Here is a 55,622-nt window from a genome sequence, read left to right as displayed (position 1 = left end):
AACAGCAGCCGGGTGACCACCTGAAGGATGACCGACTGCGCACGAGCGGTGGCACCGGTGGTCAGCCAGCGTGGCCGGGAGTAATCCGTCGGGCCGTCGCCGGGAATGTCGCCACGTCGGCCGAGGTCGCGGGTTCGCCGGAAGATCAGGCTGGCCACGCCGGTGGCGGCCACCACCAGCACGGCGATCTCGCCCATGGTGTCCCAGGCCCGGATGTCGACCAGGGTCACGTTGACCACGTTCTTGCCCCCGCCGTACGAGACAGCAGTGTCGGGGAAACCGACGGAGATCGGCACGGCCTGGCGGGCACCGGCCATGACGTACGCCATGCCGGCGGTGACCGCGCCGACCGCGACGCCGATGCCGATGCGGCCGCGGCGGCTGGCCCGCATCGGCCGCTCGGAGAACTTCGCCGGCAGGCGGCGCAGCACCAGCACGAACATGACGATCGTGACGGTCTCCACCAGGAACTGGGTCAGCGCCAGGTCAGGCGCGCCGTGCAGGATGAACATCAGCGCGATGCCGTAGCCGGCCACGCCGACCATGATCATCGCGGTGAGTCGGCGCAGGGCGCGGGCGGCCGTGACCGCAGCTATCACGATCATGGCGGCGACGACCACCTGCAACGGGGTGTCCCAGATGTGGAAGCGCTGCGGCCAGGGGCTGCCGGCCAGCAGCGCACCACCCGGCAGGACGACCAGCACGACCAGGATGACGCCGAGATAGAACGGCAGCGAGCCACGCTGGGTGGCGCCGGTCAGCCCCACCGCCATCCGGTCCAGCACGCCGACGGCCCTCTCGTAGACGGTGGCGCCGTCGAACGGCAGTCGCAGAGTGGCCCGCACGCGTTCGCCGCGCAGCAGCAGGAACAGCCCGACGCCGCCGGCCACGGCCAGCACCGACAGCCCCAGCGCCGGGGTGAGTCCGTGCCACAACGCCAGGTGGTAGCCGGGCTCGGCGGTGCGGTAGAGGTCGGCGTACGGGGCGAGCAGGCGGTCCACCGCCGGGGCCAGCACACCGACGGCGGCGCCCGCGACGGCCAGCACGGCCGCGGGCGCGAGGAAGGGCCAGGAGATCGGCCGGACCGAGGTGGCGGGGGTGTCGGGCTTGTCGGCGAAGGCGCCCCAAAGAAAGCGCAACGTGTACGCGACGGTCAACACCGAACCGAACAACACGCCGGCCAGCACTACCAGGTCGGCGCCGGTGCCGTGCAGCAGCGCCTCGACCGCCGCCTCCTTCGCGACGAACCCGGCCATCGGCGGCAGGCCGGCCATCGAGGCCGCGGCGAGCCCGGCCACCACCGCCAGGGCCGGCGCGCGGCGGCCGACGCCGCTGAGTTCCCGCAGGTCCCGGGTGCCGGTGGCATGGTCGATGATGCCCACGGTGAGGAAGAGGGTGGCTTTGAACAGGGCGTGCGCCAGCACCATGGCGGCACCGGCCAGCGCGGTGTCCCGGGTGCCGGCGCCGAGGATCACCATCAGCAGGCCGAGCTGGCTGACCGTGCCGTACGCCAGCAAAAGCTTCAGGTCCAACTGGCGCAGCGCGGCCCAGCCGCCGAGGAACATGGTGAGCAGGCCGGTGGCCAGCAGCACGGGCCGCCACGGCGTGATGTCGGCGAACGCGGGCCCCATCAGTGCGACCAGGAACACGCCGGCTTTCACCATCGCCGCGGCGTGCAGGTAGGCGCTGACCGGGGTGGGCGCCGCCATCGCGCCCGGCAGCCAGAAGCTGAACGGAAAGATCGCCGACTTGCTCAGCGCGCCGAGCATGACCAGCAGTACGGCGACCATGAGGTAGCCACCGCCGGGCAGGTTCTCGGCGACCTCGGACCAGCGGTAGCTGCCGGCGTGCTGGCCGAGCATGATGAACCCGGCGAGCATCGCCAGGCCGCCCAGCGTGGTCACCAGCAACGCCTGCATGGCCGCCCGTCGGCTGGCGCGCTTGGCCGGGTCGTAGCCGATGAGCAGGTAGGAGAAGACGGTGGTCAGCTCCCAGAACACGTACAGCAGGAGCAGGTCGTCGGAGACGACCAGGCCGAGCATCGCCCCGGCAAAGGCGACGAACACGGCGGCGAACCGGCCGAGCCCGGGATCGTCGGACCGGAAGTAGCGGGCACTGTACGCGAGCACCAGCGCGCCGACTCCCCCGACCAGGACGACGAGCAGCCAGGACAGGGTGCCCATCCGCAGGGCGAGTTCCAGGTTGAGCTGCGGCACCCACGGCACCGTCTCGACCACGGGGTCACCGGAGCGGACTCCTTTGGTGTGGGACAGCGCCCACACCAGCGTCGCGCCGGGAGCCAGCGCCGCCAGGTAGAGGGCCTGCCTGCCCCAGAGCCGCACCAGCGCCGGGGCGATCACAGCTGTCAGTGCATGGATCGCCACCAGTGCCAGCACACAGCCCTCCCCAAAGAGATCATCAGTCGGTGTAACGACCCTATCTGGTGATGGCCGTTATCCGCACGCGGCGTGATTCTGATTAAAAAACCGACGCCCTGAGGGGAGCGGGCTGGTGATGTGCGGTTAGTGTACTCAACCTTACCCAGTTCGACGTGGGCGTCCGTCATCGCGGTCGATGCGAAGGTCTCGCTCAAGTTCGACGATGAGGGTACGCAGATCGTCCAGTCGCTGACTGATCGCGATCCGATCCACCTCGTCCGGTATCCCGTCACCGTCCTCGTCGTACCCGGGGGCGAGCCCTTCGGTCATCTCCAGCCGGCGTGCCTCCTCCATCGAGTTGACGATGACCGCGATCAGGATGTTCAGCAGCACGTTGACGGTGATGATCACAAAGCTGACGTAGTAGAGCAGGGTCCACGGAGAGAACGCGACGCCCTCCTCGATGAGGTCCGGCAGCGTCTCCAGGGACAGCAGCACGAACAGCGTCAGCAGTGACCGTCCGATGTCGCCGTAGTTCTCCGGATACGCCTCGCCGAAGATCAGCCAGCCGGCCATGCCGTAGACGTAGAGCGTCACCATGCCCAGGGCGAGGAAACCGCCGACGCCGGGCAGGCTGCGCCACAGCGCGGTGACGATCGTCCGCAGGCCGGGCGAGAACCGCACCAGCCGTAGCATCCGCATCACCCGGAGGAACCGCAGCAGTCCCGTGTCGCCGCGCAGGCCCGGCAGGAAGATCGCCATGATCACCAGGAAATCGAAGACGTTCCACCCGTGCCGGAAGAAGTCCTGCGGCCGGCGGCCGTACGCGAGCAGCCGGACGGTGATCTCGAGGACGAACACGGCCCGGAAGCACCACTCCAGCACACGCAACACGAGGCGGGCCGAGCCGAGGTCGGGATAGGTCTCCAGGCCGAGGACGATCCCATTGGCGATGATCACCCCGATGATCGCGATCTCGAAGGGACGCGACGCGGAGAGCCGGGCGCAGAACCTGACCAGCCGGGCACCGCGTGTCGGCCGGCCCGGGCCACCCCGTTGGGCCGGTATGGGGCTCCCGCTCACCGTCCGGCCGGCCCCGGTGCCGTGATCGGGGCGGGCTCGGCCGCCCACCGTGCGTCGTCGGGAGGCTGACGTACGGCAATCATGAACGACAGCCTACGGGGAGACGATCACTCGCATCGTCGCCCCCGGCCGGCGGAGTACGTGCCGCCGGCCGACCCGGGTTGGGATCACGGACGCCCCTGGCCCGAGCAGCGCGTCCTCGGCGCGGCCCCGCTCGACTGTGGGCGGTGGGGCGGTCAATCGTGGTGCGCGCGGGTGCCAGTGGCGGCACGCAGACGACGGCGACGGACGACCAGGGCACCGGCCAGCAGGGTCAGGCCGATGGCGAGAGCCACGAGCGAGGCGGAGCGGAGTTGCCCGGCGAGAGCTCGCCGGCCGGAGTCCTCGGCACCGGCGGCACCGCCGGGCAGCGCCTGGGGCGGCACCGAGGCCGGCGGCGCGGAGGCGCTGGTGGCTCCCGGGCGCACCAGCGCGCCGACCGAGGCGTCCCGGGGCAGGGCGAACCCCCAGTCGAGCAGGGCGGCACCCTGTTCCCAGCCCCGCTGGTCGACGGCGTCCGCGCCGAGCAGGGTGACCACCAGTCGGCGTCCACCGCGCTCGGCGGCGCCGACATAGGTGTGCCGGGCCAGGTCGGTGTAGCCGGTCTTGCCACCCAGCGCCCCGGGGTAGTGGTACAGCAACTGGTTGTCGTTGTCGATGGTGAAGCCCTTGGCGTGCTGCCCCGGCTGGGCCGGAATGGCCGCCTCGCGGGTCGCCACGTAGCGCCGGAAACGGGCGTCGTCGAAACAGACCCGGGCGATCAGGGCCAGATCGTACGCGCTGGTGAACTGCCCCGGACCGTCCAGACCGGAGGGGGTGGCGGCGTGGGTCTGGTAGGCGCCGAGCCAGCGGGCCTGCTCGTTCATCGCCCGCAGGCCGCCGGTCATGCCGTCCGCTCCGCCGCCGAGCCGGGCCAGCGCGTTGGCCACCTCGTTGCCCGATCGCAGCAGCAGGCCCAGCCACAGCGTCTCGACGCGGTACCGGCCACCCTCCACCAACCCCACGGCCGAACTGCCCGGCTCGATGTCGAGGTCACCAGCGGTGATCGTGACGACCTCGGCCGGGTCCAACCGGGGCAGCATGGTCGCGGCCAGCAGCAGCTTCTGCACGCTGGCCGGCGTCGCGTACTCGTGCGGGCCGCAGCCACCCAGCACCTCGCCGGTCTCCAGGTCGGCCACCAGCCACGAGGTGGCGGCCACCCGGGGCGGCGCCGGTGCCCCCGGCGGTACGACCAGCCCGGCCGTGGCCAGCCGGGCCCCGCCCACCGCCCGCTGCACCGGATCCGGCGACGGCGTCACCGGCTGCGACGGGCCGGGCGCGGGCGGCGCCGAACGCGGGCACGGCACCGGGGCGGCTGCGCCGGCACCGGTCGCGGGCGCCAGCGGTGACGTCATGAGCGCCGCGATCACCGCGACGGCAAGGCGGTTGACTCTCACATTCAGCGACACTATCGGGTGATTTCCGGCCAGTCCGGCGAATCGACCAGCACAGAGGTTCCACGTCTACCCGGGCGATCACCGCAGCGCGCGACTGGAAGTTCCCCTCCGCCCGCGATCACCGGGCCGGGCGGCTCGACGAGCTGGCGCGGCCTCGCCGAGCGGCCACCACGGCCAGCCCGATCGCAACCAGGCCGATCGCCGATGCCACCAGCGTCCCCGCGCCCGGGGCGTCGTCGAGGCCGGCCGAAGCGCTGGCCTGTGCCGGCGACGCATCGGCCGACGGCGGCGCGTCGGGCCCGCCCGACGGAGACGCGTCCAACTCCCCCGGTTCCACCAGCCGCCCGACCGTCGCGCCCCGGGGCAGCGTGAACCCCCAGTCGAGCAACGCGGCGCCCTGTTCCCAACCGCGCAGCGGCCGAGGCTCGGCGCCGAGCAGCGTCACGACCAGGCGCCGGCCGTCGCGCTCGGCGGCACCGACGTAGGTGTGCCGGGCGTAGTCGGTGAAGCCGGTCTTTCCGCCCAGCGCGCCGGGATAGCGGTAGATCAACTGGTTCTCGTTCTGGATCTCGAAGCCCTTGCCGCGCAAGGCTTTCTGGGCCGGGATCCGGGTCCGCTCGGTGAGCGCGTACCGGCGGAAGGTCGGGTCGGCGAAGCAGGCACGGGCGATCAGCGCCAGGTCGTACGCGCTGGTGAACTGCCCCGCAGCATCCAACCCGGACGGAGTGACCGCGCGGGTCTGCAACGCGCCGAGCCGACGGGCCTCCTCGTTCATCGCCCGCACCCCGCCGGCCGCGCCGTCCGGCCCGCCGCCGAGGCGGGCCAGCGCGTTCGCCGCCTCGTTGCCGGACTGCAACAGCAGCCCCAGCCACAGGGTCCGCACCGGGTAGCGACCGCCGGCGAGCAGCCCGACGGCCGAACTGCCCGGCGCGATGTCCAGGTCTTCCCGGGTGACCGTGACGACGGCGTCCGGGTCGAGCCGGGGCAGCATGGTCGCGGCCAGCAGCAGCTTCTGCACGCTGGCCGGCGTGGCGTACTCGTGCGGGCCGCACCCGCCCAGCACTTCGCCGCTGTCCAGATCGGCCACCAACCAGGAGGTCGCGGTCACCCGGGGCGGTGCCGGCGCGTTCGGTGGCACGACGAGCCCCGGCGTGGCGAGCGCGTCCCCGCCGACGACCAGGTGCTCCGGTGTGGACGGCGGTGGCGTGGGTCGCGGCGATCGCTTCACCTTCGGCGCCACCGCCCTCGGGCAGGGCAGCGCCGCTGCGCCGCCGGTTGCCCCGGGGGCGACTCCGGCGGTCGGAGGAGCGGCGGCCGGTGCCGCCGGGGCGGATCCCGCGGTGGCCGGCACCCCGGCGGCGACACCCTCGGTGAGTGTCGCACTACGTGCCGTTGCGGGAATCATCGCGATCGCGAGGACGACGGAAGCGACCATCAGAGCCCGGACTGTCATGAACACGCAGCCTAACCGCGAGATCGATGACGCCGCGCGCCCACGGGCGGGCCACCGAGGACGAAGTTGGCGTCGATCTCTGCGCATCGGCGTTGAACCGATCGCCCGGGCCACCGCGTATCCACGACCGAACAACCGCAAACCTTCCGGGCCAGCAACGGGAGCGCTCCCGAGGCCGGTCCGAACTCCACCTCCCGGGGTCCATGGCGGGACCGGCCGCCGCCGTCGGACGTACATGCCGGCCATCACCGCCAGCAACACCTGCGCGGTGCAGATGTCGTACCTGGACAAGCAGATCGCCGAGGCCAACGCCCGCCTCGCCCAGCAGGCCGCCAACCCCCAGGGCGGCCCCAACTTCGTCCAGAACACCATCGTCGGTCCGCTGGTGGACAAGCGGGTCGCCGCCATCAACCGGATCGCCACCGCGATCGGCCGGGTCAACGGCGACTGCCCCGCCGACCTGGTCAACCTGGCATCGCCCTGCGCGGTGCGCTGAGTCCGCGCGACATCGTCGGTGGGCGGTGACGGTGTACGTGAGGCTCTGTCGCTGACACGCGACCATCGGCTGATGGAGAAAGGCGCAGGCCGGCGCTGACGGAGTGGATGTGTCCGCCCTCTCGCGCTCTCCACTGCGGCCTTTGCTTTGCTTCAATCCACCGCAACTGGTTCGGCGGCAAACCGGTGCGTAGGTTGAAGCAGAGCAAAGGGGGGCGACAACCAACACAGCTGAGGACCGGGGCGGCAGCGCTACCGCCGACCACAGCGCCACCGACAAGATTCGGGCGAGTTCCACGATCGCCGTTTCGTCGTAATGGCGGTGTCCCGACCGATCGGACACCGCCGTACCAACGAAACGGAGTCGATCAACTGGCTGCGGAGGCCAAGGCTGTCGTCGGCCATGCCACACCGGCATGGCTCCATCCTCTGCCTCGGCCCCATCGCCCTATTGCCGGTCGCTCAAGACCGCCTCGCCGGCACCGGGCCGCTCGGCGAGGGCGGTGACCGGAGCAGGCGGCGATCAGGTCCCGAGCCAGCCCAGATAGTCGTGCAGCGCCGCCGACGCGGCCAGTCGCCGCAGGCTGCGCCGGTGCAGGTCCTGCTCACGGCGGGCCAACTCCGCGCGGACCCGCTGCGGGCTGCCGGTGCTCCGCATCTCGCCGAGCACGGCCTCGATGATGTCGAACGGGTAGGCGCCCCGGCGCAACAGTGTCACCACCTGGGCGGCACGCACCTCGGCCTCGTCGTACACCCGGTAGCCGGTGCCCCGCTCGCGCGCCGGCCGGAGCAGGCCGCGGGCCTCCCAGAAGCGAAGCTGTGAGGCGCGGACCCCGACCAGGTCGGCCACCGCACCGACGCGCACCGCGCGGCGGGGCGCGTCGACCGGCGCGCTGGTCACCACCGTCTCGAACGCGCCGAGCACCCGGCGGATCTCGGCGCGCTCGCGGTCCAGCTCGGCGTGGCCGGCGTCGAGCGCCGCCAGCGCCGTCGGCAGCTCACCCCCGTGCACCGCCGACATGATCTCCCGGGTACGCGCCCAGCCGTGTCCCTCGGCCATCGTCCGCGCCACGGCGAGCGCCCGTGCGTGCACCTCGGTGAAGATCCGGTAGCCGCTCGCCGTGCGCTCGACCGATGGCAGCACGCCGAGATCGACGTAGTTGCGCACCTGCTGCACGGAGATGCCGACCGTTGCGGCGAGGTCGACCGCCCGCAGTCGCCGGTTGCTTCCGCGATCCGTCACCTGTGCAGCCTAGCTCTTCCACGTCGTTTGAGACTTTCACGACCATATCGACGCGGTTGCCAGGGCAGGAGGCGCAAAACCCTCCACGTGGGAATTAATGAGACAATTTAATGCGGCCAGGCCAGCCCAAGCCCACTCCGGGCGAAAAAGTCCATTTTTCATCTTGCGAAGGGGTCGCATGCAGCAGCCAGCACGGTCCGCCGCCGACAGCCACGACGTCATCGAGGTACGCGGCGCGCGGGAGAACAACCTCGCCGAGGTCTCGGTCGGCATCCCCAAGCGCCGGCTCACCGTCTTCACCGGGGTCTCCGGCTCCGGCAAGTCCTCACTGGTCTTCAGCACCATTGCCGCCGAGTCGCAACGGCTGATCAACGAGACCTACAGCGCCTTCCTCCAGTCGTTCATGCCGAGCCGCTCCCGGCCGGACGTGGACTCGCTGCGCAACCTGACCCCCGCCATCGTGGTCGACCAGGAGCGGATGGGCGTCAACTCGCGCTCCACCGTGGGCACCGCCACCGACGCGTACGCGATGCTGCGGATCGTCTTCAGCCGGCTCGGCAGACCGCACGTCGGCGGGGCCGGAGCGTTCAGCTTCAACCTGGCCGAGGGAATGTGCCTCACCTGCGAAGGTCTGGGCCGGGTCTCCGACCTGGACGTCAACGAGCTGGTGGACGTGGAGAAATCGCTCAACGACGGCGCGATCACCGTGCCCAACTTCGGCGTCGACACGTGGTACTGGCAGACCATCGTCGGCTCCGGACTGTTCGACCCGGACGTCAAGCTGCAGGACTTCACCCCGCAGCAGTGGGCGGACTTCCTGCACAAGCCAGCCACGAAGATCAAAATCGGTGGCACCAACATCACCTACGAGGGCCTGGTCGTCAAGGTGCGTCGGCTCTACCTGGCCAAGGAACGTGAGGCCATGCAGCCGCACATCCGGGCCTTCGTCGACCGGGCGGTCACTTTCACCACCTGCGCCGACTGCGACGGCACCCGGCTCAACGCCGCCGCGCTCTCCTCCCGCATCGCCGGACGCAACATCGCCGAGTGCTCCGCCATGCAGATCAGTGACCTGGCCGAGTTCGTCCGGGGCATCGACGACGAATCGGTCGCCCCGTTGACCGCGAACCTGCGGGAGCTGCTGGACTCGCTGGTCGAGATCGGGCTCGGTTACCTCAGCCTCGACCGCGAGTCCGCCACCCTCTCCGGCGGCGAGGCCCAGCGGGTCAAGATGGTCCGGCACCTCGGCTCCAGCCTCTCCGACATCACGTACGTCTTCGACGAACCCACCGTCGGCCTGCACCCGCACGACATCGCCCGGATGAACGACCTGCTGCTGCGGCTGCGGGACAAGGGCAACACGGTGCTCGTCGTCGAGCACAAGCCGGAGACCATCGCGGTGGCCGACCACGTGGTCGACCTCGGCCCCGGCGCCGGCACCGCCGGCGGGCGGATCTGCTACACCGGCGACGTGGCCGGGCTGCGTCGCTCGGACACGCTCACCGGCCGCCACCTGGATCACCGGGTACGATTGCGCGACCGCGTCCGCACCCCCGGCGGCCACCTGCCCATCCGCCACGCCGACCTGCACAACCTGCGCGACGTCAGCGTCGACGTGCCGCTAGGTGTGTTGACCGTGGTGACCGGGGTGGCTGGCTCGGGCAAGAGTTCCCTGATCCACGGCTCGCTGCACCGCCGCGACGGGGTGGTCGTGGTGGACCAGTCCCCGATTCGCGGTTCCCGGCGCAGCAACCCGGCCACCTACACCGGTCTGCTCGACCCGGTACGCACCGCCTTCGCCAGGGCCAACGGGGTGAAGGCGGCGCTGTTCAGCGCCAACTCCGAAGGTGCCTGCCCGACCTGCAAGGGCATCGGGCTCGTCTACACCGACCTGGCGATGATGGCCGGCGTCGCCTCGGTCTGCGAGCAGTGCGAAGGCCGGCGCTTCACCGACCGGGTGCTCACCTACCGGCTGCGCGGCAAGAACATCGGCGAGGTGCTCGGCATGTCGGTGGCCGAGGCCCGGGATTTCTTCCCCAGTGGACCCGCCCGGGTCATCCTGGACCGGATGGCCGACGTCGGGTTGAGCTACCTGACCCTGGGCCAGCCGCTGACCACCCTCTCCGGCGGCGAGCGGCAGCGGCTCAAGCTGGCCATCCACATGGCCGACAAGGCGGGCACGTACGTGCTGGACGAGCCGACCACCGGGCTGCACCTGGCCGACGTCGACCAGTTGCTCGCGCTGCTCGACCGGCTGGTCGACGCCGGTAACACGGTCATCGTCATCGAGCACCACCAGGCGGTCATGGCGCACGCGGACTGGCTGATCGACCTCGGGCCAGGCGCCGGCCACGACGGCGGCCAGGTCGTGTTCAGCGGCACCCCCGCCGACCTGGTCGCCCACGGCGACACCCTTACCGCGCACCATCTGCGCGAATACGTCGCGCGCTGAGCGTCACCCCCGCGATCCAGGGGTGTCCGTCGCTTGCCGAGACCGACTGGCGACGGAGATCCCTGGATCGACGGCAGGCCGACCGCCTGCGGCGGCGGGCCAGATCGACGCGGGCCGGCTGCCTGCGGCGGCGGGCGCGTCGGCTATCTGCCGTGTTCAGGTCAGCCGGCGCAGCCAGCGACGCTGCCAGGGGGTTTCGACCGCGCGGGGTCGGTAGGCGCCGCGGACCCAGTCGACCGCGCGGTCTGCGGGCAACCCGTCGAGGATCGCCAGCGCGGCCAGCGCGGTGCCGGTCCGGCCCGTGCCGCCCCGGCAGGCCACCTCCACCCGCTGGCCCGCGTACCCGCGCCGCAACGCCTCGCGCAGCGCATCCAAGGCGTCCGCCCGGTCCACCGGCACCCAGAAGTCCGGCCACCGCAGCCGCCGGTACGCCCAATCCGGAGGCGGACCCGGTGCGAGCAGCAGACTGAAATCGGCCGGCGAGGCCGGATCCGCGATGCGCCGCCCCCGCACCCGTACGCCACCGGGAAGCTCAACCACCCCGATCGTGTCAGCCCAGTCGCCCATCCCACCAGTATCGGCGAAGAACCCGGGACGGGACCGAACGGCCCCGCCCTGGCCCGGGCGTACCAGCAACTGTCAGCGGGGGAGGTTCTGATCGGGCCGGTGGTTCTCGTCTGCCCAGGCGCTGCGGTAGATGGTGCCCCGGCCATGCGGGTCGGGCACACCGCTCGGCGTCGCGTCGGTCAACCCGGCACCGCTGTCGTTGGACCGGAGACCACCGGCCCGCCGCGAACGGCGCAGCCGGGTGACCACGAACCAGACCAACCCGATCACGCAGGCGACGATGACCAGGTTCTGCAGGATCCCGGCGTACCCCTCGACCAGGTGCCAGTTGTCGCCGAGCAGGTACCCGGCCAGCACGAAGGTGGTGTTCCAGATCAGGCTGCCCAGTGTGGTGTAGACGACGAAGGTGAGCACCGGCATGCGTTCCACTCCGGCCGGAATGGAGATCATGCTCCGGAAGATCGGAATCATCCGGCCGAAGAAGACGGCCTTGACGCCATGCCGCAGGAACCACTCCTCGGTGCGGTCGACGTCGCTGAGTTTCACCAGCGGCAGCCGGGCCGCGATCGCCCGCGTCCGCTCCCGCCCCAACGCCGCGCCGATCCAGTAGAGCGCCAACGCCCCCACCAGCGACCCGAGCGTCGTCCAGAAGATCGCGCCGACGACGCTCATCCGGCCCTGCGCCGCGACGAACCCGGCCAGCGGCAGGATGACCTCGCTCGGAATCGGCGGGAAGAGATTCTCCAACGCCACCGCCAGCCCCGCTCCCGGGCCGCCGAGCCGCTCCACCAGATCGGTGACGAAGCCGACCATGCCGTCCTGCGGCGGCCCGGACTGACCGGGATCTTCGGCGGCGTACGGGAAAAGAATCATGCCCATACGCTACGAACCGAACCCACGGACCGCTCATCCGGTATCGATCTCCCGGTACGAAAACCCCGTACGCTGCAGAGTTACCAAGGTGGACCGGCGCCGCGCCGGCCGAGTAGGCGCCGGCGGCCTGGCCTGACGCCCGTCAGTCCTCCTCGGACAACGTCGCCTCGAGCTGGTCGAGCAGTTCGTCCAGCCGGTCGGCGAAGTCGGCGGGGAGCCGGCCGCGTTCGGTCTCGTCCTCGATGCGGTCACGCAGCTTCTCGATCCGCTTCTCGCGGTCCTTGGGCTTGCCCCGGGCGAGATCGGTGAGGTCCTTGCGCAGTCGGTCGGCAACCTTGCGGTCCACGTCGCCGACGAGTTGCGCCTCGGTGAGCAGGGCGACGATCTCGGTGGCGGTCTGCCGTAGGTTCACCGGTTCGGGAGGGAGCGTCGACGGGCTGGGTTGGAGTGCTGCCGGAGCGGTCGAGGTCGGCGCAACGGCTGGATCGGCCGGGGCGGTGCTGGCGGTCGCGCTCGACGGCGATCCGTCGTCGTCGTTGCCGAGGGCGAGCACCACGCCCAGCCCGACGAGCAGCGCCAGGCCGCCCGCCACCAGCGCGCCGACCGGTGGCGCGCTGCGCCCCGGTGTCCGGCCGGAACGGCGCCCGGGACCGCCGCTGCCGCGGGCCGGGCCACCGACCGGCCGCGCGGACGCGGACCAGGCGCTGGGGGCGGCCCGCTCGGAATCGAAGTCGGCGGCGGGGCGCACGGACCCGGAACCGGCGACCGCACCCACGGACCCGAACCCCGCGGTCCGCTCGAGGTCGGAGCCGGCAGCCGGGTGCACCGAGGTGGGCTCGGGGGCAGCGGGCGTGGCCCTGGCGGACCACGTGCCGGCCCGATCGACGAGCGTCGGTGGGTGCGTCGGTGCCGGCCGGGCCACGGCCGCCGTGTGCTCGCCGCCGGCCGGAGCGGGGGTGATCGGAAGTACGGTGGTGGGCGACCCCGCCGGCCCGGCCGGGCCGGCTGCGGCACGCAGCCGGGCGGCCATCTGTCCGGCGGTGGGCCGTCGGGCCGGCTCCGGATCGAGGCAGGCCAGCACCAGATCGGCGACGTCGGCTGGCAACCCCGGCGCCCGGGGTGCCGCCACGGGCGGCGGCTGGGCGTGCAGCCGGGCGGCCTCCTCCCAGCTGCGTACGGGCAACGGAACGTCACCGGTCAGAGTGCGGTACAGCAGCACGCCGAGCGCGTACACGTCGCTGGCCGGGTTCGGTGCCCCGGCACGCAACCGCTCGGGCGCGATGTAGGCGGGCGTACCCATGATCGGTTCGCCGCTCGGCCCGGTGCCGGCGTGCTGGGGGCCGGCGAGCGCGGCGATGCCGAAGTCCAGCACCTTGGCGCCGGTCTCGGTGAGCATCACGTTGCCCGGTTTGATGTCCCGGTGCACCACTCCGATGCGGTGTGCGGCGGCCAGCGCGGCGGCGACCTCGGCGCCCAACCGGAGCGCCGAGGGCCAGGGCAGTGGGCCCTCGGCCAGCCGATCGGCGAGACTGCGCCCGTCGACCAGTTCCATCACCAGGTACGGCACGGTGCCGCCGTCGAGGGTCGCCTCACCGTAGTCGTACACCTGGGTGACGTGCGGGTGGGCCAGCCGGGCCGCGGCGCGAGCCTCCCGCTGGATGACGGCCCGCAGGTCCGGGTCGACGGCGAACGCGCCAGCGAGCACCTTCACCGCGACGGGCCGGCCCAGCACCTCGTCGTCGGCGCGCCACACCTCGGACATCCCGCCGAGGCCGATGCGGTCGTGCAACACGTAGCGGTCCTGCAACCGCAGGTTGGGCGTTAACGGCGACATGCTCGTCAAGTCTGCCTGGCCGCCCGGCCCGTCCACCACCCACCCTAGCCGTGCTGTCGCTCGTCGCGCCGAGCCGCCAGTTGTGCTGTCGCTCGTCGAGCCGAGCCGTCAGTTGTTAGAAGGGGGCCCCTTCAATGCACCAGGCGTTAAAAAGGGGCCCTTCCTTGCGCGCTAGCAGGGGCAGGGGGGTGGGGTGGGCTGGATCTGGTCGGCGAGGCGGTGCAGGGCTGCGGCGGTGAGCCGGCGGGCTCCGGCCAGTCGCGGGGCGCGCGGCGGGTCGGGGCGGACCGGCGCGTCCGGCCGGGCGGAGGTGACGTGCCGCGTGACCGCGTCGACGGCGAAGATGAAGCCGGTGGGCTGTTCCATGTTCAACTCCTCGGTACTGGTCCGCTGCTGGTGCGGACGATGAGCGTGGTGGGCAGCAGGATCTGGCCCGCCGAAGCGTCCGCGGGCGGGTCGAACAGGAGTTGGGCCGCCGAGCGACCCTTCTCCTCGCCGGGCTGGCGCACGGTGGTCAGGCCGGCGGACTCGGCCTCGGCGATGTCGTCGAAGCCGGTCACCGAGATGGCCTGGTGCCCGCCGGCCGCCACCAGCGCGTCCAGCGCGCCCAGGGCGAGCACGTCGGAGCAGGCCAGCACGGCGGTCGGCGGCTCGGCGAGGGCGTCGAGCGCGCGTACGGCGGCGGCACCGGCGGCCCGGGTGTTGCCGGGCGCCGAGAGGATCGCCAACTCGGGCCAGGCGACGCCGACCGCGGCGAAGGCGTCGGCGAAGCCGGCGAGGCGCTCGCGGGTGGTCGGGTGCGGCACGTCGGCGACGTCGGCCACCCGCAGCAGCCCGGTGGCGGCGTCGGGCAGGACGTTGTCACCGAGCAGGGCGACCCGCCGGTGACCGAGACCGGCCAGGTGTTCGGCAACGGAACGGGCGGCGGCCCGCTCGTCGATGCCCACCCACCGGTCGCCAGCGCGGGGACGCGAGGAAGTGGTCACGAACGGCAGCCCGCGACCCCGGATGGTGTCGAGAATCCCCTCCTCGTCACCGGCGCAGTAGACGCAGAATCCGTCGACGGCGGCGTTCTCCACCGCCTTGACGGCGCCGGCAGGTTCGGCCGGCAGCGGCACGAGCAGCAGGCTGCTGCCGTGCCGCTCGGCCGCCTCGGCGACCCCGGTGAGGAACCGCACCGCGAAGGGATCGGTGAAGGCGTACGACAGCCGCGAGGTGAACAGCACCCCCACGGCGCCCACGAAGCCGCGCCGCAGCGAGCGGGCGGTCGGGTCGGGCCCCGGGTAGCCCATCTGACGCGCGGTGTCGAGGATCCGTCGGCGAAGCTCCGCCGAGAGCTGGTCCGGTCGGGAGTAGGCGTTGGAGACGGTGCTGCGCGAGACACCGACCGCCTCGGCAACGGCCCGCAGGGTCGGTTTCACCGGCCCCTCCCCTCTTCTGGATCGATTCAGTCTGGATCGATCCAGAGATTAGCCGTACGGGCCGGAGGATGTCAACGCATGTGATTGCGCGGATCGGTACGCAGACTGCCCCGCTCGGGTCAGCCGCGTCGACCGGTCACTGGGAATCGATGTCGGCGATGATCCGCTTGAGAATGTCCGGAGTGTTCTCCGGCGGCTCGGCCTCGACGCAGAGTCGCTCCATGGCCAGCGCGTAGAAGTCGAGATCCTCGCGTTTGTCCAGGTAGAGCGCGCTGGTCAACTGCTCGATGTAGACGATGTCCGGCAGGTCCTGGTCACCGAAGCGCAGGATGGTGAAGGCGCCGCCAGCCGCGGCGTGCCCACCCGCGGCGAACGGGATCACCTGCAATCGGACGTTGGGCGTCCGGGTGGCCTCGAGTAGCGCCTCCAGTTGGGCGCGCATCACCTGCGGGCCACCGATCGGCCGGCGTAACACCGCCTCGTCGACCACGGCCCACAGTCGGGGCGGGCGCGGGCGCCGCAGCAGTTCCTGGCGCCGCATCCGCAGATCCACCCGGCGGTCGATGTCGACCGAGTCGGCACCGGAGTGGCCGAGCAGTACCACGGCCCGGGCGTACTCCCGGGTCTGCAGCAGGCCCGGGACGAACTGGACCTCGTAGCTGCGGATCAGCACCGCCGCGGCCTCCAGGCCGAGGTACGACTGGAACCACGACGGCAGTACGTCACCGTAGCGGTGCCACCAGCCCGGACTGTTGGCGTCCCGAGCGAGCTTCAGCAGCGCGAACCGCTCCTGCTCATCGGTGACGCCGTAGAGGGTGAGCAGGTCGGCGACATCGCGCTCCTTGAACCCGACCCGGCCCAGCTCCATCCGGCTGATCTTCGACTCGGACGAGCGGATCTCCCAGCCGGCGTCCTCCCGGGTCACCCCGCGCGACTCGCGCAGCCGGCGCAGCTGGGCACCCAGCAACATCCGCAGCACGGTCGGGCCTGCCGCCGGGCCCTGCTCGGCGGAAACCATGGTCACCTGCCGTCCTCCGCACGCCGTCGGTGGCCGAACCAGTGAGCCGGCCCGACCGACCTGTAAGCATGCCATGAACCGTCAGTGAGGTGAACCTCCATCCCGTGCGCGGCGATTCCCGCAGGTGGGATGGCGGGTCAGCCGATCAGATGATCGAAATCCCCGTCCCGGGCACCGAGCACGAACGCGGCGATCTCGTCCACGGTGTAGATCAGCGCTGGCCCGTCAGGGTGCCGGGAGTTACGCATGGCGATCCCCGCGCCACCGGGCAACTCCGCCAGTTCGACGCAGTTCCCACTGGGGTTGCTGCGCCGGCTCTTCTGCCAGACGAGGGGAGGCAACTGGTGTGCGGGTACACCGTTCGGCGGCTGCTGCATGGGTGCGTGGTTCTCTCCGTTAGGCGCCGGTGCCGTGGACAGGAGCGGTAGCGGCACAGGGGACGGTGTCGACTCGATCGTTCTGCACGTGCATCTGCTATTGCATCTGCATTAGACAGCGAGCATGATAGCGCATGTGAGCGGTGCGCATCCGCTCACATTCTGTTACGTGAACCTGGCCGCCACCAGGGGAAACGAGGTGTCTGGCAGCGCCGGTCGCTGCGTCGGGGCGAAGGGAGGGGTCGGTGCCGGATCCGCTGACCGTCGCGTCCGGCCTTTGTGCCGCAGGAGCCCTGCTCTCCTCCTGGCAGCTGGGACGACGGGCCATACGGGCCGAAGCCGAGGTCGGACGTCTCCAGGCCGAACTGGCCGCCGAGCGGCATGCCGCCAGCCACGATCCGCTGACCGGCCTGCCCAACCGGCGAGCCTTCTACCGCCTCGCGGCCGCGATGCTCACCGACGGCACCGGCCGCCCGCTGGTCGCGGTGGTGCTGGACCTGGACGACTTCAAGCAGATCAACGACCGGTACGGCCACTCGGCCGGCGACAAAGTCCTGATCAGCGTCGCCCAGCGGCTGGCCGCCTTCGCTGGCGACAACCCGGTGGCACGGCTCGGCGGTGACGAGTTCGCCGGGCTGCTGGCCAGCCCCACGATCGACCGGCGGTGGATCGAGCAGGCCACCCGGCAGCTGTGCGACATGCTCGCTGCGCCGATCCAGCTGGGCGTGGCCACCCTGCGGGTGACCGCCTCGGTCGGGCTGGCCCCGGTGCACGGGACCCAGCTGGCCGAGGCGCTCGACCGCGCCGACGCGGCGATGTACGAGGCCAAGGGACTCGGATCGGGCCGATCCGGCCGGGCGCTGCGCGACACCGCGCACCTCGCCGAGTGCTGATGGCCCAGGCACCGCGCCTGGTCAGACGCACCGCACCCGCCGGCAGCACCCGGCCGGTGCGGTCACATCGCTCAGAGCCAGCCGTAGCCGGCACGCAACGCCTGGCTGACCCGGTCGAACCGGGCCCGGTCCAGCACCGCGCCCTCGCGCCGGATGCCGTCCTCGCGCATGGTCAGCACCCGGTCCAACCGCACCCAGCTGGGCCGCTTCTCCCGGTCCCACTCGCCGGGTCCGAGGGCCAGCCAGTGTCGCTCGCCGTCGCGATCACGCTGGCTGGACAGCATCAGCCCGAACAGCGTCCGGCTGTGCCGGCCCACCACCAGCACCGGCCGGTCCTTGCCCTGCCGGGGATCGTCCTCGTAGGACACCCAGGTCCAGACGATCTCCCCCGGGTCTGCCTGCCCGTCGGGCTCCGGAGCGTACGACAACTCGCGCCGCTGCAACGCGCTGACCTGGCGAGGCCGCGCGACTCGGGCCGGGGTCGGTCCGCCGCGCCGGGGGGTCGGGATCGCCGCGCCGACACGCGCCGCCATGTTCCTCAACAGACCTGCCACGGCGGGCAGCCTAACGGTCGTCGGCCACCTCGTGTCGGCAGGGTTGGGCGAAGTCCTGCCGCTTCGGCTACGGCCCGACCTCGTCGGGGCCGGCGAGCGGATCGACCGTGCCGTCGGCGGTGGTGGGCAGCCGGGAAACCATCTCCCGGAACTCGTCGACCGTGACCGCTTCGCGCAGCGTCGCGAACACCGCCGCCGCGCCGGCGCCCGCCACCTGCTGGTCGACTCCGGCCCGCTGGCCGACCCGGCGCAGGAAGTCCTCGGGCCCCTGCGGGGCGGACGCGTTGCCGAACTCGGCCGGCAGATAGCCGGTCGGGTCGGTGCTCAAGCCGGTCATCCGTTCCACCACGGTCTGCAGCACCGCGCGCGCGACGATCGCGGCCAGGTCGGGCGGCAGGCCGGAGCGACGCGACACCGCGTCGACGAAAAGGGGAAACCGCACCCGTCGCCCTCCTGTCGTCAGCGCCGCGCTGGTTACCCTCGCCCATCCCCGGCAAACGGACGCGCCCCACCGATGGCACCCGTACGCGTACGGTTGGCCCCGTGTCCACCGTCGTCGACCGGGCCGCCTCCTATCGGCTGGCCCGGATCACCACCGAGGTGTTCGCGCCCGCGGTGTTCGCCGCCGTGCTGCCCATGGTGATCGCCGTGCACGCCACCGCACCGGCCGTCGTGGCCGGGCTCGGCTGGGGGGCGTTGGCCGTGCTGTTCTGCTCCGTCGTCCCGTACGGCATCATCTGGCTGGGCGTGCGACGCGGCCAACTGACCGACCACCACATCGGGGTACGCGCCCAACGCCGCCGGCCGCTGCTGCACGGGATGGCATCCGTCCTGGCCGGCCTGGTGCTGCTGGTGCTGCTCGGTGCGCCGCGTCCGCTGGTCGCCCTGGTGGTGGCGATGTTCGCCGTCGTGGCCGGCGTCGCCGCGGTCAACCAGGTCTGGAAGTTGAGCGCCCACGCGGCGATCTGCGCCGCGTCGGTGACCGCCCTGATCTACGTGCTCGGTCCGGCGGCGGTCCCGCTGCTGGCCCTGATCGGGCTGGTCGGCTGGTCACGGGTCCGGTTGGCCGCCCACAGTGTGAGCCAGGTGATCGCGGGTACCGTGCTCGGCCCGCTGGTCGGCGCTCCGGCCTTCATCCTGCTCGCCTGAACCGGCGGCCGGCACGAACCGGTAGCCCAGGCCGCGTACGGTCACGATCATCGGGGCCTGTCCCCCGTCCAGCGCGAGTCGCCGACGCAGCCGCTTGATGTGCACGGTCAGGGTGTTCGAGGTGTCGTCGGAGATTCCGCCCCAGACGGCGGCCAGCAACTGCTCACGGGTGACCGTCCGCTCGGCGTGGCTCATGAAGAAGTAGAGCAGCTTGAACTCCTTCAACGGCAGGGCCACCGTCCGGCCTTGCAGGCGCACCTCGAACGTCGACGGGTCCACCCGCAGCCCGCCCAGCTCGATCGGCGGATCGAGGGCGGCGGCGGTCTCCGGGCGGATCGCGCGCAGGATCGGCAGCACCTCCTCGGCCCGGTAGGGCCGCCGTACGCCGGCCGTGGCGCCCGCCTTGAGCCCGGCCGCGGCGATGCCCCCGTCGTCGTCGCCGACGCCGACCACCGTCGGGATGCCGGCCCGGCCGGCGAGCAGCCGGACCAGTTCGATGCTGCTCATGGTGGTCAGACCGGCGGCGACCACCGCCGCATCCGGTTGCAGGGCTCCCGCGGCCAGCAGCGCCTCGGCGGCGTGCGGGTAGTGGTGTCCGCGTACCCGGTGCTCGGCCAGCTGGGTGACCAGCGCGGCACCGACGCTCTCGTCGTCGTCCACCACGAGCAGCACGAAACGCCCGTCGGCTCGATGGTCACCCCTGGTGGCCTCGGCGAGGTTGTTCATCGCGTACCGGCTCCGGTTCCGTCGGTCAGCCGAAGCGGCCGGTGATGTAGTCCTCCGTACGCTTGTCGGCGGGGTTGGTGAACAGCTTGCCGGTCTGGCTGTACTCGACCAGCCGGCCGTGCCGCACCTGCTTCTCGTCCACCTCGGCGGTGAAGAACGCGGTGTAGTGGCTGACCCGCGCGGCCTGCTGCATGTTGTGCGTGACGATCACGATCGTGTAGTCGTTCGTCAGCTCGAACATGAGGTCCTCGATCTTCGCGGTGGCGATCGGGTCGAGCGCCGAGCAGGGCTCGTCCATGAGGATGACCTCGGGCTTGACCGCGATCGTACGGGCGATGCAGAGCCGCTGCTGCTGACCGCCGGAGAGCGCCAGGGCGCTCTTGCGGAGTTTGTCCTTGACCTCGTCCCAGAGCGCGGCCTGGGTCAGCGCCTCCTCCACGTGGTCGTCGAGCCGGCCCTTGATGCCGTTGATCCGCAGCCCGTACGCGACGTTGTCGTAGATGGACTTCGGGAACGGGTTCGGCTTCTGGAACACCATGCCGATGCGCCGGCGGACCTGGATCGGGTCGACGTCCCTGGCGTACAGGTCCTGCCCGTGGAAGGAGACCTCGCCGCTGACCCGGGCGCCGGGGATGGGGTCGTTCATCCGGTTGAGCGCCCGCAGCACGGTGGACTTGCCGCAGCCCGAGGGCCCGATCATCGCGGTGACCTGGTTCTGCTGGATCGGCATCGTGGTGCCCCGGACCGCCTCGTAGCTGCCGTAGTAGACGCTGACGTCGCGCAGCTGCATCACCGGCGCGGGGGAGGTTTCGACGCCGGCGGCGGTGACGCCGGTGGCGTGCACCGCGATGGACGGGCGGGTGGTCAGATCGGTGTCGTTGGCCATGTCAGCGCTCCTTGATGGCGAACCGGCTGGAGATGAATCGGGCGATGACCGTGAAGCCGAGGACGATCACGATCAGTGTCAGGGCCGCACCCCAGGCTCGGTCCTGGGCGGCGGGGAACGAGGTGCTGGCGTTGCGGAAGATCTGCGCCGGCAGCGCGGTGTTGGAGCCTTCGAACAGGTTCCAGTTGGGCGAGAAGACGATGCCGGTGACGATGATGATCGGAGCGGTCTCGCCGGCCGCCCGGGCGACGGCCAGCAGCGAGCCGCTGGTGATGCCGGAGATCGCCGCCGGCAGCACCACGGTGAGGATGGTCTTCCACTTGCGGGCGCCCAGCGCCATGCTCGCCTGCCGCAACTCGTCCGGGACCAGCCGGAGCATCTCCTCGCTGCTGCGGATGACCACCGGCAGCATCAGGCAGGCCAACGCCAGCGCGCCGGCGAAGCCGGTCTGCTCGCCGACGAGCAGCACCCAGGAGATGTAGACGAACAGCCCCATCACGATCGACGGCACGCCGGTCATCACGTCGGCCATCAGCCGGATCAGCCGGGCCAGGGGCTTCTGCTTGCCGTACTCGTTGAGGTAGACGGCACCGAAGACGCCGAGCGGGATGGCCATCAGCGCGGCCGCGCCGGTGATGAGCAGCGTGCCCACGATCGCCGGCGCCATGCCGCCGCCTTGCCGGCGGTACGAGTTGGGGATGTCCTCGGTCAGGAAGGACAGGCTCATGACTCCGCCGCCCTTGCTGATGACCGTGTAGGTCACCAGGGCCAGCGGGATGACGGCGAGCAGCACGGCAGCCCAGATGGCAGCCGTGGCGAGATGGTTGGTGAACCGGCGCCGCCCGGCGAGAGCCGCCCGGGTCAGGTCGGGCCCGCCGGTGCGGGAGCGGGTGGGGGGCGGTGCGGTGACGGTCACGCGACGCTTCCCTTCATCCGGGCCTCGGCCCGGCGGACGACCACCTGAGCGAGCACGTTGATCAGCACCGTCATCGCGAACAGCACGACGCCGAGACCGATCAGGGCCGCGGTGAAGGTGCCGGTGGATTCACCGAACTGCTGCACGATGACGGCGGCCATCGAGTTGCCGGGGGCGAAAATGTTGGCCGTGATGTTCGTGGCCCCGCCGATGACCAGGGCCACCGCGATGGTCTCCCCCATCGCCCGGCCGAGGCCGAGCATCACCGCGCCGACGACGCCACCGAAGCTGTGCGGGAAGACGGCGCCCCGGATCATCTCCCAGCGGGTGGCGCCGAGCGCGAGAGCGGCGTCCTTGTCGGCGCGCGGCACGGTGCTGAACACCTCGCGCGTGATCGACGTGATGATCGGCGTGACCATGATCGCCAGGATGAGGCCGGCGGTCATGAAGTTGCGGCCGCTGCCGACCGGGCCGAAGAGGCGGCCGAGCACCGGGACGCCGCCGAGGACGTCGTGCATCCACTGGTACACCGGGACCAGCGCGGGGGCGACGACCAGGATGCCCCAGAGGCCGAAGACCACCGACGGCACGGCGGCGAGCAGGTCGATCACGGTGACCGCGGCCCCGCGCAGCCGGCGGGGCGCGAGTTCGGTGAGGAACAGCGCGATGCCGACCGAGACCGGCACCGCGAACAGCAGGGCGATCAGCGACGAGATCGCCGTGCCGTACGCGAACGACAGCGCCCCGAAGATGGCGTCGCCGGTCGCCGGGTTCGGGTCCCAGATCCGCTCGGTGAGGAAGCGCAGGCCCATCGCGTCGAACGCGGGCCACGCCTCTCGAACAGTGGTGATGAGGATCAGCCCGAGGATCGCCAGCACCAGCAGGCCGGTGCCGAGTGTCCACCAGGAGAAGAGGCGGTCGCCGACGGCGTTGCCGCCACGCCGGGTCAATGCCGGCCGGGCGGCGGGGGGTTCGTTCGTCACGGTCATCTTCACTCCAGCTCAGGGACTCCGCTGGGGACGGAATCGTGTCGATCCCGTCCCCGGCTGGAAGGCCCAGCGATCCTGATGTCGATCAGCTCTGGATCTTGTCGACCTGGGCCAGCGCCTTCTCCTTGAGCGAGGCGGGCAGCGGCGCGAAGTCGATCTCCTTGGCCAGGTCCTGGCCGTCGTTGAGCAGGTACGTGAGGAAGCCCTTGACCAGCTCCGCCTTGGCGGCGTCGCCGTAGGAGGTCTTGGCGATGATGAACGTCGGCGCGGTGATCGGGTACGCGGTGGCGCCAGCGGCGTTGAGCGGGTTGTAGCTCAGGTCGTCGGCGATCTCGGCGCCCTCCAGGCCGGCGGTGGTGCCGTCCAGCGTCGGCTCGACGAACTGGCCGTCCTTGTTCTTGATGGCGGCGAACTTCAGGCCGGTGGCCTTGGCGTCGCTGAGGTCGACGTAGCCCACGGCACCGTTGGTCTGCTGCACGATCTGCGCGACACCGGTGTTCTTCTCGCCGCCCTGGGTGCTGGCCGGCCAGGCCACGGTGTCACCGCTGCCGAGCTTCCAGGTCCCCCCGGCGGCCGCCTCGAGGTACTTGGTGAAGTTGCTGGTGGTGCCCGAACCGTCCGAGCGGTGCGCCACGACGATCGGGGTGTCGGGCAGCTCGACGCCCGGGTTGTCGGCCTTGACGGCCTCGTCGTTCCAGGTCTTGATGTCGGCCTGGAAGATCTTGGCGAGCGTCTCCGGGCTGAGCTGGAGCTTGTCGACGCCCTGGAGGTTGTAGGAGACGGTGATCGGCGCCGCCACCGTCGGAATATAGAGGAACGAGCCGGCGGCCACGCCGTCACTCTCCTTGACCAGGCTGTCGGTGCCGGCGAAGTCGACCAGACCCTCACCGAACTGCTTCTTGCCGGTGCCCGAGCCGGTCGCGTTGTAGGTGACGGTCACGCCGGAGGCCTCGCCCTTGAAGGCCTCGATGACCTCTTGGTAGTACGCGTCAGGGAAGCTGGCGCCGGACGCCTTCAACTCGCCGGACAGGTTCGCGTAGGCGCTGTCGCCGCCGCTCGCGCCCGGCCCTGTGCCGTTGTCGTTGCTACCACAGCCGGTAAGCGCGAGCGCGGCAAGCGCGACGCCAGCGAGGAGACGCCGCGAGAGCACGTTGCGGTTCACCAGGTAAGCCTCTCTATCGGGGTGCATCAGCCCGTCCGGGCCGTACGCGAGTCAAGCTAGGAGGCGCAGGTAGCCGGACCCCCGGCAGCAGGTGAACGAAAAATGAACTTGGTGGCCCCGATGGTGGCCGGTCGGCCCCGGGATGTGACGCTGCGAGGGCAAGCGCACCGGATGCCCGGAATGTCCGCCCGGGTCAGAGGCGGACCGTCCCGGTCACCAGGAAGACCACCTGCCGCGCGACGTTGACCGCGTGGTCGGCGTACCGCTCGTAGTACCGGCCGACCAGAGCCAGGTCGATCGCCGACTCCACGCCGTACGGCCAGCCGGAGACGAGCAGCGACAGCAGCCGCTTCTCGGCCGCGTCGACCTCGTCGTCGTCCAGCCCGAGCTGTGCGGCGTCCAGGTGGTCGCGGGTGGCCAGCACGACCGCTGCCTTCTCCGCCATCCGGGCCGCCGCGCCCGCCATCGTGGTCAGCACCGGCAACGCCGACGCCGGGACCACCCCCACCGGATACCGCATCAGCACGACCTTCGCGATGTGCACCGCGAGGTCGCCCATCCGTTCCAGCGAGGCGGCGATCCGCAGCGCGCACACCACCAGCCGCAGGTCGGAGGCGACCGGCTGATGCCGGACCAGCACCTCGGGGATCATCGCCTCCGCCTCGGCCCGGTACCGGTCGAGCACGGCGTCGCCGGCCACCACCGCCTCAGCCGCAGCCCGGTCGACGTCGAACAGGGCGGCGCTGGCGCCCCGGATCGCCACGCCGGCCTCCCGGCTCATCGTCGCCAGCAAGCCGGTGAGGCGGTCGAGCTGCTCCTCGTAGTTCTCCCGAGCCATCGCGCCTCCCTGTCGTGCGGATCACCGGCCATGCCAGCATGGCACTGACCGATCCGCCGAAACCATGGCGGCGGAGGGAGTCCTACTCGCGGGCTGGATACGGTGGTCCGATGAGCGAGCGCAGTGGCGGCACGGGCAACCCGACCCGCTGGGTCACCGACACCGGCCCGGATCACTCCCAGTGGTACATCGACCGGTTTCGGCGGATGGCGGCCGAGGGGGTCGACCTGGCCGGCGAAGCACGGCTGCTTGACACGCTGGTGCCGCCAAAATCGCGGATTCTCGATGCTGGCTGCGGCACCGGCCGGGTGGGCGCCGAGCTGGCTGCCCGGGGCCACACGGTGGTCGGGGTGGATGCCGATCCGGCACTGATCGAGGCCGCCCGCACCGACCACCCGGGGCCCCGTTGGCTGGTCGCCGACCTGGCGGAGTTGGACCTCGCCGCGGCCGGTGTGGCGGAGCCGTTCGACGCGGCGGTGCTGGCCGGCAACGTGATGACCTTCGTCGCCCCGGACACTGAGGTGCAGGTGCTGCGCCGGGTGGCCGCGCACCTGCGCCCGGACGGGGTGATCGCGGTCGGCTTCGGCACCGACCGGGGCTACCCGCTGACTGATTTCGACGCCGACGTGGCCGCCGCCGGCCTGCGGCTGGAACACCGCTTCGCCACCTGGGATCTGCGCCCCTGGGGCGACGACGCGGACTTCGCCGTCAGCATTCTGCGCCGACCCGCCTGACCGTCGCGCCACCGGAGCCGGAAATCACCGGCTCTCCGCGTCACGGTCGACCGGGACCCGCATCCTGCTCGTCGGCGGCTCCGCGCCCCTGCTCAGCCCGTCCGGCGGGCTGGCCTTCGACGACCCCCGGTACGTGCCCCCGGCCGTACGCGAAATCGCCGCCGCCAGCATCGCGCAGCTGGACGTCTGCCGGGCCCATGCCGCCGACTGGGTCTACCTGAGCCCTCCCGCCCTCCTTGAGCTCGGGGTGCGGACCGGCGGACACCGACGCGGCGGCAGCACTCTCGTCGTGGCCCCGGACGGCACGTCCCGGATCTCGGCCGAAGACCTCGCCGTCGCCGTCCTGGACGAGTTGGAGCAGCCCGGCGAGGAACGCCACTTCGCCGTCGGCTACTGACGAGACCGAGCCGCCGCAGGGTGGCCGGGGGCGTTCAGCTCCAATCGGGCGGCGCTTGAGCGTAGGCGGGTGGTAGGTGAGGCCAGCTCAGCGGGCGGCCGTCGAGTTGACCTGGTGGGCTGATCGCGGTCCACCCGTTTCCGAGTGCTGTTCGGTAAGTGTCGGCTTGGCGCTTCGGGTCATCGCCCGCGCTCTGCCTGGCTGGCATGATGCCTTGGTCGAGCAGCCATCGTGCCGTCCTGGCGAGGGATACAGAGACGTGGGTTGCGTCGCCGGTGCGGGCGCGTCGACCCAGTGCGGCCAGTGCACCAGCAGCGACGAGGTAGCCGGTGGCGTGGTCGAGCAACTGACAGGGGAGAGCGCCGGGTTGGATGCCATCCGTGCTCGTGGCCCAGCCGATGCCGGTGGCGATCTGCACCAGGCTGTCGAAACCGCGCCGTGTGCCCCAGGTTCCGGCCGTTCCCCAAGCCGAAAGCGTGACGACGATGGTGCCGGGGTGCTGGTCCGCAACCTGGTCAGGGTCCAGACCGAGACGGCGCAGCGCTTTGGGCCGGTAGCCGGTCACGACAACGTCGGCTTGGTCGAGAAGGCGATGCAGAGCTTGACGGCCGTTCTTCGTGCTGGCATCCAGGCTTGTGCTTGCCTTACCGATCACTCCATCAATGGCATGCAGCGCCAGTTCCGGGCGATGCGGATCATCGACCCGTAGCACGTCGGCACCGAGCGCGCCCAGCATCCGGGTACCAACGGGGCCGGCGATGACCCGTGTCAGATCAAGCACCTTCACCCCCGACGCCGGAAGCGGGCCCGGTTCGGCTAGCGGCAGCGACCCACGACTGAGCGGCACCATGCCCACGAGCGGAGACGTTCCCATCGCGCCGGTCTGACCGTCTGCTTGCCACTGGGCCTGCGTACGAGCCGCCACGGCCAGCCCTCCCGCGGCGTACACAGCACGCTCAACCTCCAACGCCGGGCGCGCGGCAATGGCGTCAGCCACCTGCGCCTGAACCTCGACGTCACGATCGTCGTGCACACCGAGGGACGCCAGCAGAGCCGTCCGATGCCACGGGTAGTTCGCATGTGTACGCACCCAACCGTCTGCAGCCCGCCACAATCGAGACAGCGGAGCGAAGCCATCGATCCCCCGTCCGTCTGCGTCGCGAAGCCAAACCTCGCTGCGCATCGCCGCCGCCACATGTTCCGTGTCGAGTGCGATTTCTGGCCGGCGACCGGTGCGCGCAAGAGCCAGATCAGCGGCAGCCGTGAGACAGGCGGCCACGGACACGATTGCGCATTCGGCGACTGCGAGCGGTGACGCCAGCACCGCCGGCTGTGGATCTCCGGCCAGCCGGGGCCCGGCGATATCCATCAGCCCGAGGTCTGCCAGTACGCCGTCCAACAGAGCCACCATGCACACATCCTTCCCGACTCTTGCTGGCCCGGATTGACCCACCAGGTGCCGTTGCTCACCCACCAGACAGGGTCAGGAAGAACGCCCTTCCGCAAGTCGTCGGGAGCGTCGCGACGAACGTCCTCAACTCGCCCCGCAAGGTCGGCCAGCGCCAGGTACGCGTGCACGTAGAGATGCCGCCAGGCGGCCCTCGTTCGCGCCGCAGCGCCGGACCGGGCGGCAGCCAGTTGTACCCCGGGGATCGGCGCGGGCCAGAGTGATCGAGCGATTGAGCAGCCAGCGCAGCTCCGCAGTCCACAGTGCGGAGCCGGGGCTGGGCCTCGCTCTATCCGGCGATGAACCACCGCCGCGATCACAACTCCGTACCCCCTCGGTCGGCGGGTCGCCGAACTACGCGGCTTGATCATCGCCGATCGCCGTTTCGCCGTAAGGGCGGTGTCCCGACCCGCTCGGGCACCGCCGTACCGACGAGACGGAGTCGATCAACTGGCTGCGGAGGCCGGCGGCGTCACGCGGGGGCGGCCGCCTGCCGGGCGGCCGCCGGGTCCAGGGCCGCTCCGGCGGGGACCAGGCTGACCACGCCCGCCGGGAGCCGGAGCGGCCGCGTCTCGCCGTAGCCGAGCATGGCCGGCACCCCGGCGTCGGCGAGGACGTGCCGGCGGCCGAGGTCGGTCACCACGGAGATCGCCCCGCCGGGCGCGCCGGGCGCGGCCACCGACTCGACCAGCGCGCCCCGCCCCGGCTCCACGATCACGTGGTCGGCCACCGCCGGGCCGGTCGACCCGGTCCCGGCGCGCGGGGCGGCGGTCAACTCCGGCAGTTCCACGCCGAGCCGCAGCACGACCTGCCCGGCCTCGTCGGCGACCCGGGCGCACAGCGTCGGCGAGTCCACGGTGGCCAGTCGAGGCGGCGCGCTCGGCGGCGCGTGCGGCCCGGTCGGCGCGAGATCCTCCAGCTGCGGCAGGGCCGCGAACCGGCCGAGGCTGACCTGGTCCGGCTCACGCTGGCCGGTCCGGGCCAGCAGCAGCGCGGCCTGTAGTTCGGTGATGCCGGCCAGCCCGTCGCGCTGCACGACCGAGTACTGTCGGCCGCCGCCGGAGTTGCTCACCAGCAGCACGTCACCGATCCGGGCGTCGGCGACCCCGGCGGACCGCTCGCCGAGACCGGGCAGGTTCAGCGGCGCCAGGTCCAGACCGGCCGGCACCGTGTTGAGCAGGGCCGGGGCGACCGGAACCGCCCGGGCCCGGGTGACCGCGAGCGCGGCCAACACCCGGTCGGTGTCGCGGATCAGGTGGCGTCGCTGCTGCCAGAGCAGGTGCAGTCGGCCGTCGGGAGCGCGCAGCAGCAGCGCTTCCTCGCCGAGTGGCCGGCCACCGGCACCGGTGCTGCCGATCAGCAGCACCGACCGCGACTGCCGTCGGCCGTCGTCGGTGGTGCTGGCCGAGCAGACCGTCCATCCGTCGGTGGCGAGCCGGGACGCCGCCGGCAGCGAGTCGGGCGCGTCGGCGATGCCCAGCGGCAGGCCACGGGGTACGCCCTCGATCGAGCGGCGCGACACCAGCACGGTCTTCGGTCGCTCGGCACCAATGATCAACAGTGCGGACGCGTAGTTGAGGACCGGGTGCAGCCGCTGCTCGCGGTAGACGAACCGGGCACCCGACTCTTTCTCCACGATGACCGCGTTGCCGTCGCGCCACTTCGCGCCACCGCCGGCGAACAGACCGTAGAGTGCGGAACCGCCCAGCCCGATGACCGCCACCAGCATGCTGGCCAGCGCCGCACCGGCGAGCCGGCGGAACGGTGACTGCGCCGGGTCGGCCTCGCGCATCACCAGAGCGGACACCACCCGCTGGATGGTGAACTGGTACGAGTGCAGCTGGTCCTGCCGCGACGGCATGCGGCCCCTTCCGGCGATTGCGGTCGGGGCACAGAATAGGCGTTGCGTCGATGCCCCGTGAACCGTGCGTCACCGTTCTCCGGCGGGAGCGTGTCCTCCCTGGTCACCCGACATGATCCGGGCAGAACCGGGTAGCTGGACCGGCAAGCCGTCCTGCGGGTCGGAACGGCAAGCCGTCCGGATCCGCCGGACGGCCCGGTCGGGAGGTGAAGATGCGCGCCCTGCTCTGGACCGTCGGCGTGATCGCCGTAATCCTCGTGCTGCTCGGGCTGCTGCTGGAAGCGGTCCGCTGGCTGGTCATCATCGGGATCATCGCCCTGGCCGCGGTGATCGTGCTGGGCTTCGTCCGTGGCCGCCGATCAGCCCAGAACTACCCCAGCCGCCGCTGATCCTCCCGGGGTGCGACATCGCCCGGGGCGGAAGGTTCCGGAGCCTCAGGCGGCGGCGAGCACCGGGGTCGGCTGGTCGTCGACCGCAGGGGTGGCCGGCTGGCGGCGGTTGGGGAAGGCCAGGCGGATGACCTTCCACCAGGCCGAGAAGACCTGCCGGGGCAGCGAACCGGTGACGTACTTCAGGCCGTAGCGGTCGAACAGCGCCCGTACCTCGGGGGCGATTTCCTGGTAGCGGTTGCTCGGCAGGTCCGGGAAGAGGTGGTGCTCGATCTGGTACGACAGGTTGCCGGTCATGATGTGCATCAGCCGGCTGCCGCTGATGTTGGCCGAGCCGAGCATCTGCCGCAGGTACCACTCGCCGCGGGTCTCGCCCTCGATCGAGCTCTTCTCGAAGGTCTCCACCCCCTCCGGGAAGTGCCCGCACATGATCACCGAGTGGCTCCACAGGTTGCGGATCAGGTTCGCGGTGAACGTCGCGGCCATGGTGTGGAAGAACGACGGCCCGGACAGCAGCGGGTGGATCACGTAGTCCTTGAGAACCTGGCGGCGGATCTTCCGGCCGGCCGCGCGGAGCCTGGCCCGGAACTCCGGCTCCTTGTGCCGCTTCTCCTTGAGGTACTTGCCCAGTTCGAGGTCGTACGCGGCGACGCCGTACTCGAAGAAGCAGGCGTTGACGAAGTTGTAGAACGGCTGGCCCAGGTAGGCCGGGTGCCACGGCTGGTCCTCGTCGACCCGCATGATGCCGTAGCCGAGATCGTTGTCCTTGCCGACCACGTTGGTGTAGCGGTGGTGCAGCTCGTTGTGCGACTGCTTCCACTGCTCGGCCGGGGTGGCGTGGTCCCACTCCCAGCTGGTCGAGTGGATCTTCGGGTCACGCATCCAGTCCCACTGCCCGTGCAGGACGTTGTGCCCGATCTCCATGTTCTCCAGGATCTTCGCCACCGCGAGGCCTGCGGTACCGACGATCCAAGCCGGCGGGAACAGCGAGAACAGCAGCACCACCCGGCTGCTGATCTCCAGCTTGCGCTGGGTCGAGATGACCTTGCGGATGTACGCGGCGTCCCGCTCGCCCCGAGTGTCGATCACCCGCTGCCGGATGGCGTCGAGTTCCTTGCCGAGAGTTTCGATGTCCTCGGCGCTCAGGTGAGCGATCGGGTTGGTGGCCTTCTTCTGGATGACGGTCACGTCGGTGGTTCTCCGATCAGATCTCGAGTTCGCATGGGCCGGCCGCAGCCGACACGCAGGTCTGCACGCGTACGCCGTCGCCGGGCAGGGCGGTGGTCAACTCCCCGTTGCGCAGGTCCCGGACCGCGCCTTGACGCAGTGGCAGCACGCAGCCGAAGCAGATGCCCATCCGGCAGCCCGAGGGCATCAGCACACCGGCGTTCTCGCCGGCGTCCAGCAGCGGGGTGGCGCCGCCTGCGGTGACGGTGACGGACGAGCGGGTGAAGGTGACCGTCCCTCCGTCACCGGCGGTGATGATTGTGGGCCGGAACCGCTCGGTGTGCAGCCGCTGCGCGTACCCCCGCGCCGACCAGTGCGCCTCGGCCGCGTCGAGCAGCCCGACCGGGCCGCACGCCCAGGTCTGCCGTTCCAGGTGGTCGGGGACCAGGGCGTCGAGTTCGGTCACGTCCAGCAGCCCTTCGACGCTGGTGTGCCGCTCCACCAGCCGGATCGCGCCACGCTCGGCGAGGTCGCGGAGCTCCGCGCCGAAGACGACGTCGGTCGCGGTGGGCGCCGAGTGCACCAGCACCACGTCGCTGCCGGCCAGCGCGCCGGAACGCAGCATCCCGGCGACCGGGGTGATGCCGCTGCCGGCGGTGAGGAACAGCACCCGGGCCGGCGGCGGGTCCGGCAGCACGAAGTCGCCCTGCGCCTGGTCGAGCTGCACGATCGTGCCCGGTCGCACCCGGCGGACGAGGTGGTTGCTGACCACGCCGTCTTCGATGGCCTTGACCGTCACCGAGATCGGCTCGGGATGCCGGCCGGGCCGGGAGGTCACCGAGTAGGCCCGCCACTGGCGTACCCCGTCGACGTCGACCCCGAGCCGCACGTACTGCCCCGGCACGTGCGGCCGCCAGCCGCGTCCTGGCCGGATCAGCAGCGTCGCCGCGTCCGGGGTCTCCGGACGCACCGCGAGGATCCGGCCCCGCAGGTCGGCACCGGCCCGCAGCGGCGCGACCAGGTCGAGGTAGTCCCCGGGCAGCACCGGCGTGGTCACCGTCTCGGCCAGCCGCCACAGGCGACGTCGCAGGGACCCGGATGCGTGAGGTCGCGGGACGGTAGTGGTCATACGACGATGGTCGCGGCCCGCTGGCATAGAATCTTGGCCTGCGAAGGTAAAGCGATCCACCCCTTTTGTGCGGAGAGAACAACCGTGGCGGAATCCTCCGGGACCACCCATCGGGCGGCCCGCCTCGAACTGGACGAGCGGGTCGCCCGCGAGCTGCGCGACCGGCTACCGCTGGTAGCCGGTCGGACGATCACCGCGATCACGGCCGAGGTGCCCAGCTACTCCGGAGCTCTGACCGGCCAGATGCGAGACAAGATCGAGAACGCGGTGCAGATCGCCCTGGGCACCTTCCTGCAACTGCTCGAACGCTGCCAGGCCACCGATCCGAGCACTCCGCTGATACCGGCGTTGGAGGCCGCGTACACGCTGGGCAGCGGCGAGGCCCGCGCCGGCCGGAGCATGGACGCGCTGCTGGCCGCGTACCGGGTCGGCGCCCGGGTCTCCTGGCGGGAGATGGCCGCCGCCACCGTGGCGATCGGGCTGCCCGCCGCCACCGTCGCCGAGTTCGCCGAGCTGATGTTCGCCTACATCGACGAGCTTTCCGCAGCCAGCGTGGCCGGTCACGCCGACGAGTTGGCCAGCGTCGGCCGGGCCCGGCAGCGCAACCTGGAACGGCTGACCCAGCAGCTGCTCGCCGGCGAGCCGGAGGACGTGCTGCGGCGCAGCGCCGAGCGGGCGGACTGGGCGGTGCCGAAGACCCTCACCGTCGTCCTGCTGCCCCGGGCCAACCTGCGCGGGGTCCTCGCGCTGCTGGACGAGCGCACCCTGGAGGGCAGTGAGGAGTCGTCCGCCGGGGAACCCGGCGAGGAGACGGCGGTGGTGCTCGTACCGGACGCCCACGGCGATCGCCGGCAACTGGCCCGGGTGCTGCACGGGCGCCGCGCGGTGCTCGGGCCCGCCCGCCCATGGATCCGGGCCAGTTCCTCCTACCGGCGGGTCACCCGGGCAGTGGAACTCGGCATCGCCCACCCGGCGGACGGCGAGCCGCTGGACACCGAACGGCATCTCGCCGAACTGCTGCTCAGCGCCGACCTCGAAGCCCTCGCCGACCTGCGGGTACGGGTTCTGCAACCCCTCGCCGCGCTGCCCGCCGCCACCGCCGAACGACTCACCGAGACGCTGCGCTCCTGGCTGTTGCACCAGGGCCGACGCGACGACGTGGCCGCCGACCTGTTCGTCCACCCGCAGACCGTCCGCTACCGGATGGGTCAGCTCCGGCAGCTCTACGGCGAGCGGCTCAGCGATCCGCGTACGCTGCTCGACCTCACCGTCGCCCTGGCGCTGCCCGCCACCCCGCCGACGGGGTGAACGCGGGCGGGGCACCGGTCAGTCGGCGCTCGTCGGTCCCAGCAGGCGAATTTCCTCGATGTCCAGCGTGGCCTGCAACTCACGCAGCACCGTCTCGTCGATCTCCCGGGTGTCCCGCATCCGGGTGATCTCCTGCCGTTTGTGTTCGAGCGCGGCCAGGCGCAACCGGCGTTCGGTCTCGCGGGCCGCGGCCGACTCGCCCTCCGGCTCGGCCTGCACGGCGCCGAGATGGCTCTCGTACTCGGTCTGGAGTCGCCGCACCGCCTCCGGGTCGGCTCCGATCCGGTCGGCGATGTCCGGCAACGCGGCGAGCGTGGCCCGGGTGGCGTGTGCCTGCGCCCTCCGGGCCTCGCCGCTGTGCTCCGGGTCGCCGCGGAGCCGGGCCCAGGTCATCAGCAGCGGCAGGGTGGTGCCCTGCACGAGCATGGTCAGCAGGATCACCGCCGCGACGCAGAAGATGATCAGATCACGCTCCCGCACCGGTCCGCCGTCGGCGTTCAACGGCACGGCGAGCGCCGCCGCGAGGGAGACCGCGCCGCGGAACCCGGCCCAGCCGGCGACCGTACGCACTCGCCAGTTCACCCGCTGGCCGCGCGTGGCTTTACGCAGGTGGACCAACCGGGCGACGGCCGCCGTCAGGTGCAGCCAGAGCATCCGCACCGCCACCAGCACGCCGGCCACGACGAGCGCGATGACCGTGGCGCGCATCAACGACACGCTGGAGACCCTGCGGACCGCCCGCGGGATCTGCATCCCGACCAGCACGAAGAGTCCGCCGTTGATGAGGAAGGTGGTGAGGTCCCAGTAAGACAGGGCCAGCAGCCGGGACCGGGCACGGATCACCCGGGGGCTGGCGAAGGCGATCATCAGGCCGGCGACCACCACCGCGAGCACGCCGCTCTCGTGGATGCTGTCGGCCAGGAAGAAGGCGGCGAACGGCGTGATCACGCTGAGCGCACCCTCCCGCAGCGGGTCGTCCAGCCGCCTGCGGATTCCGATCACCACCGCGCCGACCAGGACGCCGGCCGCGATGCCGCCGAGGAACGACAGGCCGATCCGCTCGACGAGATCGAGGGCCCCCGGTACCTTGCCTCCGCTGAGCAGCCCGAGCGCGATGGCGAAGAGCACCAGGGCGGTGCCGTCGTTGATCAAACTCTCGGCGCGCAGCGTGGTGAGCAGGCGCCGGGGCATCCGCTTGGCCAGACCGGCCACCGCCGCGGCGTCGGTCGGCGCGAGCGCGGCACCGAGCACCCAGGCCACCGGCGGGTCGACACCGAGCCGCTGCGCGACCAGCGCCACCGCCACCATCGTGGCGCCGACCAGCCCGACCGCCAGCAGGGCGATGACCACGAAGTTCGCCCGCACCTCCCGCAGGCTGGTGGCGATGCTCTCCCGGTAGAGGATCGCCGGCAGGAACAGCACCAGCACCACCTCGGGGGCGAGCACCACCTCCGCGAACGGCGGCAGCAGCGCCAGCAGCGCGCCGAAGCAGATGAGCAGCACCGGCGGCGCGACCCGGTACCGGCCGCCGATGGTGGTGCCGATCAGCACGGTGACGCCCAACGTGATGATCAGCAGCAGCTCGCTCACGTCGTCCTCGTTCCCCGCACCCCCTCATGGTGGTACGCGGTACGGTGCGGCGAGCCCGGATCGCCGCAGGCGACTCAGCGGCGGGCGCCGGCGCCCAGGTCCTCCTCGATGCGCTTTGCGGCGGCCAGCAGCGGAGGCAGCAGCTCCTTGCGGATCGCCTCGAAGGAGCCGCGGCTGGCGTGCGCCGAGACGTTGACCGCGGCGATGACGGACCCGTCGTCACCGTGGATCGGTGCGGCCAGCGAACGCAGCCCCTCCTCGAGTTCCTGGTCGACGATGGCGTACCCCTGGGCGGCGATCTTCGTCAGGATGGCGCGCAGCTTGGCCGCGTCGGTGACGGTGCGCCGGGTCAACGGGCGCAGTTGTGCCGTGGCGAGGTAGTCGTCCAGCCAGTCAGCGGGCCGCGCGGCGAGCAGCACCCGGCCCATCGACGTCGCGTACGCGGGGAACCGGGTGCCGACGCTGATCCCCACGGTCATGATCCGCTTGGTGGGTACGCGGGCGACGTAGACCACCTCGTCGCCGTCGAGCACCGACACCGAGCAGGACTCGTGCACCTGCGCGACCAGCGCCTCCATGTGCGGCTGGGCGACCTCGGGCAGGCTCAGGCTGGACAGGTAGGCGTAGCCGAGGTCGAGGATGCGAGGACGCAGCGAGAACAGCCGCCCGTCGGTGTGCACGTAACCCAGCTCGACCAGGGTGAGCAGGAATCGGCGGGCGGCGGCCCGGGTCAGCCCGGTGACCCGGGCCACCTCGCTGAGAGTGAGCTGGGGACGTTCGGCGTCGAAGGCACGGATCACGGCCAGGCCGCGTTCCAGCGACTGGACGAACTCACCGGGTCGCGCCGCGTCGGTCACTCGGTCTCCTGCCGCAGGGTCTCCTGGGCCACCTTGAAGGCCCGGTTGGCTGCCGGTACGCCAGCGTAGACGGCCACCTGGAGCAGGACCTCACCGATCTCGGCGGAGGTGAGCCCGTTGCGCCGGGCGGCCCGCACGTGCATCGCCAGCTCCTCGTCGTGGTGCAGGGTGGCCAGCACGGCGAGGGTGATGCAGCTGCGGGTACGCCGGTCCAGGCCCTCGCGGGTCCAGATCTCCCCCCAGGCGTACCGGGTGATGAGGTCCTGGAAGTCGGCGGTGAACTCGTCGGTGCCGGCGACGGCCCGGTCGACGTGTGCGTCGCCGAGCACCTGCCGGCGGACCGTCATCCCGGCGTCGTGTCGCTGTTGGTCGGTCACGGGGTCACCCCGCCTTCCGGGTCGAAGTGGGCGGCCAGCAGGCGGGCCACGGCCTCGGGCTGCTCGACGTTGGCCAGGTGCGCGGCGTCGTCCAGCACGACCAGCCGCGCGGACCGGATCCGCCGGGCGATGTCGGCGGCCTGCTCCGGTGGGGTGGCGGGGTCGTCGGCGGCGCCGATCACCAGGGTCGGGGCGCGTACCGCCGCCAGATCGGCGCGCAGGTCCATGCCGGCGATGGCCTCGCAGCAGCCGGCGTACCCGGCCGGCGGGGTGGAGGTCAGCATGGCCCGGTAGGCCGCGACCGTGTCGGGCCGGGCAGCGGCGAAGGCAGGGGTGAACCAGCGTTCGACCACGGCATCGGCGATGGTGTCCAGCCGGCCGGCGCGGACGGTGGCCGCCCGGGCCCGCCAGCCGTCGGCCGGGCCGAGGCAGGCCGAGGTGCACAGCAGGGCGAGCCGGTCGATCCGCTCGGGTGCCTGCGCGGCCAGCCACATGCCGACCATGCCGCCGAGGGAGAGTCCGGCGTAGTGTGCCCGTCCGATGTCCAGTTCGTCGAGCAGTTGCAGCACCTTCCGGCCGAGCAGGTCGATCGTGTACGGCCCGGTCGGGGCGCTCGACCCGCCATGCCCGAGGTGGTCGAACCGCACGACGCGGAACCGGGCGGCCAGCGCCGCGAGCTGCGGCTGCCACATCGCGCCGGTGGTGCCCAGGGAACTGCCCAGCACCAGCACCGGCGCCTGCGGCGGGCCGTCGACGGTGGCGTGCAGCCGGGCCGTCACCGCGTGCCGTCCCGGTGCAGGTCGAGAGCGCGGTCGACCAGGTGGCCGGCGGAGCCGAGCCAGCCGGCCGGGTCCAGCGCCGCGTCGACGTCGGCGGCGGACAGGTGGGCCCGGACGTCGGCATCGGCGAGCAGGGCGTCCCGGAAACCGGGCCGGGCGGCGGCGCGCTTGACCAGGTCGTGGGCGGCGGCCCGGCCCAGTGCCGGCGCCAGCCGGGCGGCGACGGCCTCGGCGAGCAGCAGGCCGCCGCTGGCGTCGAGGTTGGCCCGCATCCGGCCCGGGTGTACGCGCAGGCCAGCCAGCATCCGGGCGGTGCGGGCGGCGGCCCCGCCGGCCAGGTGCAGCAGTTCGAGCAGGGGTTCCCATTCGGCGTGCCAGCCGCCGGTGGCGCGTTCGTGTTCCTGCCCGGCGGCGGCGAACAGGGTGCCGACGAGCCCGGGGGCGCGCCGGGCCGCGGCGGTGACCAGGACGGAGTCGACCGGGTTGCGTTTGTGCGGCATGGCCGAGGAGCCGCCGCGCCCCTCCCCGCCCTCACTGACTTCGCCGACCTCGGTCTGGGCGAGCAGGCCGACGTCGAGCGCGACCTTGCCGGTGGCGGCGACCAGCCCGCCGAGCGCCGCGGCGAGGTCGAGCACCGGCTGGCGGCGGGTGTGCCAGGGCAGCGGGCTCGCCGCCAGGCCGAGGTGGGCGGCGAAGCGTTCGACCACCTCCGGGCCGGCTGACCCGTACCCGGCCAGGGTGCCCACCGCCCCGCCGAGCTGAGCGGGCAGGGTGTCGCGGGCCCGCGCCAACCTGGTCCGTGCCTGCTGCAGGCCGAGCAGCCAGCCGGCCGCCTTGAGACCGAAGGTGGTCGGGGCGGCCTGCTGGCCGAGGGTGCGGGCGACCATGAGGGTGTCGCGGTGGGTCCGGGCCAGCTCGGCGGCGGCGTCCGCGGCGGCCTCGACGTGGCGCAGCAGCGGGCCGGCGGCCCGGAGGACCACCAGCGACAGGGCGCTGTCGAGGACGTCCTGGCTGGTGGCCCCGTGGTGCACCCAGGGCCGGGCCGGTTCGGCGACCGCGGCGGTCAACTCCCGCACCAGCGGGACGACGGGGTTGCCGGCGGCGTCGGACGCGGCGCCGAGCGCCGCCGGGTCGTACCGATCGGCGTGGCAGTGCTCGGCGATCTCGTCGGCGACCGACGCGGGCAGCAGACCGGCGTCGGCGGCGGCCCGGGCCAGCGCGGCCTCGGTGTCCAGCATCGCCTGCAGCAGAGCACGGTCGTCGAGTTCGGCGTCCACGTCGGCCGCGCCGGACAGGCCGCGCAGCAGCGCCTCAGACCGCGAAGAAGACGGTTTCATGCTCTCCCTGCAGGCAGATGTCGAAGCGGTACCCGTCCGGCGCCGGACTCGCCAGCAGCGTGCCACGGCGAGCGGGGTCGACGCCACGGAGCACCGGGTCGGTGACGTTGCCCGCCTCGTCGGGGAAGTAGACCCGGGTGACCAGGCGGTGCAGCAGGCCACGGGCGAAGACCGACAGGGCCAGGTGCGGCGCCTCGGTCTCCCCCTCAGGGGTGGGCAGTGCCCCCGGCTTGACGGTGAGCAGCGCGTACTGGCCCTGCGCGTCGGTTTCGCAGCGGCCGAAGCCGCGGAAACCGGGCACCGTCGAGGGTCGAGCGCCACGCGGGTCGTCGGGGTGGTCGAAGCGCCCGTCCGGGTCGGCCTGCCAGCTCTCCACCAGCGCGTCGACCACCGGCGCGCCGGTGCCGTCGATGATCCGGCCGCGGATCCAGCACGCCCCGGGCGTGCCCTCCGGCACCACGTACGGGCCGTCGGGCCAATGCAGGCCGATGTGCAGGTACGGCCCGACGGTCTGGGCGGGCGTGAGGCCCAGGCGCTCACTCATCGTCGTCCTCGTCCTCGAAGGGGGTGGCGTCCCGGCCGCGCAACACGATGTCGAACTCGTAGGCCAGCGCCCACTCGGGCCGGGTGGTGGCGTGGTCGTAGCGGGCGACCATGCGCTGGCGCGCCTGCTCGTCGCGGACCGAGTTGAAGATCGGGTCCTGGGAGAACAGCGGGTCGCCCGGGAAGTACATCTGGGTCACCAGCCGTTGGGTGAAGGCCCGGCCGAACAGCGAGAAGTGGATGTGTGCGGGCCGCCACGCGTTGTCGTGGTTGCGCCACGGGTAGGCGCCGGGCTGCACCGTGACGAACTCGTAGCGCCCCTGGGCGTCGGTCAACGCCCGCCCGATGCCGGTGAAGTTCGGGTCCAGCGGGGCGGGCCAGTTGTCCAGGGTGTGCCGGTAGCGGCCGGCGGCGTTGGCCTGCCAGATTTCCACCAGGGTGTGCGGCACGGCGCGGCCGTCGCCGTCGAGCACCCGGCCGTGCACGATGATCCGCTGGCCGAGCGGCTCCCCGTCGTGCTGGCGGGTCAGGTCGTGGTCGAGTTCGCCGAGCCGTCCGGCACCGAGCAGCGGGCCGGTGATCTCGGTGAGCCGCTGCGGCAGGTAGGTCAGCGGCTGTCGCGGGGCGCGGCTCACGGTGGACTTGTAGCCGGGGCTGAGCAGCGGCGGGTGGGCCTCGACGTCGTCGCGCCGGTAGCCCGGCAGCACCAGCTTGCCGGTGGTGGTGTCCTGGGTCATGGGTTTCGCTCCCGTCAGGCTTCCAGTACGACGGCCAGGCCCTGGCCGACCCCGATGCAGATCGCCGCGAGGCCGCGCCCACCGCCACGGCGGTGCAGCTGCCAGGCCAGCGACCCGAGTATGCGCGATCCGGAGGAGCCGAGCGGGTGCCCGAGGGCGATGGCGCCGCCCTGCGGGTTCACGATCTTCGGATCGAGTTCCGGCCAGTGTGCCAGGCAGGCCAGGGACTGCGCGGCGAAGGCCTCGTTGAGTTCGACGACGTCGAGGTCGCCCCAGCCGATGCCGGCGCGGCGCAGCGCCTCCTCGGCGGCGGCCACCGGGCCGATGCCGAACAGGTGCGGTTCGATCGCGGTGACCGCCCGGGAGACGATCCGGGCCAGCGGTGCCCGGCCGATCGCCTCCGCGCCGGCGGCGTCGGCGAGCAGCAGGAGACTCGCCCCGTCGTTGAGCGGCGAGGAGTTGCCGGCGGTGACCGTGCCGTCGGGCCGGAAGACCGGCTTGAGCCGGCCCAGCGCCTCGAGCGTGGTGGTCGGCCGGATGCTCTCGTCCCGCTCGACGTCGGTGTCGGGCACCGGCACCACCTCGTCGGCGTACACACCGTCGCGCCAGGCCCGGTCGGCGAGCTGGTGGCTGCGCAGCGCGAACTCGTCCTGGGCGTCGCGGCCGATCCCGTGTCGCTCGGCGAGGATCTCGGCGCCCTCACCGAGCGGCACCGTCCACTGCTCGGGCATCCGCGGGTTGACCAGGCGCCAGCCCAGCGTGGTGGAGTGCAGTGTCTCGTGCGCGCGCGGATAGCCCTGCTCGGGCTTGGCGAGCACCCACGGGGCCCGGCTCATCGACTCCACTCCCCCGGCGAGGCAGATCGAGGCGTCGCCGAGGGCGATGGCCCGGGACGCGCCGATCACGGCCTCCAGCCCGGAGCCGCAGAGCCGGTTGACGGTGACGCCGGGCACCGACGGCGGCAGGCCGGCCAGCAGCACTGCCATCCGGGCCACGTCCCGGTTGTCCTCGCCGGCACCGTTGGCGTCGCCGAGCAGCACGTCGTCGATGCGGGCCGGGTCGAGCCCGGGATTGCGGGCGACGATCTCGCGGACCACGTGCGCGGCGAGGTCGTCGGGGCGTACACCGGCCAGGCCGCCGCCGTAGCGGCCGATCGGGGTACGCACGGCGTCGAGCACGTAAACCTCGCTCATGCCCGCCCTCCGCTCCGCTGCGGGCCGCCATGAGGCACCACCGCACTGAGCTGATGATTCGCTCGCTGCCGCTCGCTCATGCCGCCGCCTTCTTGGTGGCTTCCAGGGCGCGCAGCACGGCGAGTTCGTCGGCGGTGGGCGGTTCGCCGGTGGCCAGCTCGTCGGCGACGGCGAGCGGCCATCCGGTGGCCGCGCGGGCCTGCTCGACGGTGACGCCGGGATGCAGCCGGGTGAGGGTGAGTTCGCAGGTGGCCGGATCCGCTTCGAGGACGCCGAGGTCGGTGATGACCGTACGGGGTCCGCCGCCGCGCAGGCCCAACCGCTCCCGGTCACCCGGCCCGGCGCCGAAGCCGACCGAGGTGACGAAATCGACGCGTTCGGTGAAGGTCCGCAGGCCCTGCCGGACGACGACCACCACCTCGCGGCAGGAGGCGGCGATCTCCGGGGCCCCGCCGGCGCCGGGCAGGCGTACCTTCGGGTCGGTGTAGTCGCCACCGATGACGGTGGTGTTGATGTTGCCGTACCGGTCGAGCTGCGCGGCGCCGAGGAAGCCCACGTCGATGCGGCCGGGCTGGAGCCAGTAGTTGAACACCTCGGGCACGGAGACCACCGCGTCGGCGGTGTCGGCGAGGACGCCGTCGCCGATGGAGAGCGGCAGCCGGTCGGGCTTGGCTCCGAGACAGCCCGACTCGTAGATCAGCACGAGGTTGGGGGCGTGGGTGGCGCGGGCCAGGTTGGCCGCGGTGCTGGGCAACCCGATCCCGACGAAGCAGGCGGTGCCGTCGCGCAGTTGCCGGGCGGCGGCGACGGTCATCATCTCGTCGGCGGTGTAATCCGTCATGCCTGCACCTCCGCCTTGCGCACGTGCCGCTCGATCCAGTCGACGAAGGTGTCGCGGTCGCGGCTGATCGCGTCCCAGGCCCGATAGAAGTCGTTGTCCCGCACGGAGTAGCCCTGGGTGTACGAGGGATGGGATCCGTCGGGCACCGCCGCCACCGCAGTGACCGCCCAGCCGGGCAGCACGACCTGTCCGGGGACGGGTTCGAGCTCGTCGACGATCTCCTCGACGGTCACCAGCGACCGGTGCGCGGCCAGCACGGCCTCCTTCTGCACCCCGGTGATGCCCCACATCTGCACGTTGCCGGCGCGGTCGGCCCGCTGGGCGTGCACCACGGTCACGTCGGGCCGCAGGGCCGGAACGGCGGTCAGCGTCTCCCCGGTGAACGGGCATTCGATGGGGCGGATGTTGGTGGTGTGCCGGGGCAGGTCGGTGCCGGTGTAGCCGCGCAGCACGGCGAACGGCAGGCCGGAAGCGCCGGCGACGTAGCGGTTGGCCATTCCCGCGTGGCTGTGTTCCTCCAGCTCCAGCGGAACCGGCCAGGAATTCTGCACGGCGTCCCGGAAACGGTGCAGCGAGCCGACGCCGGGGTTGCCGCCCCAGGAGAAGACCAGCCGACGTGCGCAGCCGGCGCCGATGAGCTGGTCGTAGATGACGTCGGGCGTCATCCGGACCAGGGTCAGGTCGCGCCGTTGCTGTCGGATGATCTCGTGGCCGGCGGCGAACGGGATGAGGTGGGTGAAGCCTTCCAGCGCCACTGTGTCCCCGTCGCGGACCAGTTCCGCGACACCCTCGGCCAACGAGACGAGCTTCGCCATGAGCTTCTCGCCTCCTGCGATTCGTCGTCCGCGACGCGTGTTCGGCATGCGGACTCACGTACTTATCTCGAACATAATGCTCGACAGCAGCATCCGTCAACGCGCCGTGAACTGTATTGTTTCCGGGAAGGGCCCGTCCCCCACCACACCCGGGTCCCATGACGGACCGCTTCGCCGAGCTTCGTGGGCACGTCTTCGCGCAGATCCAGCGGGCGAAGACGCACCGCAGTCCGACACCCCTCACCCCTGGAGGAATCTGATGTCCCTGCTCGATACCGGAACCTGGCACGGCAAGCTGTACAGCGACGGCTGGGTCCAGGCGGCCGGCGGCACCGCCGCCGTGCGCTCGCCCGCCACCGGCGAGGAGATCGGCCTGGTCGGCGTGGCCAACGCCAGCGACGTGGCGCGGGCCTGCGCCCGGGCCGCCGCCGCGCAGCGGGCCTGGGCCGCCACCAGCTACACCGAGCGGGCCGCCGTGCTGCGCCGGGCCGGCGCGTTGTGGGAGCAGCACGCCGCCGAGGTCGGTGACTGGATCGTCCGTGAGGCCGGGTCGATCCCGCCGAAGGGCGGCGTGGAGACCACCACCGCCGCGCAGGAGTGCTACGAGGCCGCGGCGCTCGCCTCGCACCCGCTCGGCGAGATCATCCCGAGCGCTCAGCCCCGGCTCAGCCTGGCCCGCCGGCTGCCGGTCGGCGTGGTGGGGGTCATCGCACCGTTCAACTTCCCGCTGATCCTGGCGATCCGCTCGGTCGCCCCGGCGCTGGCGCTGGGCAACGCGGTGGTGCTCAAGCCGGACCTGCGCACCGCGGTCTGCGGCGGGCTGGCCATCGCCCGGGTCTTCGAGGAGGCGGGGCTGCCCGAGGGCCTGCTGCACGTGCTGCCGGGCGGCGTGGCCACCGGCGAGGCGCTGGTCGCCGACCCGCACGTACGGGTGATCAGCTTCACCGGCTCGAGCGCGGCGGGCCGCAAGGTCGGCGAGGCCGCCGCCCGGCACCTGAAGCGGGCCCACCTGGAGTTGGGCGGCAACTCCGCCCTGGTGGTGCTCGACGACGTCGACCTGGACCTCGCCGTCTCGGCCGGCGCATGGGGCTCCTTCCTGCACCAGGGGCAGATCTGCATGACCACCGGCCGGCACCTGGTCCACGAGAGCATCGCCGAGCGGTACGTCGCCGAACTGGCCGCCAAGGCCGACCACCTGCCGGTCGGCGACCCTGCCAAGGAGCAGGTGGCGCTCGGGCCGATCATCGACGAGGCGCAGCGCGACAGGATTCACTCGCTGGTCACGGCAAGCGTGGACGCGGGCGCCCGGCTGGCCGCCGGCGGCACCTACGAAGGGCTGTTCTACCGGCCGACCGTGCTCGCCGACGTCACCCCGGCCACCCCGGCGTACGCGCAGGAGGTCTTCGGCCCGGTCGCCCCGGTGCTCACCTTCACCGACCTGGACGAGGCGGCGGCGCTCGCCAGTGCCAGCGAGTACGGGCTGTCGCTGGGCATCCTCAGCCGCGACGTGATGAAGGCGATGGCGCTGGCCGAGCGCATTCCCAGCGGCATCGTGCACATCAACGACCAGACCGTCAGCGACGAGGCGGTCGCCCCGTTCGGTGGTGTCGGCGCCTCCGGCACCGGTTCCCGCTTCGGCGGTGCGGCGGCGAACGTGGAGGCGTTCACCGAGACGCAGTGGCTGACGGTACAGGGCGACATCACCCGCTACCCGTTCTGAGAGACTGCCGGCACAAGATCACCAGGTTCGGGACGAGGAAGGGAGCTGCCGTGGCGGGCGGAAGCCGGTCCCCCGGCGCATCGGTGACGTCGCGGGTGTTGGCCGTGCTGGGCGCGTTCGACGCGGCCCACCCGGCGTTGACGCTCAGCGACATCGCCCGGCGCAGCGGGCTGCCGCTGGCCACCACGCACCGGCTGGTCGCCGAACTGGTGACCGGCCGGGCGCTGGCCCGCGCCGCCGACGGCAGATACACCATCGGCGTACGGCTGTGGGAGGCCGGGCTGCTCTCGCCGCTGCACACCCGGCTGCGCGAGGTGGCCCTGCCCTACCTTCAGGAGCTCTACACCACCGTGCGGGAGAACGTGCACCTGGCGGTCTGGGACGGCGACGAGGCGCTGTACGTGGAGAAGGTCACCGGGCACCGGTCGGTGCCGACCATCTCCCGGGCCGGGGGACGGCTGCCGCTGCACGCCACCGGCGTCGGCAAGGCGCTGCTGGCGTTCGCCCCGCCGGAGGTCATCGCCGCCCACCTGCGCCGACCGTTGCGGCGCTGCACGGCGTACACCGTGACCGAGCCGGGTCGGCTGGCCCGCGAGTTGGCCACCGTGCGGGAGCGCGGCTGGGCGCGTACCCACGAGGAGATGACTCTCGGCTCCTGCTCGGTCGCGGTACCGGTGCGCGATGCCGACGGGGCCGTCGTTGCCGCGATCGGCGTCGCCGGGCACAGCCTAGGCGCCGTCCCGCAGCGGCTCGTGCCGGCGCTACGGGCGGCGGCCGACGGGGTCGCCGCCCGGCTGGCCGAGACAGCGCAGTCCTCGACCAGCCCGGTGTGGCGGACAAGCGCCTGAGCATGCTCCTCGATCGGTCTCGACACACCGCCGGCACCACCACCCTGATCGGGGTGGTGCTGCTGGCGCTGAACCTGCGGGCGGCAATCGCGGCGCTCTCCCCGCTGCTGCCGGACGTGCAGGCCGACCTGGGCCTGAGCAACGTCACCGCGGGACTGCTGACCACGCTGCCCGTGCTGTGCTTCGGGTTGTTCGCGCCGGTCGCCACGCTGCTCGGCCGGTGGATCGGCGGGCGGCCGGCGCTGCTGGCGGCGATGGTCGGCATCGTGCTGGGCAGCGCCGTGCGCACGGTGCCCGGAATGTGGTGGATGCTCGTCGGAACGGTGCTCATCGGCATCGCGATCACCATCGGCAACGTGCTCGTGCCGGCGGTCGTCAAGCAGGATTTCGCCCTCCGGCAGGGCACGGTGACCGCACTGACCACGGCGGCCCTGACCGGTGGCGCGGCGCTCGCCGCAGGGGTCGCCGCGCCGCTGGCGCAGACCGCGCTCGGTTGGCAGGGCGCTCAGCTGATGGTGGGCGGGCTCGCGGTCGTCGCCGCAGTCGTCTGGGCACCGCAACTGCGCCACCGCCACACCACAGTCGCGGTCCCGGCGGGCGGCCCCTCGGTGCTGACCTCGCCGGTGACCTGGGCTCTCGCCACGATCATGGGCACGCAGTCGCTGGTCTACTACGCGCTGCTGGCCTGGCTGCCGGCGCTCCTGCGCGACGGCGGCGTCTCCGCGGCCGACGCCGGCTTGGCCCTCGGGTTGTTCAACCTGCTCGGCATCGCCACCGCCGTGGCCACTCCCGTGCTGGCCGCCCGGCTGATCGACCAGCGCCGGCTCGGGGTCGCGGTGGGTGCCGTGTGGGCTGCCGGGCTGGCGGGGCTGCTGGTCGCGCCGGCCTGGTACCTGCTGTGGGCGGCCGTGACCGGGCTGGCCCAGGGTGCCGGGATCGGCCTCGCGCTGGCCCTGATCGTGCTGCGGGCACGCAACTCGCAGTCGGCCCGGCGGTTGTCCGGGACGGTGCAGTTCATCGGTTACCTGATGGGCGCCGCCGGGCCGCTCCTCTTCGGCATGCTGTACGACGCCTCCGCCGGCTGGTCGGTGCCACTGGCCGCCCTCGTCCTCGCCTCCGTCACGATGGCCGCCGCCGGATACCGGGCGGGGCGCGACCGCCCGGTCTGAGCTGGCCCGGGAATGGCCTCCCCGAGCCGGCCTTCCACTGAGTGGAAAGCGGCAGCGGCGGCGCGGGACGCGATCGGGCAGGCTGATGCCCCGGGTGACGAGATCGCCCCCACCATCGCGAGCGTCAAGGAGGCACGGATGCGTACCCAGGTCGGCATCGTCGGAGCGGGCCCGGCCGGGCTCATGCTGTCGCACCTGCTGCACCGGCAGGGCATCTCCTCCGTGGTGATCGAGAGCCGCAGCCGGGAGTACGTGGAGCACCGGTTGCGCGCCGGTGTGCTCGAACAGGGCTCGGTCGACCTGCTGCGGGAGACCGGCCTCGGCGCGCGCCTGGACCGCGAGGGGATGCGGCACGAGGGCATCGAACTGCGCTTCGACGGCGAATCGCACCGGGTGCCGATGACGGAGCTGACCGGGCGGGCGATCACCGTGTACGGGCAGCAGGAGGTGGTCAAGGACCTGATCGCCGCCCGGCTCGACGCGGGCGGGACGATCCTGTTCGAGGCGCCGGCCGAACGCCTCTCCGGGCTGGATTCCGCGCCGGTGATCCACTTCCGGCACCAGGGCCGGGAGGAAGAGCTGCACTGCGACTTCGTGGTCGGCTGCGACGGCTACCACGGGATCAGCCGCCCGGCGGTGCCCGACGGGGTGCTGACCACCTACGAACGCACCTACCCGTTCGCCTGGCTGGGCGTCCTCGCCGCCGCCCCGCCCGCGGTGGACGAGCTCATCTACGCCCACCACGAGCGGGGTTTCGCGCTGTACAGCATGCGGTCGCCGCAGATCTCCCGGCTGTATCTCCAGGTGCCCGCCGACGAGGACATCGCCGACTGGCCGGACGAGCGGATCTGGGCCGAGCTGCGCACCCGGCTGGAGACGGTGCCGAACTGGACGCTCAACGAGGGCCCGATCCTGGAGAAGGGGATCACCCCGCTGCGCAGCCTGGTGGTAGAGCCGATGCAGTGGCAGCGGCTCTACCTGGCCGGCGACGCGGTGCACATCGTGCCGCCGACCGGCGCCAAGGGCATGAACCTGGCCCTGGCCGACGTGGCGCTGCTCGGTGACGCCTTCGCCGCCTGGTACGCCGACGGCAGCACCGAACTGCTGGACGGCTACTCCCGCACCGCGCTGCGCCGGGTGTGGCGGGCCCAGCAGTTCTCCTGGTGGATGACCTCCATGCTGCACCGGCTCAACGCCGACGACCCGTACGAGGCGAAGCTCCAGTCGGCGACCCTGCGGTACGTGAGCACCTCCCGGTCGTACGCGACCAGCCTGGCGGAGAACTACGTCGGCCTGCCGCAGGTGTAACCCCGACCGGGTTCAGCGCAGCTTGCCGAAGAAGGTACGCAGGTCGGCGACGAAGAGGTCGGGCCGCTCCATGGCGAAGAAGTGCCCACCGCTGTCGTACTCGGCCCAGTGCACGACGTGGTGGTCCCGTTCGGCGAGGCGCCGGATGGTGACGTCGCGGGACCGGGACACCAGCACACCGGTCGGCACGGTGGACGGCTGCCCCCAGTCGCCCGCCGCCGCGTCGGTGCCATCGTCGGACCAGGCGTTGCCGTCCTCAGACCAGGCGTTGGCGGTGATGTCCTCGAAGTAGACCTGGGCGGCTGAGCCGGCCGTGCCGGTCAGCCAGTACAGGGTGACGTTGGTCAGCAGCCGGTCCCGGTCGATCGCGTCGTCGAAGTGCCCGTCGGCGGGGTGGTCGGTCATCCGCTGGAACGCCTCCACGATCCAGGCGAGCTGCCCGGCCGGCGAGTCGTGCAGCCCGTACGCGAGAGTGTGCGGCGACTTCGCCTGGATCTGGAGGTATCCGTCGTTGTAGGTGGTCAGCGCGGCCAGCCGCTGCTGCTCGGTGTCGGTGAGCCCGTCGAGTTCGCCGGGAGCGCCGGTCGGGAAGGTGAGCAGCGCGTTGACGTGCACGCCGAGCACCCGTTCGGGGGCCAGCCGGCCGATCGCCGGCGCGACGAACGAGCCCGTGTCCCCGCCCTGCACGCCGTAGCGCCGGTAACCGAGTCGGTCCATCAGCTCGACCAGGGCTCCGGCCATCCGTTCGCTGCCCCAGCCGGGCCCGGACAGCGGGGCGGAGAAGCCGAAGCCGGGCAGTGACGGAATCACCAGGTGGAACGCGTCAGCCGGGTCGGCGCCGTGGGCGCGTGGATCGGCCAGCGGCCCGATCGCGTCCAGGAACTCCAGGAACGAGCCGGGCCAGCCGTGCAGCAGGAGCAGCGGCGTGGCACCCGGCTCGGGCGAGCGTACGTGCAGGAAGTGCAGTCGCTGCCCCTCGACCTCGGTGAGGTGGTGCGGCAGCTTGTTCAGTTCCGCCTCGTGCGTACGCCAGTCGTAGCGGGTACGCCAGTGCTCGGCCAGCGCCTTGAGGTAGCCCACCGGCACGCCGCGGCTCCAGCCGACCTCGGGCAGTTCGTCGGGCCAGCGGGTGTTGGCCAAACGCGCCGCCAGGTCGTCGAGCTGGGCCTGCGGGATGTCGAGACGAAACGGCACGATGTCGTTGATCATGTGGTCGACGCTACGGGCCGTTCAGGTCAGTTCCGGTCCTCAATACACCCCCTTGCCCACGATCAGCCGGGTGGTTTGTCGACACCGTTTCAGCGGAATGGCGGTATCCCGTTCGTTCCGACCCCGCCATTCCGCCGAGCGCCTCCCCAAGGTGTAAGGAAGGGCCCCCTATTAACGCCTCGTGCATAGGAAGGGCCCCCTTTTAACACGGGAGACGGCACGGTTGCGCTGGACCGCGCCGGCCGGGATGTGCGGCACGACCGGGATGTGCGGGACGGCCGGCCGGGGGCGTGCGGGACGGCTGCCCGGGGTGTGCGGCGTACCCGGGGATGGCATGCCACCACCGGCGTCTGGGTCGCCGTGGGCTGCTCATTCTCTCCGCTACCGGCCTGATCTGGTCCCGTTCCGCCGGGGTCGGCGTCGCCGGGGCGGTTCTCTCGGCCGCGCGGCGATGGGATGATGGGCGTCCATGGGAAGGGGACGCTGATGAGGATGTCCTACGAGGACAAGGAGGCCGTGCGGGCGGAGCCGGCGCGACGACCCACGCGATCCGCTCTGCCAGCGGCGGGCCTCGCTGGCCGGCCGTCGGAGATGGCGCTGCTTGCCCTGCAACGCGCTGCCGGCAACGCCGCCGTCGTGCAGCGGATGGCCGGCCCGCTGTCGGTGCAACGGGCAACGCTGATCATCCGGCCCAGTACCACCGCCGGCGGCATCCCGGCGGGCACAATCAGCGGCGTCTCGGGTTTGCGCAATCGTCCCCCGTCCAACCTCCATGGCAGCCAGGGGCAGCATCTGACCGCCTACGTGGTGTTCGAGGACGCGATCAGAAGCGCGGTGGTCGGCCGCACCCCGCAGGATGCCGCCACCGCGCTGATCGCCTACCTCACAGAGCTTCGAGCACTGCCCGGCATGACGACGCCATCAGCTCGGTACCTGGACCCCTATCTCGACGCCGCCGAGGCGTCGCTGGTCGCGGCGGAGAACGCCAACGCCAGCGCCGCCCGCGACATCGTGGGCGCTCAGATCGACGAGATCCTCACCATCCGTAACCATGTCCCCGGCACTGCCCAGCGAGGCGTCGGCGGCGGCCACGGGGAGGGCAACAGCGCGGGCATCGTGAGGGAGGTAGAGAGGAATCGCCGCGCGGGTGCGGACTTCCCCAGCACTTGGGGCACCGATGACGCCATCGCCGACCAGGTACGCCATATGATGTGGCGGTTGCTGGACTACGACCCCCCGCCCACCGCGACACCCAAGACGGTGACCGCGGTGCTGATCACCCACTACAGGTCGCTGTGGTCTGCCTACCCGTACACCTTCGACTGGCTGACCGCCAAGAATCGCCTCCTGAGGAAATACCTGATCGACCATCACGGCGAGCCCGGATTGCCACTGCGCCGGTGGACGGTCGCCGACCTCAAGCCGATCTTCGACGACGTGCACGCCGGCCTCTGACCGCAGCGGCCGTCACCTGCACCCACCCTTCACCCCACCGATCGAAGACTGCCGCTCTCCGCGTCGGGGTCGGTGGCCGCGCGCCGGGCCGGGCCTGGTCAGGGCAGCAGTTTGTCGAGGTCTGGCTTGGTGGTGAGCAGGCCGTCGGTCACGGCCAGATCGGCGAGCGCCTGCACCGAGTCGCGGTTGATCTCGGCCGGCCACTTGGGCAGGATCATCGTCGCCCGGACTTCCGGCGAAATCTTGGTGTAGCCGCCCAGCGCCGTCCGCACCTCGTCCGGGTGGCTGTCCGCGTACGCCAGTGACTCCTTCATCGCCTCACTGAACCGCTTGACGAGGTCGGGGTCTCGGCTGGCCAGTTCAGTCGAGGTGAAGTACATGGCGACGGTGAGGCCCGGTGCCGCGTCGACATAGCTGGACGCGATCTTCCGGGCCCCCGCGGTGAGCGCCGCCTGCTGGAACGGCTCGACCACGAAAATGGCGTCGACCCGGCCGGACTGCAGTGCGGGCCCTGGTCCGGGAACGGCAACTCGACGAACTTCACCGCCGACGCCTCCCCGCCGTCCTTCCGGACCGAGGCCCGGACGGTGGTGTCGACGATGTTGTTCAACGTGTTGGCGGCCACCGTCTTGCCCGCCAGGTCCTTCGGCGACCGGATCGGACTGTCCGCCTTCACGAACAGGCCGGCGAAGTCCTGGCCGTCCACTCCCGTCGAGCTGTTGCCATTGCACACCACCTTCAGCGGCAGGTTCCTCGACTGAGCGAGCAGGAGCGAGATCGTGTTGCTGAAGCCGAACTGGTACTGCCCGCCGACGACGGCCGGGACGATGGCCGCGCCGCCCTGGGCCGTCGTCAGCGTCAGGTCGATGTTGCGGCTGCTGAAGAAACCCTTGTCCTTGCCGAGGTAGATCGGTGCGACGTCCGCGATGGCGATGACGCCGACGTTGACCTTGTCGGGCTGACCAGGGGATGCGGCTTTCTCGGCACCACATGCGGCACCGGCCAGCATGGTTGCCGCGGCAACGAGCGTAACGAGGACACGTCGCATCGATTCTCCATCCACTTGAGCTGATGAGCGGAAGGGCCATGGCTGCGGGTCCAGGTCCGGACGCTGACCAGTGGAACAAAGAACCAACTTTCACGACAGTCTATGTTCGAACAGACCTCTGACCTGCCAACAGCCTCTGTGTGAACTCACGGCAGGTCGGTCCGATCGGGTGTCATGCGAGGTCATCCGGCCTGCTGGGGTCGCTTCGAGTCGGGTTCGGTGGGCCGGGATGCTGTACTTCGCTGCTGTACTACTCGTCGATGAGGAAGCGCCCGTAGTGGGCGCGCATCCGCAACCAGTGGCGGCGGTCGTCGCAGGGGTGCAGCCGGCCGCACCGGCACAGGCTCAGGGCCGACTCGGAGTGCTTGGTCAGCAAAACGTCCGCCTGGGTCACCTGCGCCCTGGCGTACTCCCGCAAGGCCGCCGAGGTGTAGAGAGCGCCCATCGGTCACCGCCTCGTCCTGGGTGTGTGGCGGTGGTGCCAGAGGACTTCGGCGACGGCGTCCACGGGGTCGATCTCCCCGGCCGCCAGACGCTCGCGGGTGACGGCGATCCAGGGCGGCGACGAGGTGGAGGGCTCCCCGCAGGCGGTACGCATTCCCTCCTGAGCGAGCTGGGCGAGTCGACAGAGGTCGCGGTGCTTCGCGTGCCAACTGCCGCTGGCCATGCAGAAGCTGTTGCTGTCCGGCCGGTGGGTTTCCCGCATGGCGCGGGCCAGTCGCCACAACAGGCGGTGCCGGCAGTCGGCGGGTGGCTCCACGGGCGGGTTCTCGACATCGAAGGACATGCGCCGACCTTCCCGTCCGTCGGCGGGCCGGCTCCATGTCCAGCGGTCATGTCACGGTGACATGGGACGGCTCGACCATTGCGAACGGTCGCCCCTAGACTGTCGGGCGGAACACCGTGAGTAGTCGGAACGCGACGCTGGGAGCCGCCGTGCTGCTCGATCCACTCGATTCGCTGCGGATCCTGAGGATGCGTGGTCGCACGGCGAGGTGCTGACAGCCCTGGCCGCCCGCGACATCGGCGGCCTGTTCCGCTGGATCGCCAGCCTCACCGGGGCGAGTCAGACCCGGATCGGGGCCGCCGTCGGGCTGGAACAGGGCTACATCAGCCGGATCATGGCCGGACGCAAGGTCACCTCGATCGACGTCCTGGAGCGGATCGCCGACGGCTGCCGGATGCCCGATCAGGCGCGGATCACGATGGGCCTGGCACCCCGCCAGGCCGCGCCGGCCGACACCGGCCGGCTCACCCCCGGTCGGCCCAGCGAGCCGCCGGCCAACCGGACCTGGCAAGAGGACATACGCAGTGCCGCAGAGCTTTGGCGAGGTGATGTGAACCGTCGAGACGTGCTCCGGCAGGTGGCCTTCAGCTCCGCCGGCTACACCCTGCCGGCGCTGCGCTGGTTCACCGCCCCCACGCCGGCCCCGGTCACCCAACCCGGACGCAACACCGTCGGTCAACCGGAGATCGACACCATCCGCGCGATGACCGCGACCTACCGCCAGTTGGACAACCAGTACGGCGGCGGGCACGTCCGCGACACCGTCGCCCGCTACCTCCACCAGGAGGTCACCCCGCTACTCACCGACGGCCGCTACGACCACGTCACCGGCCAACGGCTGCTCAGCGCCGCCGCCGAACTGGCCCAACTCGCCGGATGGCAGGCGTACGACACCGCCGAGCACGGCATCGCCCAGCGATACCTCACCCTCGCCCTGGACTTCGCCCACGCCGCAGCAGACGACGGCCTCGGCGCGGAAATCCTCGCCGCCATGAGCCACCAGGCCACCTACCTCGGCCACACCGCCACCGGCCTCGACCTCGCCCGCGCCGCCGGCCAGACCGCCCGCCGCGCCGGGATCACCGTCCTGGCCGCCGAAGCCCACGTCATGGAAGCCCACGCCCTGGCCAAAGCCCGCGACGAGCGGGCCTGCGCCGCCGCCCTGCACCAGGCAGAACAGGCCCTCGACCGGGCCGACCGCAGCACCGACCCGCAATGGCTCAGCCACTTCGACGAGGCATACCTGTCCGCCAAGTTCGGCCACTGCTTCCACGCCCTCGGCCGCAACACCCACGCCGAGCGCTTCGCCGCCCGATCTCTACGCATGAACAACCGATACGTACGCGGCAGAGCCTTTAACCTCGCACTGCTCGCCAGCGTCCACGCCCAACAGGGCAACCCTGACCGAGCCTGCGTCATCGGCGCGGAAGCCCTCACCCTGACCGCTCAGCTACGTTCCGCCAGAGCGGTCCGCTACCTCCGCGACCTGCAAACCCAGCTCGCCCCGCACCGGCGGCTACCCGCCGTCCGGCACTTCACCGGCCGCATCGACACCACCCTCGGCCCACGACGCTGACCGCTACAACTCCCCACGAGCCTTGCGCGCGACCAGCTCCAGCACTGCGATCACTGTGCCGGCACCGACGATCTCACTCCGGGACAACAACCCGTACGCCTCGTCGAGCGGAATCCACGCGACCTGCTCCGCCTCGTTCACATCCACGGGTGCGCCGATGTGCTCAGCCTGCCGGGCCAGGAACAGCAGATTTTCGGCGTCGGCGGTGCCGACCCAGGGTTGGAAGGACAGCAACGACTCGACTCCCTGGGGCCGCCAGCCGGTTTCCTCCTCGACCTCCCGTACCGCGCACTGCGTCGGGTGCTCATCGTCGTCGAGGTAGCCGCCGGGCAGCTCCCACACCCACCGGTCGAACACGAACCGGTGCCGCCGCATCAACAACAGGCGCTCCTGATCGTCGAGTACGGCGACCATGGCCGACCGGGGAGCCCGGATCACGTACTGCTCGAAACGAACCCCGTCCGGCAACTCCACCTCGGCAATGCTCAACCGCGCCCGCCGGGTGTCGTCCACGACCCGCTCACCGTGGATGGTCCACCGGGTCAACTCCGTCGCCTGCTTCTCCACCACCCCGCCAGTATCCGCGCCGAACCTGACCACGCGCTGCCGGCCCGATGCGCGCCGGGCAGAGACCTGTACGCCACCGAGCGCATCCGTTCTGGAGGCAACGGGCCTACCCTGTACCTGCTCGCCGCGTAGTTGGTCAGGCCGTGCCAGCAAACTGCCCAGCAACGCTGATCGCCGTGGCCGCGATCGCCGAAAGCATCCCCACGATCGCGCCCAGGGTCGTCAGCCCTTCCCTGGGCGACGCCCAAAGCCCCCGATTCATCTGACGCCAGGCGTGCGGGACGACGGTCATCTTGAGCTTCTGCCACTTGTGCTGCCGCTTGCTGCATCCGAGCAGAAGGCCGGCCGAGTTGTTCCGGCACAGGGTCCCGTCCCGGTTGACGGCGCAGCACCAGACCGGCGCTTGAAACAGGAAGAAGCCGGTCACCAGTAGCGACAGCACAAGCAGCGCCACCGGCCCCACGGAGCGAGTCCACCACGCCGTAACGAGGATGATGAACGCCAGATAGCCCCAGTATCGCCCCAGATCCTTCATGGTGATCGAACGTAGCGGACCGCTGACCCAAGGCAACCACCATCTGTCCGGCACCCGACTCGCAGCCCGGTAGCCGCCACTTGGCGTTGAACTGTCACCGGGTGGCAGGCGAACGGGACAAAGGTGGCCCGTCCTCGCCTGAGCTGCGCAAACGCTGGGCATCGACCGTCACCATTGGACACCTCTGGTCGACGTTTCACGGCCTGGCGACGGCCTGAACCTCGGCCCGATGCGAGGAAGGTCCGCCCCTCGAAGATTCAGGAGACCGGGCAACAGTCCGAAGGGCAGGGATCGCCCGAGAGTTGAGGCCCCCGAGACCGCGCCTCTTCGCTGAGGGTGCAGTACGGGCAATGGCCAACTGCCGGAGTCCAGGAGAACAGGTGCTCCGGATACCGCGCGCAACGCTGTATGCGGCGATGCTGGATGCCCGGCCGTCCCGCTCCGCTTGCTTGGATGTAGGCAGACTAATGGGTCGGCAACACAAGCCCAGGCTCCCCGGATAGCCGCCGGCGCCGCCGACCCCTCGTTTGTAAGTTCTAGGCGCTTCGTCCGGCGGGGTTCATGCGCGTCCGCGACCTCCGACGACTGTCCGCGCCTGGCGGCCGTCCGTGTCGCGGCTCGCTGCTGTCACCGTTGCTGTCGACAGCCAGCCGGGTGGGAGAGTGACCGCGTGGGGCTGAACAAGGAGACTGCAGCGCAGCTCGCCGAGGCACGCCTGGCGCAATGGCGACGCAACGGCTATGACGAGTGGCGCGCAATGCTCGACGACAAGGACATGCGCCTGGTCGTGGGCGGGGACGGCAAGCGGTACACCGTGGTCAGCTACGCCATTGACGACGGCGACGGTCGGGTCCGCATGTCAGTCACCGTGGATGACGGCGGCTCGTCGGCGTTGGTACCGCTGGTGAGAGACGAGATCATGAGCCCGGACGGCACCTGCATCACGTGACCTCTTCGGCGTGAACGCGGATGGGCCTCACCGTCGGGTGCTGTCGCCCACCGGTCCTGTGGTGTCGGCCATGGCTGTCTTGCCGTCCCGCGTCGTCTGCTGCTGACCGTTGCTGCTGTTTTCGCTGCCTCGCGGCTGCCTCACCTCGCCCGCCTGGCTCGGGCTCAC

The 55,622-nt window shown here is 71.5% G+C and carries 54 protein-coding genes and 3 pseudogenes (1 of these 57 running past the window's edge); 16 read left to right on the top strand and 41 right to left on the bottom strand.

What is annotated here, in order from left to right:
* Positions 1 to 2,396, bottom strand: partial view of a Na+/H+ antiporter subunit A gene (locus tag Vqi01_RS09020; protein WP_204034206.1) — the 5' portion only. 427 nt of this gene lie to the left of the window's left edge; 2,396 of the gene's 2,823 nt are visible here — the first part of the coding sequence; it begins with the start codon at positions 2,394 to 2,396; its stop codon lies beyond the left edge, outside the window.
* 141 nt (positions 2,397 to 2,537) lie between these two features.
* On the bottom strand, positions 2,538 to 3,338 hold the full coding sequence (locus Vqi01_RS09015; protein WP_239098271.1) for an ion transporter: 801 nt from the start codon (positions 3,336 to 3,338) through the stop codon (positions 2,538 to 2,540).
* 4 nt (positions 3,339 to 3,342) lie between these two features.
* Between Vqi01_RS09015 and Vqi01_RS30660 the strand changes: the two genes are divergently transcribed.
* Positions 3,343 to 3,486, top strand: a complete 144-nt coding sequence (locus tag Vqi01_RS30660) for a hypothetical protein (RefSeq protein WP_239098270.1) — start codon at positions 3,343 to 3,345, stop codon at positions 3,484 to 3,486.
* 211 nt (positions 3,487 to 3,697) lie between these two features.
* Here Vqi01_RS30660 and Vqi01_RS09010 read toward each other — a convergent pair whose 3' ends face one another.
* Positions 3,698 to 4,894, bottom strand: a complete 1,197-nt coding sequence (locus tag Vqi01_RS09010) for a D-alanyl-D-alanine carboxypeptidase family protein (protein WP_204034283.1) — start codon at positions 4,892 to 4,894, stop codon at positions 3,698 to 3,700.
* A 160-nt stretch (positions 4,895 to 5,054) separates the two neighbouring features.
* Entirely contained in the window at positions 5,055 to 6,341 is a 1,287-nt protein-coding gene (locus Vqi01_RS09005; RefSeq protein WP_204034282.1) for a D-alanyl-D-alanine carboxypeptidase family protein, read from the bottom strand.
* A 283-nt stretch (positions 6,342 to 6,624) separates the two neighbouring features.
* Between Vqi01_RS09005 and Vqi01_RS09000 the strand changes: the two genes are divergently transcribed.
* A complete protein-coding gene (locus Vqi01_RS09000) occupies positions 6,625 to 6,885 on the top strand; it encodes a hypothetical protein (RefSeq protein ID WP_204034205.1) in 261 nt (86 codons plus the stop codon).
* A gap of 522 nt (positions 6,886 to 7,407) precedes the next feature.
* Here Vqi01_RS09000 and Vqi01_RS08995 read toward each other — a convergent pair.
* A complete protein-coding gene (locus Vqi01_RS08995) occupies positions 7,408 to 8,127 on the bottom strand; it encodes a MerR family transcriptional regulator (RefSeq protein WP_204034204.1) in 720 nt (239 codons plus the stop codon).
* A 178-nt stretch (positions 8,128 to 8,305) separates the two neighbouring features.
* On the opposite strand from Vqi01_RS08995, the gene Vqi01_RS08990 reads away from it, so the two are divergent.
* Positions 8,306 to 10,579 (top strand): ATP-binding cassette domain-containing protein, encoded by a 2,274-nt coding sequence (locus Vqi01_RS08990; protein ID WP_204034203.1) that lies wholly within the window; start codon positions 8,306 to 8,308, stop codon positions 10,577 to 10,579.
* Positions 10,580 to 10,735: 156 nt separating this feature from the next.
* Here Vqi01_RS08990 and Vqi01_RS08985 read toward each other — a convergent pair whose 3' ends face one another.
* The 7 genes from Vqi01_RS08985 to Vqi01_RS08955 form a co-directional block, all read right to left on the bottom strand.
* Positions 10,736 to 11,146 (bottom strand): protein-tyrosine phosphatase family protein, encoded by a 411-nt coding sequence (locus Vqi01_RS08985; protein WP_204034202.1) that lies wholly within the window; start codon positions 11,144 to 11,146, stop codon positions 10,736 to 10,738.
* 72 nt (positions 11,147 to 11,218) lie between these two features.
* On the bottom strand, positions 11,219 to 12,019 hold the full coding sequence (locus Vqi01_RS08980) for a DedA family protein (RefSeq protein WP_204034201.1): 801 nt from the start codon (positions 12,017 to 12,019) through the stop codon (positions 11,219 to 11,221).
* Between the two features lie 142 nt (positions 12,020 to 12,161).
* Positions 12,162 to 13,853, bottom strand: coding sequence for a serine/threonine-protein kinase (locus Vqi01_RS08975; protein WP_204034200.1), 1,692 nt, complete (start codon positions 13,851 to 13,853; stop codon positions 12,162 to 12,164).
* A 171-nt stretch (positions 13,854 to 14,024) separates the two neighbouring features.
* Positions 14,025 to 14,219 (bottom strand): hypothetical protein, encoded by a 195-nt coding sequence (locus Vqi01_RS08970; protein WP_204034199.1) that lies wholly within the window; start codon positions 14,217 to 14,219, stop codon positions 14,025 to 14,027.
* Between the two features lie 2 nt (positions 14,220 to 14,221).
* Entirely contained in the window at positions 14,222 to 15,274 is a 1,053-nt protein-coding gene (locus tag Vqi01_RS08965; protein ID WP_204034198.1) for a LacI family DNA-binding transcriptional regulator, read from the bottom strand.
* Between the two features lie 136 nt (positions 15,275 to 15,410).
* Positions 15,411 to 16,292 (bottom strand): Sco1979 family transcriptional regulator, encoded by an 882-nt coding sequence (locus tag Vqi01_RS08960; RefSeq protein ID WP_504740165.1) that lies wholly within the window; start codon positions 16,290 to 16,292, stop codon positions 15,411 to 15,413.
* Positions 16,293 to 16,429: 137 nt separating this feature from the next.
* Positions 16,430 to 16,669, bottom strand: coding sequence for a DUF397 domain-containing protein (locus Vqi01_RS08955; RefSeq protein ID WP_204034195.1), 240 nt, complete (start codon positions 16,667 to 16,669; stop codon positions 16,430 to 16,432).
* Positions 16,670 to 16,914: 245 nt separating this feature from the next.
* On the opposite strand from Vqi01_RS08955, the gene Vqi01_RS08950 reads away from it, so the two are divergent.
* Positions 16,915 to 17,562, top strand: coding sequence for a GGDEF domain-containing protein (locus tag Vqi01_RS08950; RefSeq protein ID WP_204034194.1), 648 nt, complete (start codon positions 16,915 to 16,917; stop codon positions 17,560 to 17,562).
* A gap of 71 nt (positions 17,563 to 17,633) precedes the next feature.
* On the opposite strand, the gene Vqi01_RS08945 is transcribed toward Vqi01_RS08950, so the two are convergent.
* Both Vqi01_RS08945 and Vqi01_RS08940 read right to left on the bottom strand, forming a co-directional pair.
* A complete protein-coding gene (locus Vqi01_RS08945; protein ID WP_204034193.1) occupies positions 17,634 to 18,116 on the bottom strand; it encodes a type II toxin-antitoxin system PemK/MazF family toxin in 483 nt (160 codons plus the stop codon).
* A 67-nt stretch (positions 18,117 to 18,183) separates the two neighbouring features.
* The gene (locus Vqi01_RS08940) at positions 18,184 to 18,558 is read right to left on the bottom strand and encodes a DUF2267 domain-containing protein (protein WP_204034191.1); all 375 of its coding nucleotides are present in this window, start codon (positions 18,556 to 18,558) and stop codon (positions 18,184 to 18,186) included.
* A 101-nt stretch (positions 18,559 to 18,659) separates the two neighbouring features.
* On the opposite strand from Vqi01_RS08940, the gene Vqi01_RS08935 reads away from it, so the two are divergent.
* Positions 18,660 to 19,265, top strand: coding sequence for a phosphatase PAP2 family protein (locus Vqi01_RS08935; RefSeq protein WP_204034190.1), 606 nt, complete (start codon positions 18,660 to 18,662; stop codon positions 19,263 to 19,265).
* Positions 19,266 to 19,271: 6 nt separating this feature from the next.
* Here the strand turns inward: Vqi01_RS08935 and Vqi01_RS08930 are convergent.
* The 6 genes and pseudogenes from Vqi01_RS08930 to phoU all read right to left on the bottom strand — a co-directional run.
* Positions 19,272 to 19,991: pseudogene (locus tag Vqi01_RS08930) on the bottom strand (winged helix-turn-helix transcriptional regulator); the annotation flags it as partial.
* A gap of 25 nt (positions 19,992 to 20,016) precedes the next feature.
* Entirely contained in the window at positions 20,017 to 20,877 is an 861-nt protein-coding gene (gene pstB / locus Vqi01_RS08925; protein WP_372444333.1) for a phosphate ABC transporter ATP-binding protein PstB, read from the bottom strand.
* A gap of 1 nt (position 20,878) precedes the next feature.
* Positions 20,879 to 21,793 carry a phosphate ABC transporter permease PstA gene (gene pstA, locus Vqi01_RS08920; protein ID WP_204034177.1) on the bottom strand — a complete coding sequence of 305 codons (915 nt, stop codon included), beginning with the start codon at positions 21,791 to 21,793 and terminating at the stop codon, positions 20,879 to 20,881.
* Positions 21,790 to 22,782 (bottom strand): phosphate ABC transporter permease subunit PstC, encoded by a 993-nt coding sequence (pstC, locus tag Vqi01_RS08915; RefSeq protein ID WP_239098268.1) that lies wholly within the window; start codon positions 22,780 to 22,782, stop codon positions 21,790 to 21,792. Before pstC ends, pstA begins: the two co-directional genes overlap by 4 nt.
* 85 nt (positions 22,783 to 22,867) lie before the next feature.
* A complete protein-coding gene (pstS, locus tag Vqi01_RS08910) occupies positions 22,868 to 23,944 on the bottom strand; it encodes a phosphate ABC transporter substrate-binding protein PstS (RefSeq protein WP_204034175.1) in 1,077 nt (358 codons plus the stop codon).
* Between the two features lie 193 nt (positions 23,945 to 24,137).
* Positions 24,138 to 24,782, bottom strand: coding sequence for a phosphate signaling complex protein PhoU (gene phoU / locus Vqi01_RS08905; protein WP_204034174.1), 645 nt, complete (start codon positions 24,780 to 24,782; stop codon positions 24,138 to 24,140).
* Positions 24,783 to 24,892: 110 nt separating this feature from the next.
* Here phoU and Vqi01_RS08900 point away from each other — a divergent pair, with 110 nt between their 5' ends.
* Both Vqi01_RS08900 and Vqi01_RS08895 read left to right on the top strand, forming a co-directional pair.
* Entirely contained in the window at positions 24,893 to 25,516 is a 624-nt protein-coding gene (locus Vqi01_RS08900; protein ID WP_204034173.1) for a class I SAM-dependent methyltransferase, read from the top strand.
* Positions 25,517 to 25,649: 133 nt separating this feature from the next.
* Complete coding sequence (locus Vqi01_RS08895; protein WP_204034172.1) at positions 25,650 to 25,913, top strand: NAD(P)-dependent oxidoreductase; 264 nt, start codon at positions 25,650 to 25,652, stop codon at positions 25,911 to 25,913.
* A 34-nt stretch (positions 25,914 to 25,947) separates the two neighbouring features.
* Here Vqi01_RS08895 and Vqi01_RS08890 read toward each other — a convergent pair whose 3' ends face one another.
* The gene (locus Vqi01_RS08890; protein WP_204034171.1) at positions 25,948 to 27,324 is read right to left on the bottom strand and encodes a CoA transferase; all 1,377 of its coding nucleotides are present in this window, start codon (positions 27,322 to 27,324) and stop codon (positions 25,948 to 25,950) included.
* A gap of 508 nt (positions 27,325 to 27,832) precedes the next feature.
* Entirely contained in the window at positions 27,833 to 29,221 is a 1,389-nt protein-coding gene (gene eccB, locus Vqi01_RS08885) for a type VII secretion protein EccB (RefSeq protein ID WP_204034170.1), read from the bottom strand.
* A 212-nt stretch (positions 29,222 to 29,433) separates the two neighbouring features.
* Here eccB and Vqi01_RS08880 point away from each other — a divergent pair, with 212 nt between their 5' ends.
* Positions 29,434 to 29,610: a hypothetical protein gene (locus Vqi01_RS08880; protein ID WP_204034168.1), complete on the top strand. Its 177-nt coding sequence runs from the start codon at positions 29,434 to 29,436 to the stop codon at positions 29,608 to 29,610.
* Positions 29,611 to 29,655: 45 nt separating this feature from the next.
* On the opposite strand, the gene Vqi01_RS08875 is transcribed toward Vqi01_RS08880, so the two are convergent.
* Positions 29,656 to 30,798 (bottom strand): fatty acid desaturase family protein, encoded by a 1,143-nt coding sequence (locus tag Vqi01_RS08875; protein WP_204034167.1) that lies wholly within the window; start codon positions 30,796 to 30,798, stop codon positions 29,656 to 29,658.
* 16 nt (positions 30,799 to 30,814) lie between these two features.
* Positions 30,815 to 31,906 carry a ferredoxin reductase gene (locus Vqi01_RS08870; RefSeq protein ID WP_204034166.1) on the bottom strand — a complete coding sequence of 364 codons (1,092 nt, stop codon included), beginning with the start codon at positions 31,904 to 31,906 and terminating at the stop codon, positions 30,815 to 30,817.
* An 84-nt stretch (positions 31,907 to 31,990) separates the two neighbouring features.
* Here Vqi01_RS08870 and Vqi01_RS08865 point away from each other — a divergent pair, with 84 nt between their 5' ends.
* On the top strand, positions 31,991 to 33,214 hold the full coding sequence (locus Vqi01_RS08865) for a PucR family transcriptional regulator (protein ID WP_204034165.1): 1,224 nt from the start codon (positions 31,991 to 31,993) through the stop codon (positions 33,212 to 33,214).
* 18 nt (positions 33,215 to 33,232) lie between these two features.
* Here the strand turns inward: Vqi01_RS08865 and Vqi01_RS08860 are convergent, their stop codons facing one another.
* The 10 genes from Vqi01_RS08860 to Vqi01_RS08815 all read right to left on the bottom strand — a co-directional run bounded on the left by Vqi01_RS08860 (position 33,233) and on the right by Vqi01_RS08815 (position 42,283).
* Complete coding sequence (locus Vqi01_RS08860; protein ID WP_204034163.1) at positions 33,233 to 34,804, bottom strand: Na+/H+ antiporter; 1,572 nt, start codon at positions 34,802 to 34,804, stop codon at positions 33,233 to 33,235.
* A gap of 74 nt (positions 34,805 to 34,878) precedes the next feature.
* On the bottom strand, positions 34,879 to 35,661 hold the full coding sequence (locus Vqi01_RS08855) for an IclR family transcriptional regulator (protein WP_204034162.1): 783 nt from the start codon (positions 35,659 to 35,661) through the stop codon (positions 34,879 to 34,881).
* Entirely contained in the window at positions 35,658 to 36,038 is a 381-nt protein-coding gene (gene pcaC, locus Vqi01_RS08850; protein WP_204034161.1) for a 4-carboxymuconolactone decarboxylase, read from the bottom strand. The genes Vqi01_RS08855 and pcaC overlap by 4 nt, the downstream gene beginning before the upstream one ends.
* Positions 36,035 to 36,817, bottom strand: coding sequence for a 3-oxoadipate enol-lactonase (gene pcaD, locus Vqi01_RS08845; protein ID WP_239098267.1), 783 nt, complete (start codon positions 36,815 to 36,817; stop codon positions 36,035 to 36,037). The genes pcaC and pcaD overlap by 4 nt, the downstream gene beginning before the upstream one ends.
* Positions 36,814 to 38,154, bottom strand: a complete 1,341-nt coding sequence (gene pcaB / locus Vqi01_RS08840) for a 3-carboxy-cis,cis-muconate cycloisomerase (protein ID WP_204034160.1) — start codon at positions 38,152 to 38,154, stop codon at positions 36,814 to 36,816. The genes pcaD and pcaB overlap by 4 nt, the downstream gene beginning before the upstream one ends.
* Entirely contained in the window at positions 38,129 to 38,698 is a 570-nt protein-coding gene (gene pcaG, locus Vqi01_RS08835) for a protocatechuate 3,4-dioxygenase subunit alpha (protein WP_204034158.1), read from the bottom strand. Before pcaG ends, pcaB begins: the two co-directional genes overlap by 26 nt.
* Positions 38,691 to 39,434: a protocatechuate 3,4-dioxygenase subunit beta gene (gene pcaH / locus Vqi01_RS08830; RefSeq protein ID WP_204034157.1), complete on the bottom strand. Its 744-nt coding sequence runs from the start codon at positions 39,432 to 39,434 to the stop codon at positions 38,691 to 38,693. The genes pcaG and pcaH overlap by 8 nt, the downstream gene beginning before the upstream one ends.
* Positions 39,435 to 39,448: 14 nt before the next feature.
* Positions 39,449 to 40,627: a thiolase family protein gene (locus Vqi01_RS08825; protein WP_204034156.1), complete on the bottom strand. Its 1,179-nt coding sequence runs from the start codon at positions 40,625 to 40,627 to the stop codon at positions 39,449 to 39,451.
* A gap of 76 nt (positions 40,628 to 40,703) precedes the next feature.
* Positions 40,704 to 41,468 (bottom strand): CoA-transferase subunit beta, encoded by a 765-nt coding sequence (locus Vqi01_RS08820; RefSeq protein ID WP_204034155.1) that lies wholly within the window; start codon positions 41,466 to 41,468, stop codon positions 40,704 to 40,706.
* Positions 41,465 to 42,283 (bottom strand): CoA transferase subunit A, encoded by an 819-nt coding sequence (locus Vqi01_RS08815; protein ID WP_204034154.1) that lies wholly within the window; start codon positions 42,281 to 42,283, stop codon positions 41,465 to 41,467. Before Vqi01_RS08815 ends, Vqi01_RS08820 begins: the two co-directional genes overlap by 4 nt.
* A 259-nt stretch (positions 42,284 to 42,542) precedes the next feature.
* On the opposite strand from Vqi01_RS08815, the gene Vqi01_RS08810 reads away from it, so the two are divergent.
* From Vqi01_RS08810 to Vqi01_RS08795, 4 genes are all read left to right on the top strand, one after another.
* A complete protein-coding gene (locus Vqi01_RS08810) occupies positions 42,543 to 44,003 on the top strand; it encodes a benzaldehyde dehydrogenase (RefSeq protein ID WP_204034153.1) in 1,461 nt (486 codons plus the stop codon).
* A 50-nt stretch (positions 44,004 to 44,053) separates the two neighbouring features.
* The gene (locus Vqi01_RS08805; protein WP_204034152.1) at positions 44,054 to 44,851 is read left to right on the top strand and encodes an IclR family transcriptional regulator; all 798 of its coding nucleotides are present in this window, start codon (positions 44,054 to 44,056) and stop codon (positions 44,849 to 44,851) included.
* Positions 44,833 to 46,020 (top strand): MFS transporter, encoded by a 1,188-nt coding sequence (locus tag Vqi01_RS08800; RefSeq protein WP_204034151.1) that lies wholly within the window; start codon positions 44,833 to 44,835, stop codon positions 46,018 to 46,020. The genes Vqi01_RS08805 and Vqi01_RS08800 overlap by 19 nt, the downstream gene beginning before the upstream one ends.
* Positions 46,021 to 46,158: 138 nt before the next feature.
* Complete coding sequence (locus tag Vqi01_RS08795) at positions 46,159 to 47,328, top strand: 4-hydroxybenzoate 3-monooxygenase (protein WP_204034150.1); 1,170 nt, start codon at positions 46,159 to 46,161, stop codon at positions 47,326 to 47,328.
* Between the two features lie 12 nt (positions 47,329 to 47,340).
* On the opposite strand, the gene Vqi01_RS08790 is transcribed toward Vqi01_RS08795, so the two are convergent.
* Positions 47,341 to 48,525, bottom strand: coding sequence for an epoxide hydrolase family protein (locus tag Vqi01_RS08790; RefSeq protein ID WP_204034279.1), 1,185 nt, complete (start codon positions 48,523 to 48,525; stop codon positions 47,341 to 47,343).
* A gap of 498 nt (positions 48,526 to 49,023) precedes the next feature.
* Here Vqi01_RS08790 and Vqi01_RS08785 point away from each other — a divergent pair, with 498 nt between their 5' ends.
* A complete protein-coding gene (locus Vqi01_RS08785) occupies positions 49,024 to 49,992 on the top strand; it encodes a hypothetical protein (RefSeq protein WP_204034149.1) in 969 nt (322 codons plus the stop codon).
* 98 nt (positions 49,993 to 50,090) lie between these two features.
* Here Vqi01_RS08785 and Vqi01_RS31835 read toward each other — a convergent pair whose 3' ends face one another.
* The 4 genes and pseudogenes from Vqi01_RS31835 to Vqi01_RS08770 all read right to left on the bottom strand — a co-directional run bounded on the left by Vqi01_RS31835 (position 50,091) and on the right by Vqi01_RS08770 (position 51,827).
* On the bottom strand, positions 50,091 to 50,465 hold the full coding sequence (locus Vqi01_RS31835) for an ABC transporter substrate-binding protein (RefSeq protein ID WP_504740162.1): 375 nt from the start codon (positions 50,463 to 50,465) through the stop codon (positions 50,091 to 50,093).
* A gap of 107 nt (positions 50,466 to 50,572) precedes the next feature.
* A pseudogene (locus Vqi01_RS31250) lies at positions 50,573 to 51,001 on the bottom strand (ABC transporter substrate-binding protein); the annotation flags it as partial.
* Between the two features lie 289 nt (positions 51,002 to 51,290).
* Positions 51,291 to 51,485, bottom strand: coding sequence for a hypothetical protein (locus Vqi01_RS08775; protein ID WP_204034148.1), 195 nt, complete (start codon positions 51,483 to 51,485; stop codon positions 51,291 to 51,293).
* A gap of 3 nt (positions 51,486 to 51,488) precedes the next feature.
* On the bottom strand, positions 51,489 to 51,827 hold the full coding sequence (locus Vqi01_RS08770) for a hypothetical protein (RefSeq protein WP_204034147.1): 339 nt from the start codon (positions 51,825 to 51,827) through the stop codon (positions 51,489 to 51,491).
* Positions 51,828 to 52,035: 208 nt separating this feature from the next.
* Between Vqi01_RS08770 and Vqi01_RS08765 the strand changes: the two genes are divergently transcribed.
* A complete protein-coding gene (locus Vqi01_RS08765; RefSeq protein WP_204034146.1) occupies positions 52,036 to 53,403 on the top strand; it encodes a helix-turn-helix domain-containing protein in 1,368 nt (455 codons plus the stop codon).
* A gap of 3 nt (positions 53,404 to 53,406) precedes the next feature.
* Here the strand turns inward: Vqi01_RS08765 and Vqi01_RS08760 are convergent, their stop codons facing one another.
* A complete protein-coding gene (locus Vqi01_RS08760; RefSeq protein ID WP_204034145.1) occupies positions 53,407 to 53,973 on the bottom strand; it encodes an NUDIX hydrolase in 567 nt (188 codons plus the stop codon).
* A gap of 133 nt (positions 53,974 to 54,106) precedes the next feature.
* Complete coding sequence (locus tag Vqi01_RS08755; protein WP_204034144.1) at positions 54,107 to 54,505, bottom strand: hypothetical protein; 399 nt, start codon at positions 54,503 to 54,505, stop codon at positions 54,107 to 54,109.
* Positions 54,506 to 55,126: 621 nt separating this feature from the next.
* Between Vqi01_RS08755 and Vqi01_RS08750 the strand changes: the two are divergent.
* Positions 55,127 to 55,454: pseudogene (locus Vqi01_RS08750) on the top strand (hypothetical protein).
* Positions 55,455 to 55,622 lie beyond the last annotated feature (168 nt).

This window comes from Micromonospora qiuiae (genome assembly GCF_016863555.1).
Taxonomy (GTDB): Bacteria; Actinomycetota; Actinomycetes; order Mycobacteriales; family Micromonosporaceae; genus Micromonospora; species Micromonospora qiuiae.
The sequence above is the reverse complement of the archived record's forward strand: the minus strand, read 5'-3'. Positions and strand labels throughout refer to the sequence as shown.

What these genes read in the sequence shown, in the direction of transcription:
- Vqi01_RS30660 (WP_239098270.1), top strand. Translation starts at nt 3,343, where the DNA reads ATGATCGCGATCTCGAAGGGACGCGACGCGGAGAGCCGGGCGCAGAAC.
- Vqi01_RS09010 (WP_204034283.1), bottom strand. Translation starts at nt 4,894, where the DNA reads ATGACGTCACCGCTGGCGCCCGCGACCGGTGCCGGCGCAGCCGCCCCG.
- Vqi01_RS09005 (WP_204034282.1), bottom strand. Translation starts at nt 6,341, where the DNA reads ATGATTCCCGCAACGGCACGTAGTGCGACACTCACCGAGGGTGTCGCC.
- Vqi01_RS09000 (WP_204034205.1), top strand. Translation starts at nt 6,625, where the DNA reads ATGCCGGCCATCACCGCCAGCAACACCTGCGCGGTGCAGATGTCGTAC.
- Vqi01_RS08990 (WP_204034203.1), top strand. Translation starts at nt 8,306, where the DNA reads ATGCAGCAGCCAGCACGGTCCGCCGCCGACAGCCACGACGTCATCGAG.
- Vqi01_RS08985 (WP_204034202.1), bottom strand. Translation starts at nt 11,146, where the DNA reads ATGGGCGACTGGGCTGACACGATCGGGGTGGTTGAGCTTCCCGGTGGC.
- Vqi01_RS08980 (WP_204034201.1), bottom strand. Translation starts at nt 12,019, where the DNA reads ATGATTCTTTTCCCGTACGCCGCCGAAGATCCCGGTCAGTCCGGGCCG.
- Vqi01_RS08975 (WP_204034200.1), bottom strand. Translation starts at nt 13,853, where the DNA reads ATGTCGCCGTTAACGCCCAACCTGCGGTTGCAGGACCGCTACGTGTTG.
- Vqi01_RS08970 (WP_204034199.1), bottom strand. Translation starts at nt 14,219, where the DNA reads ATGGAACAGCCCACCGGCTTCATCTTCGCCGTCGACGCGGTCACGCGG.
- Vqi01_RS08960 (WP_504740165.1), bottom strand. Translation starts at nt 16,292, where the DNA reads ATGGTTTCCGCCGAGCAGGGCCCGGCGGCAGGCCCGACCGTGCTGCGG.
- Vqi01_RS08955 (WP_204034195.1), bottom strand. Translation starts at nt 16,669, where the DNA reads ATGCAGCAGCCGCCGAACGGTGTACCCGCACACCAGTTGCCTCCCCTC.
- pstB (WP_372444333.1), bottom strand. Translation starts at nt 20,877, where the DNA reads ATGGCCAACGACACCGATCTGACCACCCGCCCGTCCATCGCGGTGCAC.
- pstC (WP_239098268.1), bottom strand. Translation starts at nt 22,782, where the DNA reads ATGACCGTGACGAACGAACCCCCCGCCGCCCGGCCGGCATTGACCCGG.
- phoU (WP_204034174.1), bottom strand. Translation starts at nt 24,782, where the DNA reads ATGGCTCGGGAGAACTACGAGGAGCAGCTCGACCGCCTCACCGGCTTG.
- Vqi01_RS08900 (WP_204034173.1), top strand. Translation starts at nt 24,893, where the DNA reads ATGAGCGAGCGCAGTGGCGGCACGGGCAACCCGACCCGCTGGGTCACC.
- Vqi01_RS08890 (WP_204034171.1), bottom strand. Translation starts at nt 27,324, where the DNA reads ATGGTGGCTCTGTTGGACGGCGTACTGGCAGACCTCGGGCTGATGGAT.
- eccB (WP_204034170.1), bottom strand. Translation starts at nt 29,221, where the DNA reads ATGCCGTCGCGGCAGGACCAGCTGCACTCGTACCAGTTCACCATCCAG.
- Vqi01_RS08880 (WP_204034168.1), top strand. Translation starts at nt 29,434, where the DNA reads ATGCGCGCCCTGCTCTGGACCGTCGGCGTGATCGCCGTAATCCTCGTG.
- Vqi01_RS08870 (WP_204034166.1), bottom strand. Translation starts at nt 31,906, where the DNA reads ATGACCACTACCGTCCCGCGACCTCACGCATCCGGGTCCCTGCGACGT.
- pcaB (WP_204034160.1), bottom strand. Translation starts at nt 38,154, where the DNA reads ATGAAACCGTCTTCTTCGCGGTCTGAGGCGCTGCTGCGCGGCCTGTCC.
- pcaG (WP_204034158.1), bottom strand. Translation starts at nt 38,698, where the DNA reads ATGAGTGAGCGCCTGGGCCTCACGCCCGCCCAGACCGTCGGGCCGTAC.
- pcaH (WP_204034157.1), bottom strand. Translation starts at nt 39,434, where the DNA reads ATGACCCAGGACACCACCACCGGCAAGCTGGTGCTGCCGGGCTACCGG.
- Vqi01_RS08825 (WP_204034156.1), bottom strand. Translation starts at nt 40,627, where the DNA reads ATGAGCGAGGTTTACGTGCTCGACGCCGTGCGTACCCCGATCGGCCGC.
- Vqi01_RS08820 (WP_204034155.1), bottom strand. Translation starts at nt 41,468, where the DNA reads ATGACGGATTACACCGCCGACGAGATGATGACCGTCGCCGCCGCCCGG.
- Vqi01_RS08815 (WP_204034154.1), bottom strand. Translation starts at nt 42,283, where the DNA reads ATGGCGAAGCTCGTCTCGTTGGCCGAGGGTGTCGCGGAACTGGTCCGC.
- Vqi01_RS08810 (WP_204034153.1), top strand. Translation starts at nt 42,543, where the DNA reads ATGTCCCTGCTCGATACCGGAACCTGGCACGGCAAGCTGTACAGCGAC.
- Vqi01_RS08795 (WP_204034150.1), top strand. Translation starts at nt 46,159, where the DNA reads ATGCGTACCCAGGTCGGCATCGTCGGAGCGGGCCCGGCCGGGCTCATG.
- Vqi01_RS08785 (WP_204034149.1), top strand. Translation starts at nt 49,024, where the DNA reads ATGAGGATGTCCTACGAGGACAAGGAGGCCGTGCGGGCGGAGCCGGCG.
- Vqi01_RS08775 (WP_204034148.1), bottom strand. Translation starts at nt 51,485, where the DNA reads ATGGGCGCTCTCTACACCTCGGCGGCCTTGCGGGAGTACGCCAGGGCG.
- Vqi01_RS08770 (WP_204034147.1), bottom strand. Translation starts at nt 51,827, where the DNA reads ATGTCCTTCGATGTCGAGAACCCGCCCGTGGAGCCACCCGCCGACTGC.
- Vqi01_RS08755 (WP_204034144.1), bottom strand. Translation starts at nt 54,505, where the DNA reads ATGAAGGATCTGGGGCGATACTGGGGCTATCTGGCGTTCATCATCCTC.